We start from the raw sequence: 57,205 nt of genomic DNA, 5'->3' as shown, positions 1-57,205 counted from the left end.
TGGATTTAATCCGAAAATTAACGAATGAATAAGGTTTGAATCTTTCTATATTTAGTGGTTTAATACAATACAGAATGACTTTTAAGGAGGAACTAACAAACATGAAAATGATGGATGCAAACGAAATTATCTCTTTTATTCAAAACTCAACAAAATCTACACCTGTAAAAGTTTACGTTAAAGGAAATCTTGAAAACATCGACTTCGGTAAGGAAACTAAGGTGTTCCCTTCAGGCAATACAGCTGTATTGTTTGGTGAGTGGAAAGATATCGAAGCTGCGATTCGCGAAAATGAAAGCAACATTGAAGACTTTGTAATCGAGAACGACCGTCGCAATTCTGCGATTCCTCTATTAGATATGAAAAACATTAAAGCACGTATCGAACCGGGCGCGATTATTCGTGATCAAGTTGAAATCGGTGATAATGCCGTTATCATGATGGGTGCTTCAATTAATATCGGCTCAGTTATTGGTGAAGGTACAATGATTGATATGAATGTTGTACTAGGTGGACGAGCTACAGTAGGTAAGAACTGTCACATAGGTGCAGGCACGGTTCTAGCGGGTGTGATCGAGCCGCCATCTGCTAAGCCAGTAGTCGTTGAAGACGATGTTGTAATCGGTGCAAATGCTGTTGTTTTAGAAGGTGTTACAGTAGGTAAAGGTGCGGTAGTTGCTGCAGGTGCGATCGTAATTGAAGATGTTGAGCCTTACACGGTTGTAGGTGGAACACCAGCACGTGTTCTAAAAAAGATCGACGAAAAAACGAAATCAAAAACAGAAATCAGACAAGAGCTTCGTCAGTTAAACGACTAATCAGTTAATGTCTGGCAGTCAGTATTGAGTTTGAAATTGATTTATTGAGTCTTTTGACAAATATAAGGGGATGAAAGAAGATGAAGCCATTAATTGAGATTAGAAAAGACCTTCACCGAATACCGGAGTTGGGCTTTCGGGAATTTAAAACTCAAAGTTATCTTCTAAATCTCATCTCCACACTTCCCCAGGATCATCTTGAAGTTCATCCTTGGGAAACTGGTATTTTTGTAAAAGTGAAAGGGAAGAGCCCAGCCAAAACAATAGCCTATCGTACTGATATAGATGGACTTCCAATTATAGAAGAAACGGGCTATGAATTCTCCTCGCTTCATGAAGGTATGATGCATGCGTGCGGCCATGATATTCATATGACAATCGCGATTGGCTTATTGTCTCATTTTGCGGTGAAGCCGATTGACGACCATCTGTTATTCATTTTTCAGCCTGCTGAAGAAGGACCAGGTGGAGCACTTCCAATGCGCGAGAGTGAGCTTTTTCAACAATTAAAACCTGACATGATTACAGCACTGCACATTGCACCTGAATATCCAGTAGGTACGATTGCTGTAAAAGAAGGTTTGTTATTTGCAAATACTTCGGAACTTTTCATCGATCTTATCGGAAAGGGCGGACATGCAGCATATCCCCACCATAGTAATGATATGGTTGTCGCTGCTAGTCATCTCGTAACACAATTGCAAACCATTGTTGCCCGAAACATAGATCCTTTGGATTCTGCTGTTGTCACGATCGGCAAAATTACCGGTGGAACAAAACAAAACATAATCGCTGAACGGTCAAGGCTAGAGGGGACAATTAGGACCTTGTCTCCGGAGGCGATGGTTAACGTGAAAAACCGGATTGAAGCACTAATTCAAGGGATTAAAAGTGGATTTGAGTGTGAAGCGTTTATTGATTATGGATCTAATTACAGGCAAGTAGACAATGAACCAGAGTTAACTCGAGAGTTTATGAATTTTGCTGATAAAAATATTGGTGTAAATGTTATTGAATGCAAAGAGGCCATGACAGGAGAAGACTATGGATATTTTTTAGAAAAAATCCCTGGTTTCATGTTCTGGCTTGGGGTCGATACCAAATATGGTCTCCATCACTCAAAATTAAAGCCGCAGGAAGAAGCGATCCAGCCTGCGGTAGATCTTTTAATTCAATATTTCACTTTTAAAGGGAATAGAAATTAGGAAAACGGCCACTGCGGCCGTTTTTTTGTTTTTTGAAGTGAAAAGCGAGCTCCATCCACATAAAACAGCTGCCAATCCAAAAGTTTTGGTGTCGGCACACACACTTTAAACGGCATTCGTACGCCAGAGGAATCACATGATGCGTTCGTTACATATTACCTCTCAGAGTTGGAAACATTAACAAAGGTAAGGAGGTGGGAATATGGCTAGAATTGGTGTTGAACAATCATTAACAAATGTTTCTGAGGCTTTAAGAGCTGCAGGACATGATGTAGTGGAACTTCGTCAGGAACAAGATGCAAATGGCTGTGATTGCTGTGTAATTTCCGGTCAGGATGAGAATGTTATGGGCATGCAAAACGCGGTGACTCAAGGCTCTGTCTTGAACGCTCATGGCATGTCAGCAGATGAAATTTGTCAGGCTGTTGAGAGCAGATTACAATCATAGCATTCCCGGGGACAGCCATGCTGCCCCTTATTTCTGTTTAACGCACGTTTTAACAGGGAAATAGTTGACCAACCAATCATATAAAAAATAAAGTTAGCTGCAGATGGGGGAGGTTCATATGCCAATCTTAAATGTCCTTATGATCATATTATTAATCATATTAACTGCTTTTTTCGTGGTTACTGAATTTGCTATTGTTAAAGTGCGTAAAACGAGAATCGACCATTTAGCCTCTGAAGGGAATGGTAAAGCCATCGCCGCTCAAAAAGTTCTCGGTAATCTTGATGGCTATTTATCAGCTTGTCAGTTAGGAATTACAATTACAGCTCTAGGACTAGGTTGGCTGGGAGAACCGACCGTTGAGATTTTTCTAAGACCTTTATTTGAAAATGCCGGATTAAATGAAGGCCTTACGCATACACTCTCTTTTTCAATTGCCTTTTTCATTATTACTTTCCTACACGTGGTTCTAGGAGAATTAGCACCTAAAACTGTAGCGATTCAAAAAGCGGAAATGGTCTCATTGGCTACAGCCAAACCGATAATCGTGTTTTATAAGGTCATGTATCCTTTCATCTTCTTACTAAATGGATCAGCAAATATGCTGACACGAGTCTTTGGTATTAGTCCTGCAAGTGAACATGAAGTGGTACATACAGAAGAAGAACTTCGTCTAATCCTTTCAGAAAGCTTACAGGGGGGCGAGATTAATCAATCTGAGTATCGTTATGTAAATAGAATCTTTGAATTTGATGATCGAATAGCAAAAGAAATTATGATACCAAGAACTGAGATGGTTTGTTTATTTTTAGAAAACTCGTGTGAAGAGAATATGGCGATCATGCGTGAAGAGAAATTTACGAGGTATCCAGTCGGAAACGAAGATAAGGATCATATTGTTGGACTAGTAAATATAAAAGAATTCTTTAATGAACATTTCAGCAGAGAAAATTTCGAACTGAAAGAATATATCAGGCCAATCATAACCGTACATGAAACCATTCCTATTCAAAAACTATTGGTTAAAATGCAAAAAGACCAAACACATATGGCAGTTCTTGTAGATGAATATGGAGGGACTGCAGGAATTGTTACCGTTGAGGACATATTAGAAGAAATCGTTGGGGAGATCAGAGACGAGTTCGATGTAGATGAAGAGCCAGAAATCCAGCAGATTAATAATGATCAAACCGTTGTTGATGGAAAAGTGTTAATCTCACAAATAAACGAACTATTTGCGCTTGATATCGATAACTCTGAAATTGATACGATCGGGGGTTGGGTTTTAACAAGGTCGATTGATCTTGAGACCAATCATTCATTCAATTATGAGAGCTACCGTTTTACCATTCTAGAATTAGATGGAAGGCAGATAAAAAAAATTGGCATTGAAAAGCTTTCAGATGAAAACGAAACAACTTCCAAAACAAAGACTCCTGATTACTAAGTCAGGAGTCTTTACTTTTCCACGTACCATCTTCAGTTTTTTTGTATTTGTGTTTAACAGCACTCCACGCTACTTTATGAGCTGTTTCTTCTTCTTTATATTCTTTAAGTGCAGAATTGAATGCTTCTTTATAAATTTCTTGCCCATGGTGGGGGAGGTTATCTTTTACCCCATCAGGCAGTTCTCTTATTGAATCATATGGCAATGTTATCCCTCCTTTGATTATATGATTTCCCAAGCAATCCTCAATTCAAACTACTTTATTGAGAATGTAATTATCTATAACGAGCGGATTATTTCACTTTTTTAGTTTAACTTGCTATGATTAAGGAGAAATTAAAAAGTGGGAACAAAAATCCTTATTTAAATTAATTATTACTTAATATTGACTAAAAATAAGGGTTGTACTATAATTACCCATGTAAATAAAACAGATTTTTTGGAGGGATTTTCACCTATGGCAGAACGTATGGTAGCAAAACAGGCACCTCGATTTGAAATGGATGCAGTATTACCAAATAAAGAATTTGGAAAAGTAAGTCTTGAAGAAAACATGAAGAACGACAAATGGACAGTTCTTTATTTCTACCCAATGGACTTCACTTTCGTATGTCCAACTGAGATCACTTCTCTTAGCGACCGTTTTGACGAGTTTGAAGACCTTGATGCTGAAGTAATCGGTGTTTCAACTGATACTATTCACACTCACAAAGCATGGATCAACACTCCTCGTGACATGAACGGACTTGGAGAGTTAAATTACGCACTAGCTGCTGATACTAACCACTCTGTAGCACGTGACTATGGTGTTCTAATCGAAGAAGAAGGTATTGCTCTTCGTGGATTATTCATCATCTCTCCTGAAGGTGAATTAATGTACTCTGTAGTAAACCACAACAACATCGGCCGTGATGTTGAGGAAACGTTACGTGTTCTTCAAGCGCTTCAAACTGGCGGACTTTGCCCAGCTAACTGGAAGCCTGGACAAAAAACTCTTGAAGTTTAATAACTAATTTTGATTGAAATAACCCAAGACATAGTTCTTGGGTTATTTTTGCAATATAAAAGAAGATGAGTGGATAACGTGTTTTTTTCGTTTTTATACATATGATGCAATAAGATAAGATAATGAATAATTGAATATGTGGTAAAATAAGGCTATGACACTGGGATTGGAGTGAGTATGTTTGAAGAAGCAGTTTGCTGTTATCGGTCTGGGGCGTTTTGGAGGCAGTATGTGCAAAGCATTGTCTGATCAAGGAATGGAAGTATTAGCGATAGATATTGATGAAGATCGAGTGAATGAGTTTTCAAATATTGTGACACATGCTGTAATTGCTGACTCAACAGATGAAGGTGTGTTAAAAAGTTTAGGTATACGGAACTTTCAGCATGTTGTAGTGGCTATCGGAGATAATCTCCAATCAAGTATACTCACCACCCTCATATTAAAAGAAATGGGTGTTGGTAAAATAACGGTTAAAGCACAGAATGATTATCATGAAAAAGTGTTAAGGAAAATAGGAGCAGATAAGATTATTCACCCTGAACGCGATATGGGTGTACGAATTGCTCACCAAATCGTATCTAATAACGTTCTGGATTACTTAGAATTATCCGATGAACATAGTATAGTAGAGCTTGTAGCAACTCAAAAATTAAATGGGAAATCTCTGATCGAACTTGATATCCGTGCACGATTTGGCTGTAACGTTGTTGCTGTAAAACGGGGTAAAGATATCTTTGTATCACCACAAGCTGATCAATCGATCCGTCAGGGAGATGTGCTTATTGTAATTGGCAAGGACAAAGATATAAATCGGTTAGAAAAGCAAATGGCAAACGAAGAATAAAAAACCGTTACCCTCAAAAAGGGGAACGGTTTTTATTATGTTTATTAAATTTCCATAATAATAGGAAGAATCATTGGACGCCTTTTTGTCTTTTCATACAAAAACGGTGCTAATGTGTCTGTTATTTCGTTTTTGATTTCCGACCATTGAGTTGTTCGTTTTTCATTCATGATCGTTTCAAGGTGCTTACTTAGTAAACTTTGTGCGTCATGAATCAGATCTCCTGATTCCCGCATATAAACAAATCCTCTGGAGATGATATCAGGTCCTGCCTCAATTTTAAATTCCTTCATGTCCATGCTTACAACGACAACAACAAGTCCCTCTTCTGAGAGGATTTTACGGTCTCTAAGAACGATGTTTCCAATATCGCCAATTCCGCTGCCATCAACATAAACAGATCCAGAAGGGATTTTACCTGCAACCATCGCTTCATTTTGGGATAAAGCAAGTACTTCACCATTATCCATTACAAAAGAATTTTGCGAAGGAACATCACAATCAGATGCAAGTTTCGTATGCATCTTAAGCATTCTATACTCACCGTGAATCGGCATGAAGAACTTTGGCTTCATTAGACGAAGCATAAGCTTTTGTTCCTGCTGACCGCCATGTCCTGAAGTATGAATATCGTTTAAAGATCCATGAATAACTTCCGCACCTGCACGATATAACTGGTTAATCGTTTTACTTACACTGAGTGCGTTTCCTGGGATCGGTGAAGATGAAAAGACAACAGTATCACCAGGAATGATTTGAATCTGACGGTGTGTGCCATTTGCAATTCTAGATAGAGCTGCCATTGGCTCACCTTGGCTCCCTGTACATAAAATTGTAACTTGATTATCAGGAAGACGGTTAATTTGGTTTGCATCCACAAACGTATTCTTAGGTGCCTTAATAAATCCAAGTTCTTGTCCTACCGTGATTGCCGAATCCATGCTGCGGCCAAAAACTGCTATTTTACGGTTGTTAGCGACTGATGCTTCAACAACCTGCTGCAATCTATGAATGTTTGATGCGAAGGTAGCAAAGATAACTCTGCCTTCCATTTTCCTGAAGATATCTTGAATACTTTCTCCGACACGTCTCTCAGATAAAGTAAATCCAGGAACTTCACTGTTTGTTGAGTCAGAAAGCAAGCACAGAACGCCTTCTTTTCCGATCTCAGCCATCTTCGTTAAGTTTGCTGGTTCACCAACAGGTGTGAAGTCAAACTTAAAGTCACCTGTATGTACAATGTTACCTGGAGGTGTTTTCACAACTAGGCCGTATGAGTCTGGAATGCTGTGAGTGGTTCTGAAAAAGCTTACAGAAGTTTTTCTGAACTTAATCACATCATCTTCTGTGATTTCATGTAATTGCGCACGGCGTAGCAAACCGTGTTCTTCAAGTTTGTTCTTAATTAACGCTAGTGCAAGTTTACCGCCATAAATCGGAATGTTAACTTGTCTTAACAGATAAGGAATACCGCCAATATGATCTTCATGACCGTGAGTGATGAATAAACCTTTAATTTTTTCTTCGTTTTTTACAAGGTACGTATAATCAGGTATTACGTAATCGATTCCCAAAAGCTCATCTTCAGGGAATTTGATACCTGCATCAATTAAAATGATTTCATCTTGAAATTGAACGGCATACGTATTTTTACCGATTTCTCCTAAACCGCCAAGAGCAAAAACAGCGGCTTGATGATTTTTTACAAATTTCATAAATTATACATTCTCCAATTCCAATGAGTTCGTTTCTTTTTCATACTCTAGAAATTTACCGTTAATTTCTTGTATGAACTCAATGTTGTATTTGCGGTCAGCTAGTTTTAGACGTACATCATTAATCGTTTCAGCTTCTACATATACTGTTTGTGTATGTTCGCGAACAGGAACCTCTGTTAAGCTAGTTTGAAAAAATACTTTATAAATCATCTTTCATGTCTCCTTACCGGTCTGTAGTTTTTGAGTTTCTTTGTCCTATTATAAAGGAAAGTGACATGTTTTTCATGTTTTTTCATAAAGGTTCATGTTAAAACACGTAATAATAGAAAAATAATTACTATTAAGTGTACATTGTTATCCATTATAATGACTGTAGTCTTAAGAAAATTTAACTTAGTTAATAATCAGTTTTCCATTATTATTTTGCTGTTTGACCCATTTTCTTAATTTCTTTAAAAAACGCATTCTCATTTTCATTTATTGCCCTCCGTCACTTTTTTTATTACATAGTATGTGTAAGTTATAAGAGATTTTGAGAGGGAAATTGTTACATTTTATTTAAAGGCTTTTATATAAAGGGGGAGTCGAAGTGATGAAACTTTATTCAGCACTTTTCGTTTTAAGTTTGATCTGGGGAATGTCTTTTTTGTTCATAAAGGTTCTGCTTAGTGTGTTTGATCCTTGGCAGATTGTTTTTATTCGATGCTTGCTAGGAATTCTCACCATTCTGCCTTTGTTTCTTTTAAGTAAACAAATCGTAAACTTGGGATCTATTCCTGTAAAAAAGCTTGCATTTGTAGGCGTACTGAATGCAGGAATTCCTTGGGGTTTAATCGCTTGGAGTGAAACTTTTCTTGATAGTGGATATACAGCCATTCTAAATGCTACAACTCCAATTTGGACAACGATGATGGGAGTTTTTTTCTTTTCGATAAAATTGCAATGGAGACAATGGATAGGGGTTATGATAGGTTTCGTGGGAATAATATTTTTAATGGATATTGATGCACCAGGACTTGCGAAGAACCAGCTTATATTAGGAATTGTCTTAATGCTAATAGCTACAAGCTGCTATGGCTACAGTTCACAATATACTAAGAAACATTTACAAGGAACGACAGTTTGGATAACAGCCTCTACAACTCTTTTAGCTGGACTTTTATTAAGTACTATAATGATGGGGTTCACTGGTGGATGGCATCTGCCTGATCATGCGTTCGATCAAAAGGTTGTACTCTCCTTGATAGGTCTAGGTGTTTTCGGATCAGGCATAGCATATCTTTTGTATTATTACATGATCTCAGCTGGTTCAGCAGAGTTCGCTACTCTTGTGACGTATCTAGTTCCTGTATCAGCCGTGATATGGGGAAGTGTGTTATTGAATGAGAAGATACATCCTATCGCTTTTTTAGGATTGATATTGATTTTTACTGGAGTTTATTTAACTGGAAAGAAAAAACGAGTAAATGCTATTTCAATCAAACATGACCAATCCGCGTGAACACTCAGTTTAAAATTGAGTGTTTTTTCTTTTTCGTGTAGAATGTAAGCGTATACAACACGGGAGGGGATCAGCATGATTACATTTTTATTATCCATCGTTTTATTGATTGTCGGTTATTTTACGTATGGAAAGTATGTTGAGAAAGTATTTGGGATTAAGCAAAACAGGAAAACCCCAGCATATGCACAAAAAGATGGTATTGATTATGTGCCTATGGGAACGAAAACAAATTCCCTCGTTCAACTATTAAACATTGCAGGTGTGGGTCCAATCTTCGGACCGGTTATGGGAGCACTATATGGACCTGTTGCCTTTCTATGGATTGTATTAGGAGCCATATTCGCAGGTGCTGTTCACGATTATTTAACGGGAATGATATCGATTCGTAATCGAGGGGCGCATCTTCCCCAGCTAGCTGGTAAGTTTTTAGGGAAAGCGATGAAGCATGTTGTAAACGGGTTTACGCTCTTACTTTTGTTATTAGTAGGTACCGTTTTCGTCAGTGCTCCAGCTGCACTTATTCATGATTTAACAGGAAACTGGATGAGTTTAAGTGTGATCATTGGTCTTATTTTCGTCTATTATATTTTAGCAACGCTTCTGCCGGTAGATAAGATTATAGGCCGCGTTTACCCTATCTTTGGGGCATTGCTTGTAATCAGTGCAGTCGGTATTGGTGGAGGACTAATTCTCACGGGAGCACCTATCCCAGAAATCTCATTAGAAAATATGCATCCTGATAATGTACCAATTTTTCCTTTATTATTCTTAACCATTTCTTGTGGTGCACTTTCTGGGTTTCATGCTACACAGTCACCGATTATTTCCCGCACGACTAAAAATGAAAAAGAAGGCAGAAAAATCTTTTATGGCATGATGATTGCAGAAGCTGTAATCGCTATGATCTGGGCAGCTGCAGCTATGAGCTTGTTCGATGGGAAATCACTTGCCGCAATCATTGCACAAGGCGGACCTGCAGCCGTTGTAAGTGAAGTGTCCGTTACAATGTTAGGAGCAGTTGGTGGTACCCTTGCTGTCATTGGAGTAATTATTTTACCTATTACTTCAGGTGATACTTCATTTAGAAGCGCAAGAATGATTTTAGCTGATTATTTTAATATCAGCCAAAAGAAACTAGCTCCAAGACTTTGGATTGCAATACCTATGTTTGTAATTTCTTTTCTACTAACTAAAATTGACTTTACACTTTTATGGCGTTATTTTTCGTGGGCAAATCAATCTACAGCTATGCTTGCTTTATGGGTAGGCGCTATGTATTTAAAGAGATCGAATAAAAACCACTGGATCGCAACGCTGCCTGCCATCTTTATGACAATGGTAACGGTTACTTATATATGTAATGCCCCTATCGGATTAGGATTATCAACAATGATTTCCTATTCAATCGCTGGAGTTACGACGGTGTTTGTGACAATGTTATTTATTCGAAGTAAAACAAATGAACAAGACGCATTGCTCGTTGATGATGACCGTGATGCAGCTTAAACTATATAAGCTGTTGTCGAAAACTTTGTTGCTTTTGGAAGTGGATGATTTCCGTTCCAGGTACTCGCTTTCCGCGGGGCAGGCGGTGAGCCGCATTCGTACGTTTCACGTATAAGTGTCTCACCTGCCCTCTTTAAGGTTCCTTGCTCCTGCGTCTACATGTTCTTGCTATCGTAGTGAGGTTCCTCGTCGCATGCCTTGCTTAGAAGCTTCTCAAGTGGTAGGCACGCACCTTGCACTCCAATCATCAATCATAGATGATTGGAGCGTTTATAAATGAGGGATGACTCAAATTGGAGTCATTCCTCTTTATTTTTTGCCTGCTTTCTAATTGGGTTGAGGGTATAGACTTCTTTATATTTGTCGAGGTATGTCAACTCGCGGATAAACTGGGAAATCTCGTGGATAAATAGCCAAAACTCGTGGATATAATTCTTGAATTTCTGGAAACATTGCAGGAATTTTCTCAAATCGGTGGTTTTATACCCCAATGCGTATATGTACTTACCCTTTAGTGAACGTAAAAATAACCCACAAAGGCTTTTTTTGCGCCCTTATGAGTTATCTTCTGGTAATTCTATTCAGCTATCTGAACACTACTGAGTTTGCTGGTGGTTCAAATGGCTGTTTTTCATTGATGCGATCGTAGAACATGATGCCGTCCAAATGATCCAGTTCATGCTGAAAGCAAATTCCGGGCAGACCTTTTAACTTAAGTTCCACTTCAGAACCATCTGGTGAAAATCCTTTTACGGTTACTTTGGCATAACGAGGAACAAGCCCTGGAACCTCTCGATCAACAGATAGACAACCTTCACCACCGTCTAAATAAGTCATCTGAACAGAGTGGCTAATAATTTTTGGGTTTAATAATGCATAGCTGTATAACTTTCCATTTTCATCAGTAACGTGGAAAGCGAAAATACGTTTTGTAATGCCAATTTGAGGTGCTGCTATTCCAATTCCTGGCCTTAAATTGTATTTACTTGCAATTTCAGGATCTTGACTGTTTTTTACAAACTCGAGTAGCTGGTTAGCGATTTTAATATCTTCTTCTGAAAAAGGGACAGGTACCTCAGCTGCTTTTTCTCGTAAAGCAGGATGACCTTCTCTTACAATATCTTTCATGGTTAACACAAGCATAACCTCCGTGCCATTAAACTTTTTATCTAATTACAATTTCCTCTTATCATAACATAGAGGTTTTTTAATAAAAAAGAACGGAAATACAAAATTCTTTTGTGACTTGGACTTCTGCCAATTTGAAGAATAAACAAAATCAATTTTAAGCAACATTAATAAACACGTTGAAATATCAATATTTTCTATGAAACAGGAACTAATACAGTGGTTATTTTTTAGTGAAACAGTTTAATGGAATTCAGTTAGTATCTTAAAATGAAAAACACTTAAAGTTGTATTAACTATATGCAACCTATAGATTGACTGTGTTTGAAGGGTGGTGTAAACTAATTTACGTGAAAAGGATTGTTGTGTTACTCTAGTTACATAAAATAGTAATACAGTTAGGGTGCCGCAAGATGGTTTAGCTCTTGAATACAAGGGAAAACTTCAGGTGGGTACACAAAGGCATACCTAAAAGCCTTTTAAAAATATAAACCTGTCTTAAAAATGTATCACTTTGGGCAACCTGTTAAATATGTGCATGTTTTTAAGATAAGGGAAAATTGACAGGGTAAAAGAAAGGAAGAGGTGACTTTTCATGACGAAAACAATTGATGCTGTTCAAGATCAATTTGAAACGTTCCAGATTCTTTCTGAAGACGGAGAAGTTGTTAACGAATCGGCGATGCCGAAATTGTCTGATGAAGATCTGCAAGAATTAATGCGTCGCATGGTTTACACACGTATTTGGGATCAGCGTGCAATCTCTTTAAACAGACAAGGACGTCTTGGTTTCTATGCACCAGTAGCTGGACAAGAAGCTTCGATGCTTGGAACTCATTTTGCATTAGATAAAGAAGATTGGATTCTTCCAGGATACCGTGATATCCCACAAATGGTTTTCCACGGTTTCCCATTATCTCAAGCTTTCTTATGGTCTCGTGGACACTACCAAGGTGGACAGATTCCTGAAGGCGTTAACGTATTAATGCCGCAAATTATCATCGGTGCTCAAATTATCCAAGCTGCTGGTGTTGGTTTCGGTCTTAAGAAACAAGGCAAGAAAAATGTATGTATCACATACACAGGTGACGGTGGAGCATCACAAGGTGACTTCTATGAAGGACTTAACTTTGCAGGTGCTTATCGTGCTAATGCAATTTTCGTTGTTCAAAACAACCGTTTTGCTATCTCTGTTCCTGTTGAGAAGCAATCTGCAGCAAAAACAATCGCTCAAAAAGCGGTTGCAGCTGGTATTGAAGGTATTCAAGTTGACGGAATGGATGTTCTTGCCGTGTATGCAGCGACTCAACAAGCTCGTGAGCGTGCAATTTCTGGTGAAGGTCCTACCTTAATTGAAACTCTTACTTATCGTTATGGACCACATACGATGGCAGGGGACGACCCTACTCGCTACCGTACAAAAGATCTTGATAACGAATGGGAAAAGAAAGATCCACTAGTTCGTTTCCGTAAGTTCTTGGAAAAGAAAAACCTTTGGTCTGAAGAGCAAGAAAATAAAGTAGTTGAAGAAGCGAAAGAAGATATTAAAGCTGCCATCAAGAAAGCAGACGGAGCTCCTAAGCAAAAGGTTACTGACCTAATTGGGTTCATGTTTGAAGACCTTCCGTTCAACCTTCGTGAGCAGTTAGAAGAATACACAGCAAAGGAGTCGAAATAATATGGCTCAAATGACTATGATTCAAGCAATTACAGACGCTATGCGTAATGAATTAAAGAACAATGAACAAGTTCTTGTTTTCGGTGAAGACGTTGGTCAAAACGGCGGAGTTTTCCGTGCTACTGAAGGACTTCAAAAAGAATTTGGAGAAGAGCGCGTTTTTGATACTCCGCTAGCTGAGTCTGGAATTGGGGGACTTGCAATAGGTCTTGGGCTTACAGGTTTCCGTCCAGTAATGGAGATTCAGTTCTTTGGATTCGTTTTTGAAGTATTTGATTCAGTTGCTGCACAAATGGCTCGTATGAGATACCGTTCAGGTGGAGTTTACACTTCTCCTGTAACAATTCGTTCACCATTTGGTGGTGGCGTTAAAACACCTGAGCTTCATGCAGACAGCCTTGAAGGCTTGATGTATCAAACTCCTGGTATCAAGGTTGTTATTCCTTCAACTCCTTATGATGCAAAAGGACTTTTAATCTCTGCTATCCGTGATAATGATCCGGTAGTTTATCTAGAGCATATGAAATTGTATCGTTCTTTCCGTGGTGAAGTGCCAGAGGAAGAATACACGATCGAACTTGGTAAAGCAGATGTGAAGCGTGAAGGTAAAGATGTATCTATCATTACTTACGGTGCTATGGTTCACGCATCACTAAAAGCTGCTGAAGAATTAGAAAAAGAAGGTATTTCTGCTGAAGTTATTGACCTTCGTACAATCAGCCCGCTTGATATTGAAACAATCATGGCTTCTGTTGAAAAAACAGGACGAGCTATCGTGGTACAAGAAGCACAGAAACAAGCTGGTATTGGTGCGTTCGTTGTTGCTGAAATTAACGACCGTGCAATCCTTCACTTAGAAGCACCTGTACTTCGTGTAACAGCACCAGATACAGTGTTCCCGTATGCTTCTGCAGAAGATGTTTGGATCCCAGATCATCGTGATATTGTAGAAAAAGCAAAGAAAGTCTACAATTTCTAAAAAAATGAATGTTAGCTGAAAGAGAAGTCTGTAATAGACTATTTCTTTCAGCTCTTTCACATAAGTGACGAATAAAGATTGTTATAAAATAGGAGGCGTTAGTCGTGGCATATGAATTTAAGCTTCCCGATATTGGTGAAGGAATTCACGAAGGTGAAATCGTAAAGTGGTTTGTTAAAGCAGGGGACGCAGTTAAAGAAGACGATATTCTGCTTGAAGTACAAAACGATAAGGCTGTAGTTGAAATTCCATCTCCTGTAGACGGTAAAATCCTTGAATTAAAAGTAGATGAAGGAACAGTATCTGTTGTTGGTGATGTTCTAGTAACGATCGAGGCAGAAGGTGAGATTCCTGCTGATGCTCATGGCGGAGGCGACGAAGCTCCGGAACAGCCTAAAGCTGAAGAAGAGAAGAATGTGACTGCTGATCAAGCGAAAGAAGCTGATCAATCAGAAGCTAAAACAGATAAAACGGAAGATACATCTAAAGAAGAACCAGCAGACGAATCTAAACGTGTAATCGCAATGCCTTCTGTTCGTAAATATGCTCGTGAAAAAGAAGTAGATATCCGTAAAGTACAAGGTTCTGGAGATAACGGACGTGTATTAAAAGAAGATATTGACAAGTTTGTAAGCGGCGGTGGAGAAGCGGCGGCAGAAGCACCAAAAGCTGGCGAAGAAGCACCTAAAGCGGAAGCGAAGAAAGAAGCTCCAAAAGCAATTCCAGCTGGAGAAATGGAAACGCGTGAAAAGATCAAAGGAATTAGAAAAGCGATCTCTAAAGCGATGGTTAACTCCAAACATACAGCTCCACATGTTACACTAATGGATGAAGTGGACGTTACTGATCTTGTTGCACACCGTAAGAAGTTCAAGCAAGTTGCTGCTGATAAAGGCATCAAGCTTACTTATCTTCCATACGTGGTAAAAGCATTAACTTCTGCACTTCGTGAGTACCCAGTGCTTAATGCATCGATTGATGATGCTAACGAAGAAATCGTGTACAAGCACTATTACAACATCGGAATCGCAGCAGATACAGATAACGGTTTAATGGTACCAGTTGTAAAAGATGCTGATCGTAAATCCATCTTCAAAATCTCTGCTGAAATCAATGAGCTAGCTACTAAAGCACGTGATGGCAAGCTTTCTGGTGAAGAGATGAAAGGCGGATCTTGTACGATTACAAATATCGGTTCTGCAGGCGGTCAATGGTTCACACCAGTAATCAACCACCCAGAAGTAGCGATCTTAGGTATCGGCCGTATTGCTGAAAAAGCAGTTGTTAAAGATGGAGAAGTAGTAGTAGCTCCTGTTTTAGCGCTTTCTCTTAGCTTTGACCACCGTCTAATCGATGGTGCAACAGCTCAAAATGCATTGAATCACATTAAGCGTTTATTGAACGATCCACAACTATTAGTAATGGAGGCGTAATTCGATGGTAGTAGGAGATTTTCCAATTGAGTTAGACACACTTGTTATTGGTTCAGGTCCTGGGGGATATGTTGCGGCTATTCGCGCTGCACAATTAGGACAAAAAGTGGCTATTGCGGAAAAGGCAGAAATGGGCGGCGTTTGTTTGAACGTTGGTTGTATTCCATCAAAAGCTTTAATTAATGCAGGTCACCGTGTAGAACATGCTAATCACTCAGAAGATATGGGTATTACTGTTGAAAACGTAAAAGTTGATTTCAGCAAAGTTCAAGACTGGAAAGCAGGCATCGTTAAGAAGCTTACTGGCGGAGTAGAAGGACTTTTAAAAGGAAATAAAGTGGAAATCCTTCGTGGTGAAGCTTATTTCGTAAATGAAAACACTGTACGTATCATGGATGAGAAAAACTCTCAAACTTACACGTTCAAAAATGCGATCATCGCTACTGGATCACGTCCTATTGAAATCCCAGGTTTCAAATGGAGTGACCGTATTATCTCTTCTACAGGAGCTCTTGCTCTTAAAGAAATCCCTAAGAAGATGGTAGTTATCGGTGGCGGATATATTGGAATGGAGCTTGGAACGGCTTATGCTAACTTTGGTACTGAAGTAACAATCCTTGAAGGTGGAAAACAAATCCTTCCAGGGTTCGAAAAGCAGATGAGTCAAGTTGTTTCTAAGCGCTTGAAGAAAAAAGGCAATGTGGAAGTATTTACTGAAGCAATGGCTAAAGGCGTAGAAGAAACAAAAGACGGTGTTACTGTAACAGCTGAAATCAAAGGTGATTCAAAAACTTTTGAAGCAGATTATGTACTTGTAACAGTTGGACGCCGTCCAAACACTGAAGAACTTGGTCTTGAGCAAGTTGGTGTTGAAATGACTGAACGCGGTCTTATTAAGATCAACAAGAAAGCTCAAACAAGCGTTAACGGCATCTATGCAATCGGTGATGTAGTTGAAGGTCCAGCTCTTGCTCATAAGGCATCTTATGAAGGTAAAGTAGCAGCTGAAGTTATCTCAGGACATGCAGCTGAAATTGATTACTTAGCGATTCCTGCTGTCGTATTCACAGACCCAGAACTAGCTTCTGTAGGTTATGATGAAAAGTCAGCAAAAGAAGCAGGATATGAAGTGAAAGCTTCTAAATTCCCATTTGCAGCTAACGGACGTGCTCTATCTATGAACGAAACAGATGGTTTCATGAAACTTATCACTCGTAAAGAAGATGGACTCGTTTTAGGAGCTCAAATTGCTGGTGGAAATGCATCTGATATGATCGCTGAATTAGGATTAGCAATTGAAGCAGGAATGACTGCTGAAGATATTGCTATGACGATTCATGCGCATCCAACTTTCGGAGAGATTTCTATGGAAGCAGCTGAAGTTGCGATCGGACTTCCAGTTCATATCGTAAAATAAATAAAACAAAACCCCCTTGCAGGCTGTAATTTCAGCTTGCAAGGGGGTTTTTTTATGTCTCTTTTCTATAAGGTTGTTGTTTTTAAGTCTTTTACCTCGGAGCAAAGCATCTTCATTGAAAAGTTGATTGTAGTGCAAGGTGCGAGACTCCTGGGGGATTAGCGGGACAGGTGAGACTCCTAAGGTCGCAAAGCGACGAGGAGGCTCACCGCACGCCCCCCGGAAAGCGAGCATCCTGTAACGGAAATCAACCACATTCTAGAGCGACAAAGATTGGAAAACCAGCATTTTTCATTCAATCATATATTGCAAAATGTGTCATACCCTTTAATTATAATGAAGTACACGGAGGACAAGATGAACGTATTGTTTAGTATACTTATTCAATTTGTAATGTGGTGCGGATATTCAATCGTTCTTTTTCTTTCGCACCATGATCATAGTTTTTACGAAACGATCCTATTGCTGATGTTTGGATATTTCAACTTCTTAGTGGCATACCGATTCATTCAAAATAGGGCAGTGGCATTCCATGTTACAATTTCAATAACCGTTATTTATGTTACGGGTAAACTTTTGTTCATTTAGTCGAGTATTATTTTTTCTCTTCAGATAAAGCTTTTTGAAGAGCAAACATCATAAAGATTAAAACAAACGCAAATGGAAATGCAGCAATGATGGAAGCTGTTTGTAACGCCTCTAAACCACCGGAATACAAAAGGATTGCAGCTGCAGCAGCAATAACTATTCCCCAGATAAACTTTGTCATAGAGGAAGGATTTAACCGGCCATGGCTCGTTTGCATACCAAGTACAAATGTAGCTGAATCAGCAGATGTAATAAAGAACGTACTGATCAAGAATATAGCAAGCATTGACATGATCGTTCCAAAAGGCAAGTTTTCAAATAATGCGAATAAAGCAACCTCAGTTCCTTTATCTGTAATGATTTTATTCAAACCAACATTGTTGAAAATCTCCAGATGTAATGCTGCTCCTCCAAAAATTGAAAACCAAAGAGCTCCAAAAACGGTAGGAACCAACAATACTCCTAATATGAACTCACGAATGGTTCTTCCTTTAGATACACGTGCGATAAAGGTGCCGACGAAAGGTGCCCAAGCAATCCACCACGCCCAATAAAAGACGGTCCAACCTTGTATCCATCCAGCTTCACTAGGACGAAACGGACTTAACTTCAAACTCATACTAGGCAAATATTGAAGGTAATTTCCTAAAGACTGTACAAATACGTCCATAATAAAGTTTGTAGATGATGCAAAGAGCAAGAAAGCCATTAGTAAGACAGCTAGAAAAATATTAAGGTTACTTAAATATTTAATACCTTTGTTCAATCCTGTTTGAGCAGATAGAGTAAATAATATAGTAACAATAGCAATAATAATCAACTGTGTTGTAAAGTTATTAGCTATATTCGTTAAATATGAAATACCTCCGCTTATTTGTACTGCCCCAAGTCCGAGTGATGTTGCAACCCCGAAAATGGTAGCGAATACAGCGATAATGTCGATTGTTTTACCAATAGGTCCATTTACTTTATCTCCTATTAACGGAGTGAAGATGGAGCTGATTAGACCTGGAGCCCCTTTTCTGAATTTAAAATAAGCAAGCGATAACCCGATGAGTGTGTAAATTGCCCATGGATGTAATCCCCAGTGAAAGAAGCTATATCTGAGAGCGGCTTGCGCTGAGGCTGCATTTCCGCCTTCTCCTGAAGGTGGAGTATAGAAATGACTTATCGGTTCTGCTACACCCCAAAATACAAGACCAATTCCCATTCCGGCACTAAATAACATGGCAAACCACGTGACGGTATGGTATTCGGGTTTTTCATCTGGTTCTCCAAGTTTGATTTTTCCGTACCTGCTAAAAGCTAAATAAAGAACAAAGATTAAAAAGCTTGTAGCGGAAAGTAGATAGAACCACCCAAATTTTTCTTGCAAGAAATTTTGGATTGCTGTAGCTTTTGTTTGGAATTCGGCAGGAAATAAACTTCCTATAATAATAAAAACGATAGAAATCAATAGTGAAACGATAAAAACAGTATTAGGTTGTTTTTTCATTTCGTCACATCCTTTCTCAATATGTATTCTTTTTATTTTCCCCTAAGGGCCCGAAAGTTTACATTGTAGTAAAAATAAAATAGGAAGTCCAATCATATGATTGGGCTTCCTATTCGATAATGGCCTATTAAAACTAATTATTGGTGCTTTAAAAGTAAAGTGTGAGCGGGAAGTGTCTCTGTAATTTACTGACTAGCTTCAGGGCCTATACTCTCAATTCTTCTTTAATATACAAAAGAGAAGAATTTAAATGTTTATCTTTTTCTTTTCTTCCTTTGCAAGTTGATAGGAGTGCAAAGTGCGAGACTCCTGCGGGACAGGCGGCCAGGTGAGACACTTATACGTGAAACGTACGAATGTGGCTCACCGCCTGCCCCGCGGAAAGCGAGCACCTGGAACGGAAATCAACCACTTACAAGAACAGCGAAGAATCTAACATTAGAATTCAGCTTTCCAAAAACAACAAAGCTAATATAAAATTGTTTCTATTTCTTCGGATAATAATACATCACTCTGCCGTTAAAAAGGTGGAGTTCGCCTTTCAGCTTTGAAGCTAAAAACTTACAAAACTCATTCGCTTTTCCCTTGTCTCCATGAGTAGAAATATCAGTTAGTGACACTTGAATGTAGTTCACCATTTCTTCTGAATCGGCCAGTTTCTCTTCTCCTACACCGATTAAGATATACTTATTTTTCTGTGGATCTACCCCTTTTAAATAAAACCATTTGTGGTCCGCTTCTTCTTTTTCCTCAATTGTATAAGGAAATGCCGCTTCAGAATAACCCCATGATAGTTGGTCACCCGTTTTTGAGGTGATAGAACGGTAGTACATGAGTAAGTCTTTCACTTCTTCTATTGTGATAACTTGTTTTTCAGAAGCGGGAACAAGCTTTATATAGGCGTTTTGAGACATGTAACTCACTCCAGTTAGTCATTTTTAAAGGCGTTTATACATAGAATAGTATATCATATTTTAAGAAGATTTTGACAAATTGGAGTTTAAATATCCATATTTAAGGGAATTACTCTTACATTCAATTGCAGTCCTATTAGTATACCTCATTTATTTATAGCAGGTTATACGCAGCCCGATCGATGAACAGTGAAATCATACGAGGAGGGATAACATGGAATGGTTTGAAAAATTGTATGACGAGAGTGAATCCGTAAATGTCCGGTTTGTAGGTTTTACTACAGATACAGTAAGATATGATTTTGGTATTGTTTACACAAATATGTTTTTTGGCAAGCCTTTAGTGGTTTGTATGCAAACGGGAAGATCGGCTTTATTAGATTCAAATGATATGAGGAACTTGGAATATATCCGACAGGTTTTTCATATTAAGACCCTTAAAGAAGCGGAAGATCTTGCTCTTTTCTTTGAAGAAGCGGTCCCGCATATTCCTGTTATCGAACAATATGATTAATGAGCACATTTTTTTAATGTGTTATACTAAATGTATTGACAAACTAAATGTGACATAATAATATATAGGTATAAACGTAAGCGCTTTCAAAATGTGAAGGGAGATGGATCGGATGGGTGTAATCATTTGCCAAACGTGTGAAACAACAATAGAGCATTTTGAAGAGGAAAAAGTAACAACTTTGTATTCAAACAAATGTCCACATTGCCAAGAACAGGCTAAATTAGAAAAGTAAAAAAAAGAAGACCCTGCAGGGTCTTCTTTTTTGTGTCTATATCCACCGTTAGCGGATGGCAACTTGTTCTTGAATAACTTTTAAATATTTTATTTCTGCATCTTCCGGTCCTTGAACAGGGAGACCTGCTTCAAGGTTTTCTTTTATATAATCCAAGTTTTCTTGAGTAATAATTTCACCGGGTATAAAAATCGGGATTCCAGGCGGGTATACCATAACAAACTCTGCAATAATTCTTCCTGCTGATTCTTCAAACGGCACACTTTCTGTATTTGCGTAGAAAGCGTCTCGTGGGGATAGTGCAAGAACTGGAATATCAGGTACGTGGACGGGAATCGATTTAATTTCATCATTTTTAGATGAACTTTTTTCTGCCGAAAGTTTTGTTAATGCTTCAATAAGAACCATCGTATCTTTTTCATGATCTGCAGTTGTAATTAAACATAAAATGTTATACAAATCTGATAGTTCAACTTCAATATTGTAATTTTTACGAAGCCACGTCTCTGCTTCATATCCTGTAATACCAAGATCTTTAACAGAAATTAAAAGTTTGGATGGATCGTAATCAAATGTAGCAGATGTACCAAGCTTTTCTTCCCCTACACAATAAAGATTAGGAATTTCATTAATTTTCGCTCTTGTATCATTGGCTAATGAAATCGTTTTTTCGATTAGCGTATATCCCTCAGTCGCTAGTCGTCTTCTTGCCGCATCTAGTGACGCAAGCAGGATATAAGAAGTTGAAGTTGTTGTCATCATACTTAAAATCGTCTGGACACGTTCAGGAGAGACAAGTCCTTCTCTTACATTTAAAATGGAACTGCCTGTTAAAGATCCTCCTAATTTATGAACGCTTGTTGCAGCCATATCGGCACCTGCTTGCATTGCGGATAGTGGCATGTGATCATGAAAATGAATCAAAACACCATGCGCCTCATCAACAAGTACAGGTACATTGAATCGGTGTGCAATATCCACAATACCTTTTAAGTCAGCTGCAAAACCAAAATAAGTAGGGTTGATGACGAGTACAGCCTTTGTGTCTGGATGTTGATTTAAGGCCTTTTCTACGCTGTCAGGTGTAATACCGTGTGAAATCCCCAACTCTGGATCGATTTCAGGATGAATAAAGATAGGTGTTGCACCTGAAAAAACGATTGCTGTCATAATAGACTTATGGACGTTTCTTGGCACTAAGATCTTGTCTCCTGGAGAAACAACTGACATAATCATCGTCATGATCGCTCCGCTAGTTCCTTGTACAGAGAAAAATGTGTGGTCTGCACCAAAAGCTTGTGCTGCTAGAGCTTGAGCCTTTTTGATCATCCCTTTTGGGTGATGAAGGTCATCTAGGGGAGTAATGTTAATTAAATCGATTGATAAAGCATTAGGTCCAATAAAATCTTTGAATTCTTCGTCCATTCCTTGGCCTTTTTTATGGCCTGGAATGTGAAACTGCAGTGGATTTTTGTTTGCGTGTTCACGCAAACCAGTAAATAAAGGAGTTTCATGTTGAGACAATTTATACTACACCTCATCTATAGTGAACTTAATTTAAAGGCTCATTTCTAAAACATTGTTGATAGGAGCACCTGAAACGGAAATCAAGCACTTCTATGAGCAACAGAGTTTGTGAAAACAGATATTTTATAAAACAAAAGAAGTATAACAGAAAATGCATGAAGATGTAAGTAAATGATTTAATTTTCAGGGAGGAATAAAATTGAACACTAGACTAACAGCATTATTAAATATTGAACTTCCGATTATACAAGGCGGACTTGCATACTTAGCTTATTCGGAACTTGCTTCAGCCGTATCAAATGCAGGGGGGTTAGGTCAGATTACAGCGATGTCGTTGCCGGATCATCACTCATTAAGAGAAGAGATCCAGAAAACAAAGAGACTAACTTCACGTCCTTTTGGAGTAAACTTCGCAATTGGCCAGCATGGCAGATCTTATGAAGATATGCTGGAAGTTGCGATTGATGAAGATGTTGATGTAATTAGTATAACTGGGGGAAATCCTACCCCTGTTCTGGACCGCCTTAAAGATACAAATATAAAAACGCTTGTCCTCGTTTCAAGTGTGCGCCAAGCAATAAAAGCAGAAAAGTCAGGTGCAGATGCAGTCATGGCTGTAGGACAAGAAGGCGGCGGGCATATAGGCAAGGATGATACAGGTACGTTTGTGTTAGTTCCTCAAGTTGCTGAGAGTGTAACCATTCCCGTTATTGCCTCTGGAGGTATAGGTGATGGTAAAGGACTCATGGCTGCGTTGGCTCTTGGAGCAGAAGGAATTGAGATGGGAACAAGATTTATCGCAACAAAGGAATGTGTACATGCACATTCAGAATACAAAAGACTCGTTGTCGAAAGCTCTGAAATCGATACGGTTGTTATTAAAAGGGTTTTAGGAATGCCGGGCCGAACGTTGCGCACGGAGTTTGCCTTAAAGATTTTAGAAGAGGAAATGAAAGATGGGACTTACGAACATTTAAAGAACTATATAAGTGGAGAAGCAAACCAAAAGTTTATATATGAAGGAAAAGATGATGAAGGCTTTGGCTGGGCTGGACAAATTGTAGGCAGGATTAAGGATATTCCAAGCGTAGAAGAACTGTTTCAAAGAATAATAGCAGAATCAGAAACCCTTAAACAAAAATTAAACAACCTTTTCTAACACTTTTCTAACAATAAGGATACATACCCATACATTTATGTTGTACGGCAATATACTAGTGGTAAGAAGCAGCTAAACTTCTGCTTCCTGCCACTATTTTTATTACAGCTTTTTCTTTAAGTTATATAGGGGTAAGAGCGTTTTAAAGGTTTCAGTAATACGCTCGTACCAGTCATCAGCACTCATCTTTACAGCTTCGTCTTTTTCAATACGGACGCCACAAAGCAATTCTGCTTTTTTTACGGTACTAAGCCGGTTTGCCATTTCTTCTAATCGTTCCTTCTTGACCTCAAGATGAGTATAACTTTCTGGTTTCATATGATCATCTGACCAAACAAAATCATTAGGAATGTCCTTTTTAATCTTGTTTAGGTTCTTGAGGAAGACTTTTCCGTACGAACCTTTTATAGGTGCTTCGTAAATGAGAGCAAACCAGATGAAAACATGTGTTTCCCAAAGTCCGATCTGAAAATGTGGCAGCATTTTGTAACCTCTTTTATTAGGAGCAAAAGCAACCCATGTATCCTTTGGAGGATTTACAGTTCTTCTAGCATGCTTAGCAACATGGAAAAACATCTCTTCTCCAGTGAAAGCAGTCAGTTCCTCAGAATATCTATTACCGAGTGTCTCCAACTTAGGCCTGATTTGGCTGATGATTTGTTCCATACGATCATCAAGGCCAGGTGTTTGGAAAACGTTAAAATCTTGGGCTTTAAATCCATTGAATGTCATGAAAATTTTCCTCCTGATTATCAAGTGCTACAAAGAAGTTTATCATATCGAACTGTTTTTAAAAAAATGTTTGCAATAGATTCTGCAAAGAGCCGTTTCCATATACATGGCTACTTCATAAAATAAAGAAACGAATAATAAGAGAAAAGAAAGGATGTGCCGGTAAAATGAAACAAGTAATGAATACATTAAAAAGAACGGATGCAGAAAGAAGAATTCCAGTTTTGAAACTTGAGATTGATTATGAGTTAGCTACTTTGTTTGATGCTTTGAAGTTAAAAGATCAGAAGCAGATCAATGAATCTAAACGTAAGCTCGAACGATTAAGGCTGGAGCTCGTGAGATTAGAAGCATGATGCAAACGGATAGCGGATAACAAAAACGAATCCATCATGAACGGATGGTTCGTTTTTTTGTGAAGAAGATGAAATTGACTTATACTAGTAAGAAAGGTAAGGGGTGATAACGTGACTAATGAGGAAATTAAATCTATAGAAAAACATCTAAAGACATGGACACTTGAAGCAGCACAGTTACTTAAGGATTCTTTTGAGAACACGTTAACGATTACATATAAATCACATATCGCGGATCTAGTCACGGATATGGACAAAAGCATTGAAAAGTTTTTTATTGATAAGATACAGCATACCTATCCGACTCATAAAGTTCTTGGTGAAGAAGGGTATGGCGATCAGATAGAAGGAAAATCGGGTATCATTTGGATTATCGATCCTATCGATGGTACGACGAACTTTATTCACCAACAGGCCAATTTTGCGATTTCAATAGGTATTTATGAAAACGGGATCGGAAAATTAGGATTAATTTACGATGTAGAGGGAAATAACCTTTACTTTGCTAAAGAAGGTGAAGGGGCATACTTAAACGATAAAAAATTACCGAGATTAGAGAATGTAACATTATCTGAGGCAGTAGTAGGTGTGAACGCTACATGGGCGGGACCTAACAGACGCATCAACCATGAGAATGTACAGCAGATTATTAGAAAATCCAGAGGAACTCGATCGTATGGTTCAGCTGCAATTGAACTTGCGTATGTTGCATCCGGAAAATTAGATGCTTATATGACGTTAAGACTGTCACCATGGGATTTCGCGGCGGGATTAATACTTCTGCAAGAAGTGGGTGGAATTGTTAGTAGAACTGACGGAGAGACGATACAGCTTCTCGAACAAAACAGCATACTTGCCGCTAAACCTGGATTGCATAAAGAAATCGTAGATCAGTTAACTCAAAAGTTTTAAATTGAACCTTAAAAGTCATAGTTTTAAAAGGCTCGTTCTAAAAGATTGTTGCATTTTGATTGTTTTTTTATTCTCTTCTATGCAGTTGATTGAAGTGCAAGGTGCGAGACTCCTATGGGACGAGCGGTCAGGTGGAGACTCTTAATGGCGCAAAGCGGCATGAGGCTCACCGCACGCTCCATGGAAAGCGAGCAACCTGGAGCGGAAATTAACCACCAACAAAAACAACCGTATATACAAAAACAGCCTAATGAAAAGAGAACGTTCAATTAAGAACGCTCTCTTTGCTTTTTTTTAAGAGAAAATCCATATCCCATAAGCAGAAAAACAGAAACGATTGATATAAAAAAGATTAACCAGCTTTTCTCGCCGATAGCGATCCCAATGCCGCTAATTGCAAGTGCGGTTAAAAGTGCAATGATAAAAAAAATAATATTCATGATGACCTCCAAGCCAAAAACTTGTCTATACTGTATTAAGTGTACCGAATTTAGATAAAAAGAAAAAGCCTTTATGTAATTTTGTGATATAATAGTCGAGTTGAACAAAAAATGATAAGAAAAAGAGATAGGATATAAGGAGAGAATACATTTGAATAGAAGAGATGATTTACGCAATATAGCAATTATTGCCCACGTTGACCATGGTAAAACGACATTGGTGGACAAATTGCTTCATCAATCAGGAACATTCCGTGACAATGAACAAGTTAATGAACGTGCTATGGATTCCAATGCTTTAGAACGCGAGCGCGGAATTACAATCTTAGCTAAAAATACAGCAATTAACTATAACGAGAAACGCATTAATATCATGGACACTCCTGGACATGCCGATTTCGGTGGTGAAGTGGAACGTATCATGAAAATGGTTGATGGTGTTCTGCTTGTGGTTGATGCATACGAAGGATGTATGCCACAAACTCGTTTCGTATTGAAAAAAGCACTTGAGCAAAAGTTAACACCTATCGTAGTTGTAAATAAAATTGACCGTGATTTTGCACGTCCAGAAGAAGTTGTAGATGAAGTAATCGATCTATTTATTGAACTGGGTGCTGAAGAAGATCAATTAGAATTCCCTGTTGTATATGCATCTGCACTTAAAGGGACTGCTTCAATGGACCCAAGCAAGCAAGATGAAGATATGACAGCTCTGCTTGATACGATTATTGACACGATTCCTGCACCAGAAGATAACAGTGCTGAGCCGCTTCAGTTCCAAGTTACGATGCTTGATTACAACGACTATCTTGGACGTATCGGTATTGGCCGTGTATTCCGTGGAACGATTAAAGTAGGTCAAGCCGTTTCATTAATGAAGCTTGATGGATCAGTTAAAAAGTTCCGTGTTACAAAGCTATTTGGTTTCTTAGGCCTAAAGCGTATTGAAATCAACGAAGCAAAAGCGGGTGATTTGATCGCTGTTTCAGGAATGGAAGAGATCAACGTTGGGGAAACAGTTTGCCCTGAAGGTCAAGAAGAAGCACTTCCTGTTCTTCGTATCGATGAGCCAACGTTGAAGATGACGTTCTTAGTTAACAACTCACCGTTTGCTGGCCGTGAAGGTAAATATGTAACAAGCCGTAAAATTGAAGAGCGCTTAATGTCTGAGCTTGAAACAGACGTAAGTTTACGTGTAGAAAATACCGATTCTCCAGATGTATGGACAGTTTCTGGGCGCGGTGAGCTTCACCTTTCAATCTTAATTGAGAACTTACGACGTGAAGGATTTGAACTTCAAGTATCAAAACCTGAAGTTATCGTTCGTGAAATTGACGGCGTAAAATGTGAGCCGGTTGAACATGTTCAAATTGACATTCCTGAAGAGTACACAGGTGCTATTATGGAATCTTTAGGAGATCGTAAAGGTGAAATGAAGAACATGGTGAACAATGGTTCTGGACAAGTTCGTCTTGAATTCATGGTTCCTGCTCGCGGATTAATCGGGTATACGACGGAGTTCTTAACTCAAACTCGTGGTTACGGTATCCTAAACCATACGTTTGACAGCTATCAGCCGATGGTAGCAGGAAACGTTGGTGGACGTCGCCAAGGTGTATTGGTTTCAATGGAAAACGGAAAAGCATCTCAATACGGAATCATGGGTGTTGAAGACCGCGGTACGATCTTTATTGAGCCAGGAACAGAAGTATACATGGGTATGATCGTTGGGGAGCACACTCGTGAAAATGATATTACGGTTAACATCGTAAAAGTGAAGCAGATGACAAATATGCGTTCTGCGAATAAAGACCAAACAGTAAGCATGAAGAAACCTCGTATCATGTCTCTAGAGGAAGCGCTAGAATACTTGAACGATGACGAGTATTGTGAAGTAACACCTGAGAGCATTCGTCTTCGTAAGAAAGTTCTTGATAAGAACGAACGTGAAAGAGTAGAGAAGAAAAAGAAACTTGCTCAAGGCTAAACGTATTTCTTAACGATCGGGAGTGGGAATCGTGGAGAAACAAGAAATCATGAAAGCGACAGGGGAAGATTCATCGTCCATGGCATTGCTGCTAGGGATTGAAAACGACCCTGTCAGAGCTTTTCTGCTGTTATATTTAATCATTACAGTGCTTAGTATAATTGTTTTTAAGCTAGGGTTCGCAAAAAAACTGCCGCCTTTAAAGTCCGCAGTGATCTATCTGTTTTTAATTATCGGATGTATGCCTCTTGCGTTCTTTGGAATCGGCTTGCCGGTAGCAGAGGGACTTATTGTAGCTGCACTCATCTTGATTATTTACAAAGTCAGATTGTATCAAAGCAAAAAAGAAAATAGCTGACAGGGGGTTTTGTAATGCAGCTTGTTGACGCTCTTTCCAATTGGTTGAGCATTAAGAAAGTACATGAAGAAAGACCCCATGACCTAGCAGCTAAAGAAACATTTGAATTTTTTAGTGAAATTTTAAATGAGGACCACCATGTAAACATTTCGTCTGTTTCAACTTCTGGCCCGTATTATATCGTGCTGTTTGAAGTGGATGGTATGGAAAGGTCGGAAAAGTTTTTTATAGACGTAATTGATGCTTTATATGAAGGAATTCAAAATGAACCTAGGTTTAATGAGGAGTGCTGATTTATTCAGCACTCCTTTTTTGCACGATCAGAAAGTCCAACTTGTTCATTTCGAATAGGCTGACGCTAAGGCTAGGCGTCAGCCGTGTTTTTTTTATGCATCTGATTTACAAAGAAACCAATTAGGATAGCAAAAAGTATGTGTCCGATGAGCCATAGAAAAAAGGGCATAGTCAATGGGGGCTGGAAAGGCTTTGAGACTGCTATATAGTAAAGAGGAAAGAAGGTAAGTGACATTATTATATTTATGAAAAGAGAAAGTAAATAAGGGTGATTAAACACAACGCAAAGTAAATCAACACATCCAATTAAAGCAATTGCAATGAAAATGTGTAAAACAAATTGCAATGGTTCGTTAAAGATGATGTAATCCGGAAGAGGCAAAAAATCAATGTTTAACAAAAAAGTATAGAGTTTTATCTTAAAGAATAATTCCGTAATGTAAAAAAAACAAGCCAGCAAGATGCCGGCAACTGTACCATAAAAAATCCAAGAAATTATTCTTTTGCCATTACCAATCATTATTTGTGTCCGGGCTTCGGTATAAATTAAAATTACCTGTTGATTCACGCTGGGCAGTTTTCCTTGTTATTCGTTCTCTGCATGGATCGCACATGAACGTGTGTATAGGTCGGTTTCTTAATTTTTTTGCAAGTGAGCATTCGTTTTCAATGACTTCTATAGTATCGCATAATACGCATTTTACACGCATCGTATTTCACCTCTTTCAAACAGTATAACATAAAGAAATTGGAAAATTAAATGAATGAGGTGCAATATTGTTAGTGATAATTATGATTACATAGGAAAACAAAAAACTCATGAAGGCCAATATCCTGCCTTCATGAGTTTTACCTATTTTTTAATCAGCTTTCATTCAATCGCTGTGGCTGGTTTTTTTGAGACTTTTCCTGTTTCTGCTGTTGATTCTTAAGCTGCTTTTCTTCCTTTTTATTTAACTGGCTGTTGTTTGTTTCTGTCGGTGACGGCTTTTTCGTTTGAATGCTATGTGGAACTTGAGGCATTAAGCGTCCCACAATACCTGCTAACTCTTTCATGATTCCGCCGATTGGATGGCCTTGGCGAATCTGTCTACCCATCTGACGAAGCCTTTCAACAGTGTCAGGATCAGCTGTAACAACCGCGTTTTTGCCATTTGGATCATTCTTTAATGATTCTGCTACTGAGTACTTAATAGATCCTACACGTGAATTATCAAGCTTTCGATCAACATCTATCCCAACGACTGCATAAGGTCCTAGTACGACTGCAGTTGCGTCCTCAACCCCAGGGATACCCGTAGCTAATCCTACTAGGTGTTTAGAAATTTCTTGAGATCCTTTTGGCTGTTCAGGCTTTTTGCTGTTTGCTGTTTGATTTACTTTTGTTAGCCGTGGTGTGTTCTGATCAGTTTGTGCATTATCGTTCTTATCGTTCATGCATCCAAACAGTACGAAAAACGCACTAAGGACGGCAACAATACGGAATATTTTCATCGGTATCAATCCTTCCAAGTCATTTCCGTTATTTTTTGTACATTCTTCTAACTTTATTCCTTCGTACATACATTTTAATAGGCAGTCCATAAAAAACGCTAAATGAATAGAACTACATTAAGTCAGGAGGCTAAATGTTGAATAAACGATACGTCCTTGATACGAACGTGCTGTTGCAGGATCCTTATTCAATACAATCCTTTGGAGATAGTGAAGTGATCATTCCTGCAGTTGTTTTAGAAGAAGTGGATTCAAAAAAACGTTACATGGACGAAATTGGAAGAAATGCTCGCGAAGTATCACGTTTAATTGATCGTGTGAGACAAAACGGCCAGCTGCATAAAGGAGTTCCACTTGAGAATGGCGGTACACTTCGAGTAGAGCTCAACCATAAATCATTTAAAAGACTTCAGGAAACTTTTGTGGAACCTACAAACGATAATCGGATATTAGCTGTTACATTAAATTTAAAACAAGAAGAAGAGGAGAAAAAGAGCGGTATAAAAGTCATTTTGGTCTCGAAAGATGTTCTTGTCCGAGTAAAAGCTGATGCTCTAGGAATAGAAGCAGAAGACTTTTTAAGCGACAGAGTAATCGATAAGAATGATCAGACGTATACGGGGTATAAAGAAATTTATGTGCAAGGCGACCTTCTGAATAAGTTTTATGAAAAAAATGAGCTCCAACTGATTGAACTCTCAGGACATTCGTTTCACCCACACCAATTCGTCATTTTAAAAGACGTTTTCAGGTCTTCCGTTTCTGCATTAGGAAAAGTTGATGAAAATGGTAAAACACTAAAACCATTGAGATATGATTCTGAGCAGATCTGGGGAATACGAGCAAGAAATGTTCAGCAGAAAATGGCGTTCGAGTTGCTTCTTCGAAAAGATTTGCCTCTTGTTACGCTCATCGGAAAAGCGGGTACCGGAAAAACGCTGATTACGCTTGCTGCGGCACTTCTTCAGACTGAGGATTTAAAAGACTATATCAAGTTGTTTATCGCCCGTCCTATCGTACCTGTTGGGAAAGATATCGGTTATCTTCCAGGAGAAAAAGAAGAAAAGTTAAAGCCTTGGATGCAGCCGGTGTATGATAACTTAGAATATTTATTTAACACAAAAAAGTCTGGAGAATTGGAGAAGATCCTTGCAGGTATAGGCTCTATTCATGTTGAAGCGCTCACCTATATTCGCGGCAGAAGTTTGCCAGATCAATTTATTATTATTGATGAAGCACAAAACTTAACCAAACATGAAGTGAAAACGATTTTAACGAGGGTTGGTGAAGGCAGTAAGATTGTATTGCTCGGTGATCCGCAGCAGATCGACCATCCTTATCTTGATGAGTTTACAAATGGATTAACATATGTCGTGGAAAAGTTTAAAGACCAAGCGCTAAGCGGACATGTTCGTTTAGAAAAGGGTGAGCGTTCGTCGCTTGCTCAGATTGCAGCTGATTTGCTATAAAAAAGAAAACAGCCCATGAATGAGCTGTCAAAATTTTCGTTTTATAAAATTGTGATGGCAGAAATATGTTTGATGGGATTTTCTTTGTTTCGTCCATCAGCAAAATAAAAATGTACCGGTCCATCTTCTTTTAACGGCTTACCGTGATTTGAAAAAGCAAAATATCCGTTTTGTGCTTCCTTAAGTGTGATTTCAACGTTACCGTCCCCTGACTCAATGATAACTTTCGCTGCGTCAGGGTGCGGTTGTGCATTATAGATAAAATAAGAGAGAGACATAGCAAAAGATCCTGTCAAAAGCGTTTCTTTTAACGTGGTTTTCGGTTTCTTTTTTTCTTGTTCAGAAGGTGGGATGGCACCTTCTTGTAACTCTCTATCCCAATGAGCAGAAACCTCTTTTAAATATTTTTCCTGTTCACTTTCCGATGATTTATCTGATTCGAATAATGTGTTTAAATCCTCTTTTCTATCATCAAAAATCCAAACACTTGGATCTAATGTAAGTGGATAGTTTACTTTTCCTTTTAGGGCAACGATGAATTCCATAAAAACCTCCTTGAAAATTGAAAACGCTATTAAAAGCATAGCACGATTATATGAATACTGTAATATGTTGATTTTTTTTATGCAAACCTTTATATTTAAAGGTAGAAATCGTGGCGAACGGAGGGATGATCATTGTCAGCTGAGATGGCAACTGGACATCGGGAAAGGGCATTTGAACTCTTAAAAGCAGATGCAGATAAAATCCTGAAACTAATTGAAGTTCAAATGGAAAACTTAACAATGCCACAATGTCCCCTCTATGAGGAAGTATTGGATACGCAAATGTTTGGTTTATCCCGTGAGATAGATTTTGCAGTCCGTTTAAACCTGGTCGAAGAAGATGCAGGCAAGAAGTTATTAGAGTCGCTCGAAAAGCAGCTTACTGCTTTGCACGATGCATCAATGAAAAAATGATACACACCCAGTCCGATAATACACTTGGACTGGATTTTTTTATATGCATTTTAATAAAAAGCTGTTGTCGTATTCATTGTTGCTTTTGAAAGTAGTTGATTTCCGTTCCAGGTGCTCGCTTTCCGTGGGGCAAGCGGTGAGCCACATTCGTACGTTTCACGTATAAGTGTCTCACCTGCCCGCCTGTCCCACAGGAGTCTCGCACCTTTCACTCCAATCAACTGTCAAAAGAAGAAAATAATAAAAAATAAAAAAGCAACAATCCTTTAGTAAACTGTCTATTAAAAACTGTGCTTCAAGGTGGCAGGTAACTCACCTTACACTTTAATCAATTATTAAATGAGGACGAAACAATACACTCTTAAGCAATAAATTTAAAAAACAACAGCCTATTCAAAAACAAGACTCACCCATCGAAACATTATAAGAAGCTGATCTTATAGAGTTGAATCAGAAATAAAAAAGGTTTCTGTGATACAATATCTAATAATTATAAAGATACAGACTTCGACAGAGAGGAGAAAGGTGAACAACGTGAAAAAAGCAGTAAGACCCTATGACTATTCTTTGATAGTAGCCGTACTATTATTGTGCAGTGCTGGATTAGTCATGATCTACAGCGCGAGTATAGGGGTAACAATCAATAAGTATGATTACAGCAGCAGTTTTTTCTTCACGAGACAGCTAATCTTTTTGCTTGCTGGATTGGGGCTTATGTATTTTACGATGAGATTCAATGTCCAAATCTATAAAAAGATGATGATGCCCATTGTCTTAGTATCAATCCTTGTGTTAGTTGCAGTATTATTGTTTGGCCGAGAAGTAAATAACGCTAAAAGCTGGCTTTACATAGGTCCAATTGGTATTCAGCCTGCGGAATTTATAAAATTAACTTTAGCCATCTATTTAGCTGCGATCTATTCAAAGAAACAAGGTAAGATGCAAGATTTTAAAAAAGGGGTCATACCGCCTTTAACCATTTTTGCGATAATGTTTCTATTGATACTCAGGCAGCCCGACTTAGGTACAGGCATAATAGTATCAGGAGTTGCAGGCATTATTCTTTTCTGTTCTGGTATTAAGTTTAAACATATTTTCTCAATGGTTGCGTTAGCCGGTATTGCTGGATTAGGGATATTTCTCCGATTAAGTGATGAACAGTTATCCCGTTTTGACGCTGCATATGCTCCGTTTAAAGATCCTGCAGGTGATGGTTACCAGCTTGTAAATGGGTATATTTCTATAGCTGCAGGTGGAATGACAGGCTCTGGTTTAGGTGAGAGTGTTCAAAAATACGGTTTTCTCCCTGAACCGCATACTGATTTTATTATCGCAATCATCGCTGAAGAACTAGGGTTCATCGGAGTGTTTTTAATCATTCTGTTATTGGGGTATATCGTGTTAAAAGGATTCTGGATTGGAATGCAAAGTAATGATACATACACAAGTCTATTAGCGTTCGGTATTTCTGGTATGATTGGCATCCAAACGGTTGTTAATCTTGGAGCGGCTGTAGGGCTGCTTCCTATTACAGGAGTACCACTGCCGTTTATTTCCTACGGGGGTTCATCCCTTCTTTTGTTTCTAACATCGATGGGGATTCTTATAAACATATCTGCAAAAGTAAATCTGAACAAAAAAGTACCTGACAGACAGCCTGAAGTAAATAAAAAGATAAGAGCTATTATGTAAAGGTAAAAGGAGAGGAACTTGTATGAGCAGAAAAATCAGCAAAGTCTTAGTAGCAAACAGAGGAGAAATCGCAATCCGAATTTTCAGAGCCTGTACAGAACTGGATATTCGAACAGTAGCTATTTACTCAAAGGAAGATACGGGTTCTTATCACCGCTATAAAGCGGATGAAGCTTATCTAGTTGGTGAAGGAAAAAAACCAATAGATGCCTATCTCGATATTGAGGGTATTATCGAAATTGCTAAAACAAACGGTGTTGACGGTATTCATCCAGGTTACGGTTTTCTATCCGAAAACAAAGAATTTGCTGAACGCTGCCGTGAAGAAGGTATTGTTTTTATCGGGCCAGATGAAAAACATCTAGATATGTTCGGAGATAAAGTAAAAGCAAGACAGACTGCCATTGATGCAAACATTCCAGTTATACCTGGAAGTGATGGTCCAGTAAATAGCCTGTCTGAAGTAAAAGATTTTGCAGACGAAAATGGTTTTCCAATCATTATTAAAGCTTCTATGGGTGGCGGTGGACGCGGAATGCGCATCGTCAGAAGTGAGAATTCGTTAGCAGAAAGCTATGACCGTGCCAAATCGGAGGCGAAAGCAGCGTTTGGTAAGGATGAAGTTTATGTTGAGAAATTTGTTGAGAACCCTAAACATATTGAGGTTCAAATCCTTGGAGATCATGAAGGGAACCTTGTCCACCTATATGAGCGCGATTGCTCTGTACAAAGAAGGCATCAAAAGGTTGTAGAAGTAGCGCCAAGTGTTTCTTTAACCGATGAACTGCGTCATGAGATTTGTGAATCAGCGGTCTCACTAATGGAGCATGTCGGTTATATCAATGCTGGAACAGTGGAGTATCTTGTTACACCAGACGGCAAATTTTATTTTATCGAAGTAAATCCCCGCGTTCAGGTTGAGCATACCATTACAGAGATGGTTACGGGGATTGATATTGTACAATCGCAAATTATGATTGCTCAAGGATTCTCCTTACACGGAAAAGAAATTGGAATTCCAAAGCAAGAAGATATTTATTGTCATGGGTATGCAATCCAATCTCGTGTAACGACAGAAGATCCATCTAATCAGTTTATGCCGGATACAGGGAAAATTATGGCTTACCGTTCTGGCGGAGGTTTTGGGGTGCGCTTGGATGCAGGTAACGGATTCCAGGGCGCAATTATCACGCCGTTTTATGATTCCTTGCTCGTAAAGGTTTCAACTTGGGCTTTGTCTTACGAACAAGCGGCATCCAAAATGCTGAGAAACTTAAAAGAATTCCGTATTCGTGGAATTAAAACGAATATTGCGTTCCTTGAAAACGTTGTAACACACCAAAAGTTTTTATCTGGAGACTATGATACTTCCTTTATTGATACAAGCAGTGAACTCTTTGTTTTTCCAAAGCGTAAGGACAGAGGAACGAAGATGCTTTCATATATTGGCGCTACAACAATCAATGGCTTCCCAGGGCTTCAAAAACAGGAAAAACCGTTCTTTGACAAGCCGCGCATTCCAAAGTTTAAACTTTCAGAACCGATTCCTAATGGTACTAAACAGCTATTGGATGCTGAAGGACCAGAAGCAGTAGCACGCTGGGTAAAAGAACAAAAGAAACTTTTGCTTACAGACACGACTTTCCGAGATGGCCACCAATCATTGCTGGCGACGCGTGTTCGTACGAATGACCTTCTGCACATTGCTGAACCGACAGCGAGATTATGGCCGGATATGTTTTCTTTAGAGATGTGGGGAGGAGCGACTTTTGATGTATCTTATCGCTTCCTAAATGAAGATCCGTGGGACCGCCTGATTAAGCTTAGAGAAAAAGCGCCAAATGTATTATTCCAAATGCTTTTACGAGCATCTAATGCGGTAGGTTATAAAAACTATCCAGATAATGTAGTAGAAGAATTTGTTAAAAAGTCAGCAATGGCTGGTATCGATGTTTTCCGTATCTTTGACAGCCTAAACTGGGTTGAAGGTATGAAAGTAGCAATCAGAGCCGTTCGTGAAACAGGAAAGATTGCTGAAGCGGCGATTTGTTATACAGGAGATATATTAGATCCGAGCAGAACGAAGTATGATCTAAACTATTATGTGAATCTAGCAAAAGAGCTGGAAGCAGAGGGAGCCCATATCTTAGCCATTAAAGATATGGCGGGTCTATTAAAGCCGCAGGCTGCTTATGATCTAGTATCTGCACTAAAACAATCCATCGATATTCCAATTCATCTGCATACACATGATACGAGTGGGAATGGAATCTATACTTACGCCAAAGCTGCCGAAGCTGGCGTGGATATCGTGGACGTTGCTGTAAGTTCTATGGCTGGACAAACATCACAGCCAAGCGCTAACTCTCTGTATTATGCCTTAGCAGGTAATGAGAGACAGCCAGACATAAATATTGATCATGCAAAACAACTTTCTTCTTACTGGGAAGATATTAGAAAGTATTATTCAGGATTTGAAAGCGGTATGCCTGCTCCCGATCCAGAAGTTTACGAACATGAGATGCCAGGAGGACAGTTTAGTAACCTTCAGCAGCAAGCAAAAGCTGTTGGCCTTGGCGACCGTTGGGATGAAGTGAAACAAATGTATCGCAGAGTTAATGATATGTTCGGCGATGTGGTAAAAGTTACTCCTTCATCAAAAGTTGTAGGAGATATGGCATTATACATGGTTCAAAATAACTTAACTGAAGATGATGTTTATGATCGAGGAGAATCACTAGATTTCCCTGACTCTGTTGTAGAATTCTTTCAAGGGTACCTGGGACAGCCGTATGAAGGTTTTCCAAGAGAACTGCAGCGTATTGTACTAAAAGGAAGAGAACCTCTGACAGTGAGGCCAGGAGAGCTTTTAGAAGCTGCTGATTTTAATGATATAAAAGAAACCTTGTTTCATAAGATCAACCGTCAAGTTACAAGTTTTGATGTATTGGCATATGCGTTATACCCAAAAGTGTTCTTAGATCGTGAAAAGATGTATTCACAATTTGGTGATATTTCTGTCCTCGACACTCCAACTTTCTTCTATGGAATGAAGCTTGGGGAGGAAATTGAAGTTGAAATTGAACAAGGTAAGACGCTGATTGTTAAACTGGTCTCAATCGGTGAGGCTCAAACTGACGGATCTCGAGTACTTTACTTTGAACTAAACGGTCAATCACGTGAAATTGTGGTAATTGATGAAAGTGCAAAAGTAACGGTATCTGCAAAACAAAAAGTAGATCACTCAAATCCTTCTCAAATTGGTGCAAGTATGCCTGGAACTGTGATTAAAGTTCTAGTTGAAAAAGGGGAAAAAGTAAAAAAAGGTGATCATCTCATGATCACAGAAGCAATGAAGATGGAAACGACGGTACAAGCTCCATTTGACGGAACAGTTAAAGAAATATCTGTTCAAAACGGAGAAGGTATTGCGGCTGGAGATCTGCTTATCGAGTTAATAAAGTAAGCTTTTTTGTCGCACATTAGTGGGGAATAACCGAAATAACAACTATCTTTGAGCTTTAAGCAGCGTAATTCTCGCTGCATAAAAAGTCTTCATTGAAAAGTTGATTGGAATGTAAGATGCGAGACTCCTGGGGGACGAGTGGGACAGGTGAGACTCCTAAAAGTGCAAAGCGCTAGGAGGCTCACCGCCCGCCCCCCGGAAAGCGAGCATCTGAAATGGAAATCAACTGCTTTCAAGAGCAGCGATGACAGTCGGAAACTAAAACATAAAAAGACCAAGGTGCAATTGAAGCACCTTGGTCTTTTATTATTTCCGATAAACAATTAATACTAAATAGCTCAACGTACCAAACAGGAAAGATATAATCAAACCATGTGATAAAGCTACAAACAAGTTTAGGTTTGAAAGTACGATCATAATCCCTGATACAGCTTGCAATATGACAAATAACAAAGCAAACTGAAAACCTTTGTTCACCACATTTTGATCACTGTAATGCTTTCTTGCATGATACCAAGAGATCGCAATCCACAAGAAGAGTACGATAGCAGCGATTCTATGCATCAAATGTATGCTAGCTTGTGATCCTAATGCTGCGAGTACAGAACCGTTACATAGAGGAAACTCAGGACCGCAGCCCATGCTCGAGCCAGTATGTCTTACAAGAGCTCCTGTGTATACGACAGCGTACAAATAAACAAATAACCAGTAGATGTTCTTTTTAAACCCTGGTGATACTTTAGCAATAAAAGGCCGGTCCCGATCCTCGAATGAAAGAATCGCTATCAGCAACACACTTGCAAACGAAACAAGTGAAAATCCAAAGTGAGAGGCAAGTACGGCTGATGACTGGCTCCAAATAACAGCTGCTGCTCCTAAAAGTCCTTGAAGGACAATGAAGAACACTGCAGAACCTGCTAGGATTTTAATTTCTTTTTTATGGGGTTCTCGTCTCCATGCCCATATAGCCAGTATAATAACTAAGATCCCGAGCCAAGCAGAAACAAAACGGTGACTCACTTCAATTATGGTTTCAAGTTTAGGTGCTGTTGGCAATAGTTCTCCATAACAGAGTGGCCAGGAATTTCCGCAGCCATCACCGGAATCAGTTTTTGTTACAACAGCTCCCATGAGTAAAACGAGCAGCATACCAAAGGTAGTAATAATAGAATAGATTTGATAAGCTCTTTTCAATTCATTCACCTGCTTTTTTTGTCCTATAACCGTTCACAAATTTGTAATATTTTCAACTAGTAATGCAGACACCCCGATAGTACAAATAATATAAGAAGTTGTCTATATTAGTCGAAGTATACAAAGCACTTGTTTTGTTTTATAATGTTAGAGGACATTTTCTTTATATATCACTATCCTATCATATAGGTAAAACGTTCTACTTTACATATTGTGAACAGATAAAGACATTTTTTTACCGTTGATTTTAGAGTCAAGCCCATATAGAATGAATGAGGGCTTAAATAACAACAAAAGAAAGATTTGGAACATTTTACTCTAAAAAAGGAGGTGTATCTGTTGAGCAAGACTTCAACTGCATATGAAGCCGCTAACAAAGTAATGGAACCTGGACCGCTTTCAGAAGCGAACCCGACAGGCACCTGGAAAGATTTTTTGACCATTGCAAAACTTGGAATCGTTATGAGTAATCTAATCACGACATTTGCAGGATTTTTCTTGGCCTTAAAATATAATGATTTATTATTTTCAGAGAACATCGTTACCTTAATTCTTTGTGTATTAGGTGCAGCGTTAGTTATAGCAGGAGGCTGCTGTTTAAATAACTATATTGATAGAGATATTGATCAACTTATGGAACGAACGATTGAACGTCCGACAGTGACTGGCAGAATCAATCCGAGTCAAGTATTATGGGTTGGTATTATTCTATCCGCAATCGGAACAGTTATGCTTGCCATGACTACTCTAACCGCAGCTGTAATAGGACTGATTGGACTCTTTGTATATGTTGTTGTATATACGATGTGGCTAAAGCGCACCCACTCTATTAATACGGTTGTGGGAGGTATATCAGGAGCAGTTCCGCCGTTAATCGGCTGGGCCGCAGTAGACGCTAATCTGCACTGGGTTGCTTGGATCTTATTTTTGATCATGTTCTTATGGCAGCCGCCTCACTTTTTAGCGCTTGCTATGAAGCGCTGCGAGGATTATAGAAATGCTGGTATTCCTATGCTTCCGGTAGTATCCGGTTTTGCACTTACTAAACGTCAGATGATCTGGTATGTGGCGGCTTTGCTGCCAGTGTCTCTTTACCTGTTTGACTTTGGTGTTGTCTATTTAATCTTGGCTGCCGTGTTAGGAACGGGCTGGCTGATCCTAGCACTTTCAGGGTTAAAGACAAAAGATGATATTAAGTGGGCTCGCATGATGTTCGTGTATTCTTTGAACTACATGACCATTATGTTTGTAGCCATGATTCTAGTAAATATATAGAAATCCTTACCGGAACAGCGCCTTAATTGTGCTGTTCCTGTAATTGCCTTTACATAAAAGGGCTTTCATAAAAGCTATTTAGCTATTTCCATTCAAATAAATATTTATTTGAAGTGAATAGAAAGAACATTCAGTCAAAACAGACTACAACGAGAAAGTGGGGTATATGTAGTGATGAAAAAATGGCTACAAAAAGGGCGTTTTCTTTCCTTATTTGCCATGTTGGCTCTTCTTTTGATGGGGTGCGGAGATCCGACTCTATCGGCTTTAATTCCGCAAGGTGAAGTTGCTGACAAACAGTTCCAGCTGATGCTGATATCTATTAGTATTATGATTCTGGTGCTAGTGGTAGTTTTCGTTCTTTATGCATTCGTATTATTGAAGTTTAGAAAGAAAAAAGGTGATAACTCAACACCTAAGCAAGTGGAAGGTAACCACATGCTTGAATTATTATGGACAGTTATTCCGATTCTTTTGCTTATCATCCTAGCTGTTCCAACTGTTATGAGAACGTTTGAATTCTCTGCAGATGCTAAACCAGCTTCAAAGAATGAGTTAAGCATTAAAGTTACGGGACACCAATATTGGTGGGAGTTTGAGTATCCGAAAGAAGAACTTATTACATCTCAGGAGTTAGTATTGCCTGCAGATACAAGAGTACATGTTGAACTATCATCTGCTGATGTTATTCACTCTTTCTGGATTCCTTCACTTGCTGGAAAAACAGATACAAACCCTGGAGACAAGAACAAGAACTATATGTGGTTTGAAACTGGAAGCAAGACAGATGTTGTGTATAAAGGGAAATGTGCTGAGCTTTGTGGTGCATCTCATGCATTAATGGATTTTAAAGTAAGAGTAGTTTCAAAAGAAGACTATAAGAATTGGGTTGCGGGCTTTAAAGCGGCTGACGACAAATCTTCTGCTAATGCTAACGGACAACAAGTCTTTGAAAAGAACTGTTTATCTTGTCACGCTGTTGGACAAAACGGTGGTAATACAGGCCCTAGCTTAACTGGTTTCGGGGATAAAGACCGTATTGCAGGGATCTTAGAACATGACAAAGATAATCTGAAAGAATGGATCAAGGATCCTCAAGAAGTAAAACCAGGCAACAGTATGCCTAAGGTTAACCTTTCTGATGAGGAAATTGATGCAGTTGCAGATTACTTGTTAGGTCTTAAATTGAAATAGTCTTAAGCATTGCAAAAAAGGAGGTTACACCGTGGCAACTCACGAAAGTCACAAAAAGAGAAGTGGGTTAATGGATTGGCTCACTACCGTTGACCATAAAAAGATCGGTATTTTGTATCTTTTAGCAGGCGGGTTCTTCTTCTTAATCGGAGGACTCGAAGCTATACTGATGCGTATTCAATTAATGGAACCAGACAGCAAGATTTTTACTGGTGAACTTTATAACCAATTATTAACGATGCATGGAACAACAATGATCTTCTTGGCAGCAATGCCGATTATCTTTGGTTTCATGAACGCGATTGTTCCTTTACAACTGGGAGCTCGTGACGTAGCGTTTCCATACGTAAACGCAGTCGGTTTTTGGTTATTCTTCTTCGGTGGAGTTCTATTAAACCTTAGCTGGTTCTTAGGTGGAGCACCAGAAGCTGGATGGACAGCTTATGCACCTCTATCAACCGTAGCTGAAGATACTGGGGTAGATTTCTATGTACTTGGTCTTCAGATTGCTGGGGCAGGTACACTTGCAGGGGGGATTAACTTCCTTGTAACGATCATTAACATGCGTGCACCAGGTATGACGTTTATGCGTATGCCATTGTTCACTTGGGCTTCATTTGTTACATCTGGACTTATCTTATTCGCATTCCCTGCACTTACAGTTGGATTCTTCCTTCTTATGTTCGAACGTGTATTTGATGCTAATTTCTTTAATCCAGATATGGGTGGTAACATTTTAATCTGGGAACACATTTTCTGGATTTTTGGTCACCCTGAAGTATATATCTTGATTCTACCTGCTTTTGGTATTATCTCTGAGGTTGTATCTACATTCTCAAATAAGCGTTTGTTCGGTTACAGCGCGATGGTATTTGCGACAGTTCTTATCGGATTCTTAGGATTCATGGTTTGGGTTCACCACATGTTTACAGTTGGTTTAGGACCTGTAGCAAACTCTATTTTTGCCGTAGCAACTATGGCAATCGCAATTCCAACAGGTGTAAAGATCTTTAACTGGATCTTCACGATGTGGGGCGGACAAATCCGCTTTTCAACAGCAATGCTTTTCGCAGTAGGTTTCATCCCAACCTTCGTAATGGGTGGAGTAACAGGAGTTATGCTTTCTGTTCCTGCAGCTGACTATCAGTACCACGATAGTTACTTTGTAGTAGCTCACTTCCACTATGTAATCGTTGGTGGTCTGATTTTAGGTTTATTCTCAGGGTTATACTATTGGTACCCTAGAATGTTTAACCGCGTTTTAAATGAAACACTTGGAAAATGGAATTTCTGGCTGTTCTTTATCGGGTTCCACTTAACGTTCTTCCCGCAGCACTGGTTAGGACTAATGGGAATGCCTAGACGTGTTTATACATATATGTCTGGACAAGAACTTGACGGAGCAAACTTTGTAAGTACGATCGGTGCCATTCTAATGGGTGCTGGAACAATTGTACTTTTAATCAACATCATTATTTCAGCATCATCTAAATATGCAACAACGAAAGATCCTTGGGATGGCCGTACGTTAGAGTGGGCTATGCCAGTTCCAACACCAGAATACAACTTTGCACAAACGCCACTTGTTCGTGGTCTTGATGCTTTGTATGTTGAGAAAACAGCTGGTAATGGAGAAATGACACCTGCAGAACCTGTAGGAGAAATTCACATGCCGAACGGTTCAATTCTTCCGTTTATATTATCTCTAGGCATGTTCATTTCTGGATTTGGCTTCATCTATGCGAACTGGATCGTAGCAGGTGCTGGTTTAGGACTTGTATTGATTACGATGTTCCTGCGTTCAATTATTGATGATCATGGTTACCATATTCATAAAGAAGAAGTTGAAGCAGACATTAAAGGGGGTAGAGCTTAATGAATGCTGGAGAACGTTTAACAGATGCTAATTTCCCTGCTCATCCTGAAAAAGCTACCCTTGAAGGTAAAAATAAGTTTTTAGGATTCTGGCTTTTCCTTGGTGGAGAGACTGTTCTATTCGCAACACTTTTCGGAACATATCTTGGTCTAAGAAATATGCATTTAGATGGTCCATCTGGGGCAGAATTATTCTCACTGCCATTAGTATTTTTAGCTACGATGCTCCTATTAACAAGCTCTTTAACGAGTGTGTATGCAGTACTTTCATTAAAACAAAACAAAGTACGTTCTTTGCAAGGTTGGTTCCTCGTAACATTATTATTAGGTCTTGGATTCCTAGGTTTAGAGATCTATGAATTCATACATTATGTTCATGAAGGGCATACATTTACTAGCTCTGCATTCGGTTCTGCTTTCTATACACTAGTTGGTTTCCACGGAGCCCACGTATTATTTGGGATACTTTGGCTCGCAACATTGCTGGCTAGAAACTGGAACAGAGGCATTACCTTATCTAATGCACCTAAGTATTACTTATTTGCTCTTTATTGGCACTTTGTCGATGTTGTATGGGTATTCATCTTTACAGTTGTTTATCTAATGGGAAAGGTAGGTTAAACTCATGGCTAATCACCAACAGAACCCTGAAACTACCGTTCATCGTCACGAGGAGATTCAGCGTAAACTTGCCTTGAAAGAGGAGCGTAAGCATCATAACGTTTCTTTTATCATGATGATTCTTTTAACGATCGTTGCATTTTTTGCGATCTGGAGTGACAAAATCAGCGATTCGTTTGCTGTATTGTTTATTCTTACACTGGCAGTTGTTCAAGTTTTCTTCCAGCTATATGTTTGGATGCACTTGAGCCACAAAGGACATGACTTCCCTATCTGGGGGATGGCGAGTGGAATACTCGTTGCAGCTATTACAGTAGCATCCTTAATGGGACTAATTTGGACATCGTAAGAAAGAAGGGCTGCATACTCGTATGCAGCCCTTTTTACATGTTACAAAATTACGAATTGTCACTATAATTCCATTACAAGTACCCAAAAGACTGGTATAGTAATATCGGGTACTTTCTTAAAGGAGATGACAGACATGCACCATAATCACCATGTTCATCATACTAGTTTGAGTGATTATAGCTGGTACGAACTATATCCGCCTTTTATATATGTTGTGGCAATTGTTCTTGCTTTAGTTTACTTCCGATGGATCATACGGGGGAAAAACAGGGAGAACTTAGCAACTGGATGGCAAAAAGCAGCTATGACTGCTGCATTAGTATTAATGATTATTATTAAAGGTACACCTGTTCAGGTATTAGGGCACAATTACTTATTTAGTGTACATATGGTACAGATGGCTGTACTATACTTAATGATTGCTCCACTCATAATTCTTTCGGTTCCCGAAGTAAGATGGAGCAGCTGGTTGAGTAAGGAATCTTTTTTAACCCGTATTTTTCATTTTCTAACGAAACCGCTAATTGCGTTAATCGTTTTTAATACCGTATTCTCTTTGTATCATATACCACTAGTGTTCGATGCGGCTGTTTCAAACCCAGTAATCCATTATGTATATCATGCATTACTGCTTTTAACTGCATTTACGATGTGGTGGCCAGTACTTTGTCCGGTAAAAGATCTTGATTCTTTGTCGGACATTAAAAAAATTGGTTATGTGTTTGCCAATGGTGTATTAATGACACCTGCATGTGCGCTGATCATGTTTGCTGACTTTCAGCTTTATGAAACGTACAGAAACGTTCCACAGTTATATGCTACGATGACTCCTAAGGAAGATCAGCATGTAGGTGGTGTTACGATGAAAATCTTCCAAGAAGTAGTATATGCTTTTGTTCTTGGTCTCATCTTTTTTAGATGGGTTAAAAAGGAACGCATTCGTGATAAAGCTGACTTAGATATGATAAAAAGACAAAACAACCGATTGAATCCTGAATTGAAATAACCAGCACTTGCTGGTTATTTTTTTTCGTGAGTTTTGTCTTAATGGAAGTGGTTGATTTCCGTTTCAGGTGCTCGCTTTCCGCGGGGCAGGCGGTGAGCCACATTCGTACGTTTCACATATAAGTGTCTCACCTGTCTAGTAGTAGTGGCTAGCCCCTCGAGGTCAAAAGTTAAATGGTCCAGAAGGCAAAGTGCGCCTTGCTAGCCCATTCATCTTTTGCTTGTCGGGGCTGAACGAGCCACTTTCACTTTTCGGACTGCCCGCCTGTCCCGCAGGAGTCTCGCACCCTACACTCCAATCAACTGTCAAAGATGAAATTAAAAAACACAAGGAATGCGAAGATGAAAATCACTGCGGGTGCATTAACTTGTAGAGGAACGGATATCAACTACTTGCAAAAACTTCAAAAAATTACGAAATCAGTTTTCTAAAAAAAGAAAAAACACTGTTCATGTAGAATAATAAATAGAAAGCCAAGTAAAGAAGGGAAAGAGAAAACATGAGAATCAGCGCAAGACAAGCAGCCAAAAAATTTATAGAGTCTCACTATCCGAACTGTGAAGTCGCCTATTTGGCTGGAAGTGTAGTTAGAGGAGAAGAAACGGAAAGTTCAGATTTAGATATTATTATTATTGATAGTACGGTAGGTGAATCATATCGTGAATCACTTACAGAGTATGATTGGCCGATAGAAGTTTTCGTTCATAATATGTTTACATACAAAAACTACTTTAAACAAAATATAGATCGAGCAAGACCATCTCTTCCGCAAATGTGTGCAGAAGGTATTATTTTATGTGATAAAGGACAAGCTTCACGAATTAAAAATGAAGCACTTCAATTATTAAAAGCAGGACCTACTCCGTGGAAAACGGTTGAGATCGAACAAGCGCGCTATCATTTGACAGATCTTCTGAATGACTTAGAAGGATCAACAAATGCTCTTGAAGATTTATTTATCGTTTCCAAGCTGGCAGACCGCACACATGAATTTGTATTGCGTGTTAACGGACATTGGATTGGCGAAGGGAAATGGATTCTTAGAGCTTTAAAAGAATTCAATGAAACATTTGCTGAACAATTTGCTTTTGTATTTGATGATTATTATTCAAGTCGTTCGAAAACAGGAGTTATCCAATTTGTTGATGAAGTAATCGCTCCATATGGTGGCCGTCTTTTTGAAGGGTACTCCTCTCATCCTACCAATCGCGCAGCAGAATAGAAAAAATCCCTCATCGCTGAGGGATTTTTTTTATACATGCAATTCGCTATGCAGCGCTTCGATTAATTTGTTGCATTGTTTTACAACGTGCTTAGGAAATTCTTCGTCATATTCAACACCATGTGGATAATAGTGTTTTCCTAAATATGGTGTACCAAGTTCAACCTTTGCGTGAGGTGTTTCTGTTTCTGCTTCAATAACATGACATGGGAATCGGAAATAATAAACATCACCATTTGTCATATCTTCAAATTTGTAATCGTATGTAATTCGCTCATAATCCCATTGGCCAGCACGGATCATTCCATGGCTATCCATCACATGTTCTAAAAGTGAGAATTCAATAACCTTCCCGTTTAAGCCGCTTTCTTCAAATTTCATTGTGAAACCTCCTAGGAATTCAATAAAGAAATAATAATCACTTCTTAATGATATTATGAAAGCGCTAAAGATGCAATCATTGTCAAAACGATGCATATTTGTTTTTCTTTCGTAAAGCATAAGGAAGAAGAAATTATATTTAGCTGGAGGTAAAGAATTTGAAGAAAATAAGCGATATTATGACAAAAAATGTAGACTTTGTTACGCCACAAGACAATGTGTACGAAGTAGCTGTTAAGATGAAGAACGACAACGTAGGCGTTATCCCTGTCTGTGAAAACGATCAGGTAATAGGAGTCATCACAGACCGTGACATCGTAATTAGAGGGGTTGCTGAAAAGCGTCCTGGTTCAGCTAAGGTTACAGACGTTATGAGTGAACATTTATATACAGGGTCAGCAGACATGAGTGTTCAAGATGCTGCTCAACTCATGGCAGATAAGCAAATAAGAAGATTACCTATCGTTGAAAATAATAAACTCATTGGTATTATCTCTTTAGGAGACTTATCCTTATCTAAGGAAAGTAATTCTGCTGCAGGCCATACGTTATCCGAAGTTTCCGATCAAAGAGATCAATTACAATAATTTAATTATGTACGACACGCAGCAGCTCCAATTGTATTTGAAGCTGCTATTTTTATAAACCTATAATCCAAAGCGAATCTCTCTATGCTAAACTATGATTAGAAGAAACACATAGGGGGAACCATTATGCGAGGATTGGTTACTTTTTTCCTATCCGTACTTATTTTAATCGGAATATTTTTTTATGATCTGTTGCCGGAATTTTCTCTTCAAGAACAAAAACCTAAAACGAAAATTGAATACATAGAAGAGTCTGTGAAAATTCCAGATGATGCAGTGTCTAATTGGATAGGCAAAGATATAGCTGCATTTGAAAAACAGTGGGGTGAACCTGAAAGGATTGATCCATCAAGTTATGGATACGAATGGTATATCTATGGAAATAAAAGTCCAAAAGGGTACTTACAAGCAGGTATGGAAAACGGAAAAGTAGTTACCTTGTTTGTCATTGGCTCTGAAGTCAATACAAATCCATTTACTATAGGTGAAGATTCAAACAAAATCATTCAGAAATACCCGATCGAAAGCGATATTACAATTAATGATGGGGAAGATTTTTTTAGATTTGAACTGTCTGAACAAGAGATTATGCTGAGACCTTTAATCAAAGTGGGAGAAAAAGTTTGGGTCCAGTTATATTTTGACAAGTTTACTAACAAATTATCAAGTGTCAGGTACACCACTTCAGATGTTCTATTAAGGCAAAGACCCTATTCAATCGTTTATCGCGGAGATTTGCCGCCTGTTCAGCCATTAACGGAAGAAAAGCAGAAGAAAGTGGATCAATCAGAGGAACAGCAAGTATTTGAGCTAACTAACATCATTAGACTTAAATACGATAAAAACCCGCTAGAGTGGGATGAATTAACGTCAGAAGTTGCTTTTCTGCACTCTAAGGATATGCTGACCCAACAATATTTTTCACATGACAGTAAAGATGGCAGGACGTTATCTGATAGGCTGCAGGAAAAAGAAGTGAAATTTTTACAAGCGGGAGAAAACATAGCAGCAAACTACACGGATGCAGCAGCGGCTGTAGAAGGCTGGATGAACAGCGAAGGCCACCGAAACACGATGTTAAATGATGAATATACTCACTTAGGTGTTGGTGTAGACAATAAATATTACACTCAAAATTTTTTAGTTCCGATGAAGTAATAAAAGAGCTTTAATAAAAGAGCTAACTCATAAAAAATGAGTAAAGCTCTTTTTTTGTGTTGTTCTTATGTTCCTTCATTGACTATTATTCGGATAGTTTAAAGAACGTACCTGTAGCAGAAGCGATCAATACGTCTTTTTCGTTTCTAACTTTTCCATCCATCCGGACTAATTGTCTGCCGTTATGAACCACTTCAGCTCGGCAAATGAATGTTTCGCCAACACCAGGTGTTAAAAAGTCTACTTTTAGCTCAACTGTAACTGCCCCTCTTTTATTGCCTGGTACTAGACTGGCCATAGTACCCATCGCTGTATCTAACAGAGTAGCTGTCAGCCCGCCATGCACGATTCCAATTGAATTATCTAAAAGGGGTGAATTAGGCATCTCCATCTCAAGTATATGTTCATTGATCCTTTTCGTTTTCAGCTGTAATAAAGAAGCAATATGTGTAAGACTTGTTTTTTCTCTTTTTACCTGCAGACTGTTTAAAAATAGTTTCATGGCCTTTTGTTCTTGTTCTGTACTGTTCTCTATAAACTCGATCCACTCTTTTTTAATATCCAATGGTATATCCCTCAATCTTTTTTATTTATTGTACCTTTTTAGGCGGATGAGAATAAAGTAAACAGAATTAGCTTTGCAATTATTTTAAAAAATGGGCGCACCAAATTATGGGCACTTATGTATCATGTAGTAAAACATGATTCGTCAGTGGATGGCTGGGGGTGGATTCTGTGGTAAAGACTGATATTGAAAGTTTCAAGGAGTTTGTGCATAAACATCCTGAATTAATTAGGGAAGTTCAAAAGAATAAAAGGCCCTGGAAGGAAGTTTATCAGGATTGGATTGTTTTAGGGGAAGAACACGAGAGCTGGAATCAGTATGCAAAAGAAAAAACAGAAGATAAAGCAAAAGATAATAAACAAGATGAACGTTCTCATACACAAAATGCAAGAACCGATCTCACTGTAGGAGATATTGTTGCTGGTTTGAGCAAACTTCAAATCACGGACGTACAAAAATATTTATCGCAATTTGGAAGTCTTATGGACGCCGTTCAAGAACTATTACAGCAATTTAACAATCAGTCTGACAGATCGAACCAGCTGCCGGAAAATAGAATGAACGATTATCCTTCTTACAAAGATTAAAAGGATGTGTGCGGTGTGCGAAGAGAATTATTAGAATATTTAAATACGAGGCCAGATCTTAAATATTACATTAGAGAAAAGCCTGAATGGTATAGAAAGCTGAGTCGAAACCCTTTTTCAGTTTCTGAACTGGAAGAGGGTGCAAAAGTATTTTATGGGCGCACATTCGGTCAGAGAGTTGATCGTTTTCATCAGCAGCTGCAAAATTTTGGGCTTCTTATGGAACTGATCTCAGTAATGGGCGAAGTGAAACAAGATGATGCACCGTTCCCAAATGATTTTCAGCCCATGCAAGACCCATTAAATAATGGGGAATGACGGATAATATGATATAAAATGGAAAAAACTATCTCTAGAAGGAGTGGTTTTTTTCATGAACAAAAAGAAAAAAAGTATTTATACAATTGGGTTGTTTGCTCTTCTCACCGTGTCAGTATTTACTTTAAATAATAAACAAACAGATACGGAAGAGTCTGAAATGATACAACCTGAAGCTGTTGCGGCATCATCTCTTTATCCTCTGATGGATAAAGATTGGGATGTAAATTATCATGTAAAGAATCAACGCATCTATATTGAAAACATTATTCCACGCTTTTCATTTCAAGGCAGTCTCACGAAGGCACCAGATAATCAAGATGGATACATTGCCGTTTTTATCAACAACAAATGGAGAATGAACGCCAATCAGTCAATGTTTATTTTGAATAAAATGAGTCCTGGCAAACATAAAATTACTTTGCAGCTAAAGAAAAAAGATGGATCTGATTATGGTTTAAAGAAAAATATAGTGGTGCACATTCATTAACTCTTCTTAACTTAGAAGAGTTTTATTTTTTTGTAATAAACAGCTATGCTTTTAAGTCTAATCATTATCCGCTATAATAGATAAGAAACCTCATACCTAAAGGGAGGTGTGACGTATGAGTTTAGACCAAGTTGTTTTGCTGGAAGAATCCTTAACATTAGCTGAAATGGTTTCAAATTCCAGTGTTGCAATAGCATATAGAGAGTCGAAATATATTTTGGAGCAAGATGATGAGGCACAGAAATTGATTGCCCGTTTTGCCAAAATGAAAGAGCAATATGATGAAGTACAGCGATTCGGAAAATACCATCCTGACTTTCATACTGTTTCTTCACAAGTTCGAACACTGAAAAGAGAACTTGATTTCCATGAAAAAATAGCTCAGTTCAAAAAATCAGAAAAAGAACTTGAGAATTTATTAATGGAGTGCAGCAGGATTATTGCTGACAGTGTGTCACAGCAGATTAAAGTTCCAACAGGTAATCCATTTTTTGATGAGAGTTCATGCAGTGGTGGTTGTGGTTCTGGCGGATCTTGTGGGTGTGCATAAGCGAATTAATTGTCTTTAAATCGTATGCAATCAAAGCACAAGTTTCCGCAGCAGAACATTTTTTCTTGAGGAACTAAAAAACGCATACGATAAACATAAAGATTTTTTTCTGACCTGACAAAATAGAGGTTCAGAGTGAGCCGTTTCCCTTTCATCGCTTTTACAGCATGTTTTTTTACAGTGTCTGTTGATTGTTCGATTGATATATGTGAAGAAACACTTACATATAAGAAAGGGATTCCGGCCATTAATTTCTTTTCAGCAAAAATGATTGCAGGATCGAGTTTCATTCTGTTAATAAAATCTTCCCAAATGGTGTTTAAGTCCAAGATACATCACATCCTAATGAGTGATTTGTTGATGTTTGAATACAGTATAATAAAAGGGGCTTTAATTATGATAGGTAATCGTCGTGGACTCTCTGTTTTTCTTCATTCTTTAAAGTTTTCTAAACAGCTTAGACGCTACGGTAATGTTCATTATGTGTCAAGAAAGCTAAAATACGCTGTTCTTTATTGTGATGGCAGCAAAATAGATGAGATTGCAGCAAAGCTAGAATCTTTGCATTTCGTAAAAGAAGTAAAAAGGTCTCATAAACAAGAGATTAAAACAGAGTATGAAAGCAAGATTGTCGATAAAGCAAAAGAGTATGATTATAAGATGGGGATTTAAAAGACAGGCAGGCTTATTAAAAAGCTGCCTGTTTTTTAATGTCTGTTTTCACGATCTGGTCAGTAGCTGATTTCAGCTCCTCAGTCTGCAAGCAATTGTTGAAGGGTCTTTTTCTGTCAGTATTTACTTTTATAAGTCTTCATCCATTTGTCAAACAAATGAATTTATAACAAAGGCGGGATTAAGTAGTTTAAGCGTAAAATGCCAATCAGATAGTGAAAGAAAAGTTCCGTTTCTGCAAAATCTGTTGAAGGTTTTACATCAAAAGTGATAATTTCCTTATTTAACTGAGCGGCTTTTGATTCAAATAATTCATACCGTTTTGAAGGGAAAGGCACTCCTTCTCTGCATATGTATAGCGGCTGGAATTTCCCTTCAGAAGCAGGTTGCATGACAGCAACGAGGGAAGCATATATTTTATCTTCTTTCTTTACTTTTAGACATAATAGCTGTGTAATTCGGTTTTTGTTCGATTCCATAATCTCAAGTAGTTCATAGAGATCTGAATAACCTTCACCTAACTCAATAAATCGCTGAATCATCGTTCATTCCCCTTTCTATACAACAATGTAGCATAATCCGAAACCGCTATAAAGACTTTTAAGCATCAAAAAAACCTGCAGCATTAACTGCAGGTTGCCTTTAAAACAAAATCACTTCTGTTTAAAGGCGATGGGAGAGGAGAAACCGGATGAAGAACTTATGGGGAGTAAGTCTTCTCCGCGGTTGGCAACAACATCGTTCGTTGATGTTGTTATAAGTAGTATGACCTCATTTAATTTGCCTTATACTTATAAAGAAAAGATTTGATTGTTTGAATACAGGAATACTTGTGATAGGATTAGTAATGGAAATCGGAAAAGAATTGAGTGAAGAACGTGAGAGTAATAGCAGGTGAATGTAAAGGTAGACCCCTTAAAGCTGTCCCAGGTACAAACACTCGCCCAACAACTGATAAGATCAAAGAGTCTATATTTAATATGATTGGTCCTTATTTCGATGGTGGAATCGGTTTGGATTTATACGGCGGCAGTGGCGGACTTGGACTTGAAGCGTTAAGTCGAGGCATGGAGCACTTCATTTTTATCGATAAAGACCAGAAAGCCATACATACGATTAAAGAGAATATCAAACAATGCAACTATGATGAGAAAACAGAAGTCTTTCGTAATGATGCAAAAAGAGCATTGAAAGCGCTTCATAAAAGAGAACTTCAGTTTGATATGATATTTTTGGATCCTCCGTATGCTAAACAAATGTTAATGAAAGACATGGAGGAAATCGACAAGCTGCAGCTGCTTTCTGGTGAAGGAAGCATTGTAACTGAACATGGGAGTGATGTTAAACTTCCAGAACAGATTGGAAGTTTTCATCAAATCAGACAGGAAACGTACGGAAAAACAACAACCATAACGATTTTCAAACGTTATTAAGACAATTTATGAGGTGAAGATTATGCCAACGACTGCCGTATGTCCTGGTAGTTTTGACCCTGTTACGCGAGGTCATTTGGACATTATTAAACGAGGCGCAACAGTTTTTGACGAAGTAATTGTTGTAGTAGCCAATAATCAAAGCAAAGATCCATTGTTCACGGTAGATGAGAGAATCGTGCTCTTAAAAGAAGTGACCAAGCAGTTTCCTAACGTGAAAGTAGATTCGTTTAATGGACTATTGATTGATTACGTGAAAAATATAGGTGCTAATGTAATTCTCAGAGGACTTCGAGCTGTATCTGATTTTGAATATGAGATGAAAATTGCTTCCATCAACAAAAAGTTAGATGATGAAGTTGAAACATTCTTTATGATGACAAACAATCAATACTCGTTCTTAAGTTCAAGTATTGTGAAAGAAGCTGCGAAATATCATGCGAACGTGTCTGATCTTGTTCCAGAAGTTGTTGAGGAAGCACTAAAAGAAAAATATAACAGCCCCCGTTAAATGCGGAGGCTGTTTTTATTTAGAAAAGAGCGTTTTATATTGAGAAAATCCTGACGCGTAAAAAACTACCAAAATAAAAAGCTTATTCAAAAATTACTTTTGAATAAGCTCTGCATTTTTTATTTTCACTCAGTATTTGTTATTAGCTTTCGATTCCATAACAGGACCGACAGCAGTAAGAAGCCTAATGTTATATAGTGGCTGTGTGCCAGGGCAATCATGCCGTATTCTCCGAAGTTCTCACTTTTTTCTGTGAGAAAGGCAAATGCCGGAGCAGCACTGCTTTTAACGTGATACAAATAAGGGAATACTAAAAGACATATAAAAGCAGATAAAAACCCGTGCATTATTCTGGCAACAAAGAACGGTCTGAATTTAATATCTGTATCAGCCAAAATACTAGCGACTTGTGCTTGAACAGAAAGTCCGCTAAATGCCAGGATAAAACTTACAATAACGGCTTGCTGCAGTATGGACGATTGTGCAAGACTGGTTAGATTGCTCCCTAATGTAATTTCAAAAATTCCTTTAATCAATGGTAAACTCAGTGTTTCCGATAGGGAGAACAGCATAAAGAAATAATTAGTCATGCTTGAAAGCAGCTCAGCAACATGCAGAAGGTCCATCATCTTACTCAGTACGGAAAATAGAATAATAAATCCTCCGATCATGAGCAGTGTTTTAGTGGACTGCTGAACGGCATCTCCAAGCAGTTGTCCGATCGGTCTATTATCTGCTAATCGGGCTTCATGCATATGTTTTAAAGCATTTTTTAATCCTATTCCTCTATATCTATCTTCGTTTGTCTGTGAATCTTTTTTATAACCGTGAAATCTCATGATAAGACCAACGAAAAAGTTACCTAAATAGTGGCTCACGGCAAGAACAATACCGAGTGCAGCATTATGAAAAAAACCAACTGCAATGGCGCTGAACATGAATAACGGGTTCGAACAGTTTGTAAACGATACGAGACGCTCTGCTTCAATGGTTGTGATTTGTTTTTGATGCCATAATCGGGCTGTTAACTTTGCTCCAGCAGGAAATCCTGACGAGATTCCCATTGCCCAAACGAATCCCCCTGCACCTGGTACACGGAAGAGGGGACGCATAAGTGGTTCAAACAATACGCCTATCAGATGAACGACTCCAAGCCCCATCAATACCTCTGATAAGATAAAAAAAGGCATTAGAGAAGGAAATACGACGTCCCACCACATTTTCAGTCCGTTTACAGAAGCCATGTACGTTTCTTTTGGGTATATTATAATAGAAATCGCTATGATGATTGCAGAAGATGACATTACCAATGTTTTTAAATAGGCTTTATTCATAAATGGGAGTACTCCTCTCACCAAATTCCACATTGCTTACTTGTCCTCATCCTTATTTATACGTATAGCCACACTCTTTAGACCATATGTTAAAAAAAGACGGTGCTTCTAAAGGAGGAGCAAAGGATGAAAGAACCGAAAATCGGACTTGCTCTTGGATCTGGCGGTGCCAGAGGATTCGCGCATCTGGGCGTAGTAAAGGCTTTACGAGAAGCTCAAATTCCTATCGATATGATTGCGGGAAGCAGTATGGGCGCACTAGTTGGAGCAATGGTATGTATGGGTCATAGCGACGAAAATTTATACCGTATGGCTACGCTTTTTAAAAGAAAATATTATATGGATTACACCGTCCCTAAGATGGGTTTTATTACGGGGAAAAAGATTAAAGAATTAGTAAGACTTCTTACAAAACAAAAACATATTGAACAAACAGATATACCATTGGCAATAGTGGCAACCGATTTATTGCTTGGTGAAAAGGTTGTTTTCAGAACTGGCCCGATTGCAGATGCTGTTCGTGCCAGCATTTCTATACCTGGCATACTAGTTCCTGAAAAAATTAATGGGAAACTTTTAGTGGATGGCGGAGTAATAGATCGTGTACCTGTATCAGTAGCAAGAGAGATGGGGGCAGATCTCATAATCGCAGTAGATATTTCACATTTTAAAGCAGAACTGCAAGTTTCTTCAATCTTTGATGTTATTATTCAAAGTATCGATATCATGCAGCGTGAGATGGTTCGCTGGCATGAAATTTCTGCAGATATAATGATTCGGCCAATGGTTGAGCAGTTCAGTTCTACAGCTTTTAAAGATGTAAATGATATAATGGCAATTGGGGAAGAAGCTGGAAGAAAACAGGTGCCTAAAATCCTAGAAAAGATCAACAAGTGGAAGGAGTCATCGCATGACCAGTGAAAAGGAAGGGAAAAAGAAAAACTTTTTCTCTCAAAACAAATTTATCATTTTGTCTTTACTAATATTTGCATTCATTGCATTTTATCCACTCCCTTACTATATAACCTCTCCAGGGGATGCAAGGATTTTAGATCCCATCATTAGTGTGGATGGCGGAGATAAAGACGAGGGAGTGTTCATGCTTACTACCGTTTCAGTTGGAACAGCGAACATACCGCAATACATATGGGCAAAACTTAGCGACTATCGTGAGGTAATTCCTGCTGAAGAGATTAGAGCAGAAGATGAAACAGATGAAGAATACAATCAAAGACAATTGCAGATGATGGAAGATTCGCAGCATGCTGCAACGGTCGTAGCTTTTCAACAGGCAGGGAAAAAGGTAGATATTCAATATCACGGTGTATACGTAACAGGAATCATGACAGGAATGCCTGCTGAAAAAAAGCTGAAAGTCGGAGATAAGATAATTGCAGTTGACCGTAATACTGTTATGGAAACTAAAAAGTTATTAGATGTGCTAGCTCCCAAAAAAGCAGGAGATCCTGTAGAATTAACGATTCTTCGGGGTGAAAAGAAAATGAACGTTAGTCTAAACATCGAACAGTTTCCGAAAAAGTATATTCAGGACGAGGGACCTAAAGCAGGGCTTGGCATTACTTCACCAGTAGCTGATGTTTCAATCGAGACGGATCCGAAAGTTAAAATAGATACATCACAGATCGGGGGGCCATCCGCTGGTTTAATGTTCACACTAGAAATACTAGATCAGCTAATAGATGACGATTTGACACATGGCAAGAAAATTGCAGGTACCGGTACAATGGATTTGCAAAAGAACGTAGGTCCGATCGGTGGCATTCAGCAAAAGATTGTAGCAGCAGATGAAGCGGGTGCAGAGATTTTCTTCGCACCAGTCGAAGGGGATAACTATAAAGATGCTGTAAAAGCACAAAAAGATATAGGATCTAAAATGAAGATTGTTCCTGTAAAAACATTGGATGATGCTTTAAAGTACTTGGAGAAGTTATAAAAAGTTAAAAGAGTAAAGAAAAGGATGCATTAGACCGTGTGAGCGGTTTCTGCATCCTTTTTTTGATTTGATTTAAGCTCGTTCAGCAGGATTTATCCGAGCTGAACGAGCGATTCTCAGCATTTACGAGCGATTCTCAGCATTTACGAGCGATTCTCAGCATTTACGAGCGATTCTCAGCATTTACGAGCGATTCTCAGCA

The 57,205-nt window shown here is 38.6% G+C and carries 66 protein-coding genes (1 of these 66 cut by a window edge); 45 read left to right on the top strand and 21 right to left on the bottom strand.

The features are described 5' to 3' along the window. From P8610_RS13090 to P8610_RS13070, 5 genes are all read left to right on the top strand, one after another. Positions 1-32, top strand: the 3' portion of a protein-coding gene (locus P8610_RS13090) for a LysR family transcriptional regulator (protein WP_394604744.1). Its footprint begins 838 nt before the window's first position; the window shows 32 of its 870 coding nt (coding positions 839-870); its start codon lies beyond the left edge, outside the window; it ends in the stop codon at positions 30-32. Between the two features lie 69 nt (positions 33-101). Next, positions 102-818 (top strand): 2,3,4,5-tetrahydropyridine-2,6-dicarboxylate N-acetyltransferase, encoded by a 717-nt coding sequence (dapD, locus tag P8610_RS13085; protein ID WP_289495850.1) that lies wholly within the window; start codon positions 102-104, stop codon positions 816-818. A gap of 80 nt (positions 819-898) precedes the next feature. Further along, on the top strand, positions 899-2,023 hold the full coding sequence (locus P8610_RS13080) for an N-acetyldiaminopimelate deacetylase (protein WP_394604743.1): 1,125 nt from the start codon (positions 899-901) through the stop codon (positions 2,021-2,023). 202 nt (positions 2,024-2,225) lie between these two features. After that, positions 2,226-2,471 carry a YkuS family protein gene (locus P8610_RS13075; RefSeq protein ID WP_289495848.1) on the top strand — a complete coding sequence of 82 codons (246 nt, stop codon included), beginning with the start codon at positions 2,226-2,228 and terminating at the stop codon, positions 2,469-2,471. Between the two features lie 118 nt (positions 2,472-2,589). Then, positions 2,590-3,918, top strand: a complete 1,329-nt coding sequence (locus tag P8610_RS13070; protein ID WP_394604742.1) for a hemolysin family protein — start codon at positions 2,590-2,592, stop codon at positions 3,916-3,918. Between the two features lies 1 nt (position 3,919). Here the strand turns inward: P8610_RS13070 and P8610_RS13065 are convergent, their stop codons facing one another. Further along, entirely contained in the window at positions 3,920-4,123 is a 204-nt protein-coding gene (locus P8610_RS13065; RefSeq protein WP_289495846.1) for a ChaB family protein, read from the bottom strand. A gap of 252 nt (positions 4,124-4,375) precedes the next feature. Here P8610_RS13065 and P8610_RS13060 point away from each other — a divergent pair, with 252 nt between their 5' ends. After that, the gene (locus P8610_RS13060) at positions 4,376-4,924 is read left to right on the top strand and encodes a peroxiredoxin (protein WP_066245880.1); all 549 of its coding nucleotides are present in this window, start codon (positions 4,376-4,378) and stop codon (positions 4,922-4,924) included. 181 nt (positions 4,925-5,105) lie between these two features. Beyond that, positions 5,106-5,771 (top strand): potassium channel family protein, encoded by a 666-nt coding sequence (locus P8610_RS13055; RefSeq protein ID WP_289495844.1) that lies wholly within the window; start codon positions 5,106-5,108, stop codon positions 5,769-5,771. Between the two features lie 44 nt (positions 5,772-5,815). Here P8610_RS13055 and rnjA read toward each other — a convergent pair whose 3' ends face one another. Both rnjA and P8610_RS13045 read right to left on the bottom strand, forming a co-directional pair. Continuing rightward, positions 5,816-7,486 (bottom strand): ribonuclease J1, encoded by a 1,671-nt coding sequence (gene rnjA, locus P8610_RS13050; RefSeq protein ID WP_328083660.1) that lies wholly within the window; start codon positions 7,484-7,486, stop codon positions 5,816-5,818. Between the two features lie 3 nt (positions 7,487-7,489). Then, the gene (locus P8610_RS13045) at positions 7,490-7,699 is read right to left on the bottom strand and encodes a DNA-dependent RNA polymerase subunit epsilon (protein WP_289495842.1); all 210 of its coding nucleotides are present in this window, start codon (positions 7,697-7,699) and stop codon (positions 7,490-7,492) included. Between the two features lie 382 nt (positions 7,700-8,081). Between P8610_RS13045 and P8610_RS13040 the strand changes: the two genes are divergently transcribed. After that, a complete protein-coding gene (locus tag P8610_RS13040) occupies positions 8,082-8,990 on the top strand; it encodes a DMT family transporter (protein WP_394604803.1) in 909 nt (302 codons plus the stop codon). Between the two features lie 75 nt (positions 8,991-9,065). After that, positions 9,066-10,499 (top strand): carbon starvation CstA family protein, encoded by a 1,434-nt coding sequence (locus P8610_RS13035; RefSeq protein WP_394604741.1) that lies wholly within the window; start codon positions 9,066-9,068, stop codon positions 10,497-10,499. A 1-nt stretch (position 10,500) separates the two neighbouring features. Here P8610_RS13035 and P8610_RS13030 read toward each other — a convergent pair whose 3' ends face one another. After that, positions 10,501-10,623, bottom strand: a complete 123-nt coding sequence (locus tag P8610_RS13030; RefSeq protein ID WP_394604740.1) for a hypothetical protein — start codon at positions 10,621-10,623, stop codon at positions 10,501-10,503. Between the two features lie 461 nt (positions 10,624-11,084). Continuing rightward, positions 11,085-11,636, bottom strand: a complete 552-nt coding sequence (def, locus tag P8610_RS13025; RefSeq protein ID WP_394604739.1) for a peptide deformylase — start codon at positions 11,634-11,636, stop codon at positions 11,085-11,087. Between the two features lie 586 nt (positions 11,637-12,222). Between def and pdhA the strand changes: the two genes are divergently transcribed. The 5 genes from pdhA (at position 12,223) to P8610_RS13000 (ending at position 17,722) form a co-directional block, all read left to right on the top strand. Then, the gene (pdhA, locus tag P8610_RS13020; protein WP_394604738.1) at positions 12,223-13,305 is read left to right on the top strand and encodes a pyruvate dehydrogenase (acetyl-transferring) E1 component subunit alpha; all 1,083 of its coding nucleotides are present in this window, start codon (positions 12,223-12,225) and stop codon (positions 13,303-13,305) included. 1 nt (position 13,306) lies between these two features. Next, positions 13,307-14,284, top strand: coding sequence for an alpha-ketoacid dehydrogenase subunit beta (locus tag P8610_RS13015; protein WP_289495838.1), 978 nt, complete (start codon positions 13,307-13,309; stop codon positions 14,282-14,284). 104 nt (positions 14,285-14,388) lie between these two features. Further along, on the top strand, positions 14,389-15,717 hold the full coding sequence (locus P8610_RS13010) for a dihydrolipoamide acetyltransferase family protein (protein WP_394604737.1): 1,329 nt from the start codon (positions 14,389-14,391) through the stop codon (positions 15,715-15,717). A 4-nt stretch (positions 15,718-15,721) separates the two neighbouring features. Further along, complete coding sequence (lpdA, locus tag P8610_RS13005; RefSeq protein WP_394604736.1) at positions 15,722-17,134, top strand: dihydrolipoyl dehydrogenase; 1,413 nt, start codon at positions 15,722-15,724, stop codon at positions 17,132-17,134. Positions 17,135-17,491: 357 nt separating this feature from the next. Then, complete coding sequence (locus tag P8610_RS13000; RefSeq protein ID WP_394604735.1) at positions 17,492-17,722, top strand: hypothetical protein; 231 nt, start codon at positions 17,492-17,494, stop codon at positions 17,720-17,722. A 7-nt stretch (positions 17,723-17,729) separates the two neighbouring features. On the opposite strand, the gene P8610_RS12995 is transcribed toward P8610_RS13000, so the two are convergent. After that, on the bottom strand, positions 17,730-19,217 hold the full coding sequence (locus P8610_RS12995; protein ID WP_394604734.1) for a glycine betaine uptake BCCT transporter: 1,488 nt from the start codon (positions 19,215-19,217) through the stop codon (positions 17,730-17,732). A 298-nt stretch (positions 19,218-19,515) separates the two neighbouring features. Here P8610_RS12995 and P8610_RS12990 point away from each other — a divergent pair, with 298 nt between their 5' ends. Continuing rightward, entirely contained in the window at positions 19,516-19,653 is a 138-nt protein-coding gene (locus tag P8610_RS12990; RefSeq protein WP_394604733.1) for a hypothetical protein, read from the top strand. A gap of 49 nt (positions 19,654-19,702) precedes the next feature. Here P8610_RS12990 and P8610_RS12985 read toward each other — a convergent pair whose 3' ends face one another. Then, positions 19,703-20,131: a DUF1885 family protein gene (locus P8610_RS12985; protein WP_394604732.1), complete on the bottom strand. Its 429-nt coding sequence runs from the start codon at positions 20,129-20,131 to the stop codon at positions 19,703-19,705. 214 nt (positions 20,132-20,345) lie between these two features. On the opposite strand from P8610_RS12985, the gene P8610_RS12980 reads away from it, so the two are divergent. Next, positions 20,346-20,645, top strand: coding sequence for a DUF3055 domain-containing protein (locus P8610_RS12980; protein ID WP_289495832.1), 300 nt, complete (start codon positions 20,346-20,348; stop codon positions 20,643-20,645). 103 nt (positions 20,646-20,748) lie between these two features. After that, a complete protein-coding gene (locus tag P8610_RS12975; protein WP_394604731.1) occupies positions 20,749-20,880 on the top strand; it encodes a GapA-binding peptide SR1P in 132 nt (43 codons plus the stop codon). 48 nt (positions 20,881-20,928) lie between these two features. On the opposite strand, the gene P8610_RS12970 is transcribed toward P8610_RS12975, so the two are convergent. Then, positions 20,929-22,404 (bottom strand): aminotransferase class I/II-fold pyridoxal phosphate-dependent enzyme, encoded by a 1,476-nt coding sequence (locus tag P8610_RS12970; RefSeq protein WP_289495830.1) that lies wholly within the window; start codon positions 22,402-22,404, stop codon positions 20,929-20,931. A gap of 196 nt (positions 22,405-22,600) precedes the next feature. On the opposite strand from P8610_RS12970, the gene P8610_RS12965 reads away from it, so the two are divergent. Further along, the gene (locus tag P8610_RS12965) at positions 22,601-23,566 is read left to right on the top strand and encodes an NAD(P)H-dependent flavin oxidoreductase (RefSeq protein WP_394604802.1); all 966 of its coding nucleotides are present in this window, start codon (positions 22,601-22,603) and stop codon (positions 23,564-23,566) included. Between the two features lie 102 nt (positions 23,567-23,668). On the opposite strand, the gene P8610_RS12960 is transcribed toward P8610_RS12965, so the two are convergent. After that, positions 23,669-24,298 carry a YktB family protein gene (locus tag P8610_RS12960; RefSeq protein ID WP_289495829.1) on the bottom strand — a complete coding sequence of 210 codons (630 nt, stop codon included), beginning with the start codon at positions 24,296-24,298 and terminating at the stop codon, positions 23,669-23,671. A gap of 167 nt (positions 24,299-24,465) precedes the next feature. Here P8610_RS12960 and P8610_RS12955 point away from each other — a divergent pair, with 167 nt between their 5' ends. Both P8610_RS12955 and P8610_RS12950 read left to right on the top strand, forming a co-directional pair. Further along, positions 24,466-24,654: a hypothetical protein gene (locus P8610_RS12955; protein ID WP_066245840.1), complete on the top strand. Its 189-nt coding sequence runs from the start codon at positions 24,466-24,468 to the stop codon at positions 24,652-24,654. 111 nt (positions 24,655-24,765) lie between these two features. Continuing rightward, positions 24,766-25,566, top strand: coding sequence for an inositol monophosphatase family protein (locus P8610_RS12950; RefSeq protein WP_394604730.1), 801 nt, complete (start codon positions 24,766-24,768; stop codon positions 25,564-25,566). 269 nt (positions 25,567-25,835) lie between these two features. Here the strand turns inward: P8610_RS12950 and P8610_RS12945 are convergent, their stop codons facing one another. Then, entirely contained in the window at positions 25,836-26,006 is a 171-nt protein-coding gene (locus P8610_RS12945; RefSeq protein WP_289495826.1) for a DUF5325 family protein, read from the bottom strand. A 151-nt stretch (positions 26,007-26,157) separates the two neighbouring features. On the opposite strand from P8610_RS12945, the gene typA reads away from it, so the two are divergent. The 3 genes from typA (at position 26,158) to P8610_RS12930 (ending at position 28,644) form a co-directional block, all read left to right on the top strand. Then, positions 26,158-27,993, top strand: coding sequence for a translational GTPase TypA (typA, locus tag P8610_RS12940; RefSeq protein WP_197194509.1), 1,836 nt, complete (start codon positions 26,158-26,160; stop codon positions 27,991-27,993). Positions 27,994-28,072: 79 nt separating this feature from the next. After that, positions 28,073-28,351, top strand: a complete 279-nt coding sequence (locus P8610_RS12935; protein ID WP_289497643.1) for a YlaH-like family protein — start codon at positions 28,073-28,075, stop codon at positions 28,349-28,351. Positions 28,352-28,365: 14 nt separating this feature from the next. Then, positions 28,366-28,644 carry a hypothetical protein gene (locus tag P8610_RS12930; RefSeq protein ID WP_394604729.1) on the top strand — a complete coding sequence of 93 codons (279 nt, stop codon included), beginning with the start codon at positions 28,366-28,368 and terminating at the stop codon, positions 28,642-28,644. A gap of 71 nt (positions 28,645-28,715) precedes the next feature. On the opposite strand, the gene P8610_RS12925 is transcribed toward P8610_RS12930, so the two are convergent. The 3 genes from P8610_RS12925 to P8610_RS12915 all read right to left on the bottom strand — a co-directional run bounded on the left by P8610_RS12925 (position 28,716) and on the right by P8610_RS12915 (position 30,139). Beyond that, positions 28,716-29,213 (bottom strand): hypothetical protein, encoded by a 498-nt coding sequence (locus P8610_RS12925; RefSeq protein WP_394604805.1) that lies wholly within the window; start codon positions 29,211-29,213, stop codon positions 28,716-28,718. After that, positions 29,155-29,355, bottom strand: a complete 201-nt coding sequence (locus P8610_RS12920) for a YlaI family protein (RefSeq protein WP_289495824.1) — start codon at positions 29,353-29,355, stop codon at positions 29,155-29,157. Before P8610_RS12920 ends, P8610_RS12925 begins: the two co-directional genes overlap by 59 nt. A gap of 154 nt (positions 29,356-29,509) precedes the next feature. Then, positions 29,510-30,139: a YhcN/YlaJ family sporulation lipoprotein gene (locus P8610_RS12915; protein ID WP_394604728.1), complete on the bottom strand. Its 630-nt coding sequence runs from the start codon at positions 30,137-30,139 to the stop codon at positions 29,510-29,512. Between the two features lie 134 nt (positions 30,140-30,273). Here P8610_RS12915 and P8610_RS12910 point away from each other — a divergent pair, with 134 nt between their 5' ends. Beyond that, the gene (locus P8610_RS12910) at positions 30,274-31,608 is read left to right on the top strand and encodes a PhoH family protein (protein ID WP_289495823.1); all 1,335 of its coding nucleotides are present in this window, start codon (positions 30,274-30,276) and stop codon (positions 31,606-31,608) included. Between the two features lie 41 nt (positions 31,609-31,649). On the opposite strand, the gene P8610_RS12905 is transcribed toward P8610_RS12910, so the two are convergent. Continuing rightward, entirely contained in the window at positions 31,650-32,153 is a 504-nt protein-coding gene (locus P8610_RS12905) for a peptidyl-prolyl cis-trans isomerase (RefSeq protein WP_394604727.1), read from the bottom strand. A gap of 144 nt (positions 32,154-32,297) precedes the next feature. Between P8610_RS12905 and P8610_RS12900 the strand changes: the two genes are divergently transcribed. After that, a complete protein-coding gene (locus tag P8610_RS12900; RefSeq protein WP_373869433.1) occupies positions 32,298-32,567 on the top strand; it encodes a YlaN family protein in 270 nt (89 codons plus the stop codon). Between the two features lie 73 nt (positions 32,568-32,640). On the opposite strand, the gene P8610_RS12895 is transcribed toward P8610_RS12900, so the two are convergent. Next, entirely contained in the window at positions 32,641-32,772 is a 132-nt protein-coding gene (locus P8610_RS12895; protein WP_394604726.1) for a hypothetical protein, read from the bottom strand. Positions 32,773-33,092: 320 nt separating this feature from the next. Here P8610_RS12895 and ftsW point away from each other — a divergent pair, with 320 nt between their 5' ends. Then, a complete protein-coding gene (gene ftsW, locus P8610_RS12890) occupies positions 33,093-34,259 on the top strand; it encodes a putative lipid II flippase FtsW (RefSeq protein WP_289495820.1) in 1,167 nt (388 codons plus the stop codon). Positions 34,260-34,281: 22 nt separating this feature from the next. Beyond that, entirely contained in the window at positions 34,282-37,725 is a 3,444-nt protein-coding gene (pyc, locus tag P8610_RS12885; RefSeq protein WP_394604725.1) for a pyruvate carboxylase, read from the top strand. Positions 37,726-38,031: 306 nt separating this feature from the next. On the opposite strand, the gene P8610_RS12880 is transcribed toward pyc, so the two are convergent. Then, positions 38,032-38,919 (bottom strand): COX15/CtaA family protein, encoded by an 888-nt coding sequence (locus tag P8610_RS12880; protein ID WP_394604724.1) that lies wholly within the window; start codon positions 38,917-38,919, stop codon positions 38,032-38,034. Positions 38,920-39,300: 381 nt separating this feature from the next. Here P8610_RS12880 and cyoE point away from each other — a divergent pair, with 381 nt between their 5' ends. The 7 genes from cyoE (at position 39,301) to P8610_RS12845 (ending at position 46,463) form a co-directional block, all read left to right on the top strand. Beyond that, positions 39,301-40,194, top strand: coding sequence for a heme o synthase (gene cyoE, locus P8610_RS12875; protein WP_289497641.1), 894 nt, complete (start codon positions 39,301-39,303; stop codon positions 40,192-40,194). A gap of 174 nt (positions 40,195-40,368) precedes the next feature. Beyond that, positions 40,369-41,388 carry a cytochrome c oxidase subunit II gene (gene coxB, locus P8610_RS12870; RefSeq protein ID WP_289497640.1) on the top strand — a complete coding sequence of 340 codons (1,020 nt, stop codon included), beginning with the start codon at positions 40,369-40,371 and terminating at the stop codon, positions 41,386-41,388. A 31-nt stretch (positions 41,389-41,419) separates the two neighbouring features. Beyond that, entirely contained in the window at positions 41,420-43,264 is a 1,845-nt protein-coding gene (gene ctaD, locus P8610_RS12865) for a cytochrome c oxidase subunit I (RefSeq protein WP_394604723.1), read from the top strand. Continuing rightward, positions 43,264-43,884, top strand: a complete 621-nt coding sequence (locus tag P8610_RS12860) for a cytochrome c oxidase subunit 3 (protein WP_394604722.1) — start codon at positions 43,264-43,266, stop codon at positions 43,882-43,884. Before ctaD ends, P8610_RS12860 begins: the two co-directional genes overlap by 1 nt. Positions 43,885-43,888: 4 nt before the next feature. Then, the gene (locus P8610_RS12855; protein WP_289495816.1) at positions 43,889-44,233 is read left to right on the top strand and encodes a cytochrome C oxidase subunit IV family protein; all 345 of its coding nucleotides are present in this window, start codon (positions 43,889-43,891) and stop codon (positions 44,231-44,233) included. 135 nt (positions 44,234-44,368) lie between these two features. Next, on the top strand, positions 44,369-45,241 hold the full coding sequence (locus tag P8610_RS12850; RefSeq protein ID WP_394604721.1) for a cytochrome c oxidase assembly protein: 873 nt from the start codon (positions 44,369-44,371) through the stop codon (positions 45,239-45,241). 499 nt (positions 45,242-45,740) lie between these two features. After that, complete coding sequence (locus P8610_RS12845; protein WP_394604720.1) at positions 45,741-46,463, top strand: nucleotidyltransferase domain-containing protein; 723 nt, start codon at positions 45,741-45,743, stop codon at positions 46,461-46,463. Between the two features lie 30 nt (positions 46,464-46,493). Here P8610_RS12845 and P8610_RS12840 read toward each other — a convergent pair whose 3' ends face one another. Continuing rightward, positions 46,494-46,844 carry a YugN family protein gene (locus P8610_RS12840; RefSeq protein ID WP_394604719.1) on the bottom strand — a complete coding sequence of 117 codons (351 nt, stop codon included), beginning with the start codon at positions 46,842-46,844 and terminating at the stop codon, positions 46,494-46,496. A gap of 158 nt (positions 46,845-47,002) precedes the next feature. On the opposite strand from P8610_RS12840, the gene P8610_RS12835 reads away from it, so the two are divergent. Together P8610_RS12835 and P8610_RS12830 are read left to right on the top strand one after the other, a co-directional pair. After that, positions 47,003-47,431 carry a CBS domain-containing protein gene (locus P8610_RS12835; RefSeq protein WP_394604718.1) on the top strand — a complete coding sequence of 143 codons (429 nt, stop codon included), beginning with the start codon at positions 47,003-47,005 and terminating at the stop codon, positions 47,429-47,431. A 126-nt stretch (positions 47,432-47,557) separates the two neighbouring features. Continuing rightward, on the top strand, positions 47,558-48,589 hold the full coding sequence (locus tag P8610_RS12830; RefSeq protein WP_394604717.1) for a CAP domain-containing protein: 1,032 nt from the start codon (positions 47,558-47,560) through the stop codon (positions 48,587-48,589). 85 nt (positions 48,590-48,674) lie between these two features. Here the strand turns inward: P8610_RS12830 and P8610_RS12825 are convergent, their stop codons facing one another. Then, entirely contained in the window at positions 48,675-49,154 is a 480-nt protein-coding gene (locus P8610_RS12825; RefSeq protein ID WP_394604716.1) for a PaaI family thioesterase, read from the bottom strand. A gap of 170 nt (positions 49,155-49,324) precedes the next feature. On the opposite strand from P8610_RS12825, the gene ylbD reads away from it, so the two are divergent. The 4 genes from ylbD to P8610_RS12805 all read left to right on the top strand — a co-directional run bounded on the left by ylbD (position 49,325) and on the right by P8610_RS12805 (position 51,099). Beyond that, complete coding sequence (gene ylbD / locus P8610_RS12820; protein WP_394604715.1) at positions 49,325-49,741, top strand: spore coat protein YlbD; 417 nt, start codon at positions 49,325-49,327, stop codon at positions 49,739-49,741. Positions 49,742-49,756: 15 nt separating this feature from the next. Beyond that, complete coding sequence (locus P8610_RS12815; protein ID WP_394604714.1) at positions 49,757-50,059, top strand: YlbE-like family protein; 303 nt, start codon at positions 49,757-49,759, stop codon at positions 50,057-50,059. A gap of 55 nt (positions 50,060-50,114) precedes the next feature. Then, positions 50,115-50,549, top strand: coding sequence for a hypothetical protein (locus P8610_RS12810; protein ID WP_394604713.1), 435 nt, complete (start codon positions 50,115-50,117; stop codon positions 50,547-50,549). Positions 50,550-50,664: 115 nt separating this feature from the next. Next, positions 50,665-51,099 (top strand): YlbF family regulator, encoded by a 435-nt coding sequence (locus P8610_RS12805; protein ID WP_289495806.1) that lies wholly within the window; start codon positions 50,665-50,667, stop codon positions 51,097-51,099. A gap of 5 nt (positions 51,100-51,104) precedes the next feature. On the opposite strand, the gene P8610_RS12800 is transcribed toward P8610_RS12805, so the two are convergent. Beyond that, positions 51,105-51,428, bottom strand: coding sequence for a hypothetical protein (locus tag P8610_RS12800; RefSeq protein WP_394604712.1), 324 nt, complete (start codon positions 51,426-51,428; stop codon positions 51,105-51,107). A gap of 67 nt (positions 51,429-51,495) precedes the next feature. Here P8610_RS12800 and P8610_RS12795 point away from each other — a divergent pair, with 67 nt between their 5' ends. Next, on the top strand, positions 51,496-51,771 hold the full coding sequence (locus tag P8610_RS12795; RefSeq protein ID WP_289495804.1) for a YlbG family protein: 276 nt from the start codon (positions 51,496-51,498) through the stop codon (positions 51,769-51,771). Between the two features lie 164 nt (positions 51,772-51,935). Here P8610_RS12795 and P8610_RS12790 read toward each other — a convergent pair whose 3' ends face one another. Further along, positions 51,936-52,313, bottom strand: a complete 378-nt coding sequence (locus tag P8610_RS12790; protein WP_394604711.1) for a DUF7147 family protein — start codon at positions 52,311-52,313, stop codon at positions 51,936-51,938. A gap of 336 nt (positions 52,314-52,649) precedes the next feature. Between P8610_RS12790 and rsmD the strand changes: the two genes are divergently transcribed. Together rsmD and coaD are read left to right on the top strand one after the other, a co-directional pair. Further along, positions 52,650-53,204, top strand: a complete 555-nt coding sequence (rsmD, locus tag P8610_RS12785) for a 16S rRNA (guanine(966)-N(2))-methyltransferase RsmD (RefSeq protein ID WP_394604801.1) — start codon at positions 52,650-52,652, stop codon at positions 53,202-53,204. A gap of 22 nt (positions 53,205-53,226) precedes the next feature. After that, positions 53,227-53,715, top strand: coding sequence for a pantetheine-phosphate adenylyltransferase (gene coaD, locus P8610_RS12780; protein ID WP_066393400.1), 489 nt, complete (start codon positions 53,227-53,229; stop codon positions 53,713-53,715). A 125-nt stretch (positions 53,716-53,840) separates the two neighbouring features. Here the strand turns inward: coaD and ylbJ are convergent, their stop codons facing one another. After that, positions 53,841-55,049: a sporulation integral membrane protein YlbJ gene (gene ylbJ / locus P8610_RS12775; protein ID WP_394604710.1), complete on the bottom strand. Its 1,209-nt coding sequence runs from the start codon at positions 55,047-55,049 to the stop codon at positions 53,841-53,843. Positions 55,050-55,175: 126 nt separating this feature from the next. Between ylbJ and P8610_RS12770 the strand changes: the two genes are divergently transcribed. Both P8610_RS12770 and P8610_RS12765 read left to right on the top strand, forming a co-directional pair. After that, entirely contained in the window at positions 55,176-55,970 is a 795-nt protein-coding gene (locus P8610_RS12770; protein ID WP_394604709.1) for a patatin-like phospholipase family protein, read from the top strand. Beyond that, a complete protein-coding gene (locus P8610_RS12765) occupies positions 55,960-57,003 on the top strand; it encodes a SepM family pheromone-processing serine protease (RefSeq protein ID WP_394604708.1) in 1,044 nt (347 codons plus the stop codon). The genes P8610_RS12770 and P8610_RS12765 overlap by 11 nt, the downstream gene beginning before the upstream one ends. Positions 57,004-57,205 lie beyond the last annotated feature (202 nt).

Source organism: Fictibacillus sp. UD, assembly GCF_043558025.1.
Lineage (GTDB): Bacteria > Bacillota > Bacilli > Bacillales > Fictibacillaceae > Fictibacillus.
Note: the sequence above shows the minus strand (reverse complement) of the source record. Positions and strands in the feature narration are given on the sequence as shown.

Coding starts and splice junctions, on each gene's coding strand:
- P8610_RS12810 (WP_394604713.1), top strand. CDS start 50,115: ATGAACAAAAAGAAAAAAAGTATTTATACAATTGGGTTGTTTGCTCTT.
- pdhA (WP_394604738.1), top strand. CDS start 12,223: ATGACGAAAACAATTGATGCTGTTCAAGATCAATTTGAAACGTTCCAG.
- P8610_RS12855 (WP_289495816.1), top strand. CDS start 43,889: ATGGCTAATCACCAACAGAACCCTGAAACTACCGTTCATCGTCACGAG.
- P8610_RS12955 (WP_066245840.1), top strand. CDS start 24,466: ATGAAACAAGTAATGAATACATTAAAAAGAACGGATGCAGAAAGAAGA.
- P8610_RS12900 (WP_373869433.1), top strand. CDS start 32,298: ATGGCAACTGGACATCGGGAAAGGGCATTTGAACTCTTAAAAGCAGAT.
- P8610_RS12905 (WP_394604727.1), bottom strand. CDS start 32,153: ATGGAATTCATCGTTGCCCTAAAAGGAAAAGTAAACTATCCACTTACA.
- lpdA (WP_394604736.1), top strand. CDS start 15,722: ATGGTAGTAGGAGATTTTCCAATTGAGTTAGACACACTTGTTATTGGT.
- P8610_RS12860 (WP_394604722.1), top strand. CDS start 43,264: ATGAATGCTGGAGAACGTTTAACAGATGCTAATTTCCCTGCTCATCCT.
- P8610_RS12765 (WP_394604708.1), top strand. CDS start 55,960: ATGACCAGTGAAAAGGAAGGGAAAAAGAAAAACTTTTTCTCTCAAAAC.
- pyc (WP_394604725.1), top strand. CDS start 34,282: ATGAGCAGAAAAATCAGCAAAGTCTTAGTAGCAAACAGAGGAGAAATC.
- P8610_RS12845 (WP_394604720.1), top strand. CDS start 45,741: ATGAGAATCAGCGCAAGACAAGCAGCCAAAAAATTTATAGAGTCTCAC.
- P8610_RS12930 (WP_394604729.1), top strand. CDS start 28,366: ATGCAGCTTGTTGACGCTCTTTCCAATTGGTTGAGCATTAAGAAAGTA.
- coxB (WP_289497640.1), top strand. CDS start 40,369: ATGAAAAAATGGCTACAAAAAGGGCGTTTTCTTTCCTTATTTGCCATG.
- P8610_RS12985 (WP_394604732.1), bottom strand. CDS start 20,131: ATGTCTCAAAACGCCTATATAAAGCTTGTTCCCGCTTCTGAAAAACAA.
- P8610_RS12980 (WP_289495832.1), top strand. CDS start 20,346: ATGGAATGGTTTGAAAAATTGTATGACGAGAGTGAATCCGTAAATGTC.
- P8610_RS12945 (WP_289495826.1), bottom strand. CDS start 26,006: ATGAATATTATTTTTTTTATCATTGCACTTTTAACCGCACTTGCAATT.
- ylbJ (WP_394604710.1), bottom strand. CDS start 55,049: ATGAATAAAGCCTATTTAAAAACATTGGTAATGTCATCTTCTGCAATC.
- P8610_RS13035 (WP_394604741.1), top strand. CDS start 9,066: ATGATTACATTTTTATTATCCATCGTTTTATTGATTGTCGGTTATTTT.
- P8610_RS13060 (WP_066245880.1), top strand. CDS start 4,376: ATGGCAGAACGTATGGTAGCAAAACAGGCACCTCGATTTGAAATGGAT.
- P8610_RS12795 (WP_289495804.1), top strand. CDS start 51,496: ATGATAGGTAATCGTCGTGGACTCTCTGTTTTTCTTCATTCTTTAAAG.
- P8610_RS12995 (WP_394604734.1), bottom strand. CDS start 19,217: ATGAAAAAACAACCTAATACTGTTTTTATCGTTTCACTATTGATTTCT.
- rnjA (WP_328083660.1), bottom strand. CDS start 7,486: ATGAAATTTGTAAAAAATCATCAAGCCGCTGTTTTTGCTCTTGGCGGT.
- P8610_RS13045 (WP_289495842.1), bottom strand. CDS start 7,699: ATGATTTATAAAGTATTTTTTCAAACTAGCTTAACAGAGGTTCCTGTT.
- P8610_RS12960 (WP_289495829.1), bottom strand. CDS start 24,298: ATGACATTCAATGGATTTAAAGCCCAAGATTTTAACGTTTTCCAAACA.
- P8610_RS13000 (WP_394604735.1), top strand. CDS start 17,492: ATGAACGTATTGTTTAGTATACTTATTCAATTTGTAATGTGGTGCGGA.
- coaD (WP_066393400.1), top strand. CDS start 53,227: ATGCCAACGACTGCCGTATGTCCTGGTAGTTTTGACCCTGTTACGCGA.
- P8610_RS12840 (WP_394604719.1), bottom strand. CDS start 46,844: ATGAAATTTGAAGAAAGCGGCTTAAACGGGAAGGTTATTGAATTCTCA.
- dapD (WP_289495850.1), top strand. CDS start 102: ATGAAAATGATGGATGCAAACGAAATTATCTCTTTTATTCAAAACTCA.
- P8610_RS13015 (WP_289495838.1), top strand. CDS start 13,307: ATGGCTCAAATGACTATGATTCAAGCAATTACAGACGCTATGCGTAAT.
- P8610_RS12830 (WP_394604717.1), top strand. CDS start 47,558: ATGCGAGGATTGGTTACTTTTTTCCTATCCGTACTTATTTTAATCGGA.
- P8610_RS12935 (WP_289497643.1), top strand. CDS start 28,073: ATGGCATTGCTGCTAGGGATTGAAAACGACCCTGTCAGAGCTTTTCTG.
- P8610_RS12790 (WP_394604711.1), bottom strand. CDS start 52,313: ATGATTCAGCGATTTATTGAGTTAGGTGAAGGTTATTCAGATCTCTAT.
- P8610_RS12770 (WP_394604709.1), top strand. CDS start 55,176: ATGAAAGAACCGAAAATCGGACTTGCTCTTGGATCTGGCGGTGCCAGA.
- P8610_RS13040 (WP_394604803.1), top strand. CDS start 8,082: ATGAAACTTTATTCAGCACTTTTCGTTTTAAGTTTGATCTGGGGAATG.
- P8610_RS13080 (WP_394604743.1), top strand. CDS start 899: ATGAAGCCATTAATTGAGATTAGAAAAGACCTTCACCGAATACCGGAG.
- P8610_RS12910 (WP_289495823.1), top strand. CDS start 30,274: ATGTTGAATAAACGATACGTCCTTGATACGAACGTGCTGTTGCAGGAT.
- P8610_RS12920 (WP_289495824.1), bottom strand. CDS start 29,355: ATGCGTGTAAAATGCGTATTATGCGATACTATAGAAGTCATTGAAAAC.
- P8610_RS12850 (WP_394604721.1), top strand. CDS start 44,369: ATGCACCATAATCACCATGTTCATCATACTAGTTTGAGTGATTATAGC.
- P8610_RS12975 (WP_394604731.1), top strand. CDS start 20,749: ATGGATCGGATGGGTGTAATCATTTGCCAAACGTGTGAAACAACAATA.
- P8610_RS12915 (WP_394604728.1), bottom strand. CDS start 30,139: ATGAAAATATTCCGTATTGTTGCCGTCCTTAGTGCGTTTTTCGTACTG.
- cyoE (WP_289497641.1), top strand. CDS start 39,301: ATGGAACCTGGACCGCTTTCAGAAGCGAACCCGACAGGCACCTGGAAA.
- P8610_RS13075 (WP_289495848.1), top strand. CDS start 2,226: ATGGCTAGAATTGGTGTTGAACAATCATTAACAAATGTTTCTGAGGCT.
- P8610_RS13070 (WP_394604742.1), top strand. CDS start 2,590: ATGCCAATCTTAAATGTCCTTATGATCATATTATTAATCATATTAACT.
- P8610_RS12805 (WP_289495806.1), top strand. CDS start 50,665: ATGAGTTTAGACCAAGTTGTTTTGCTGGAAGAATCCTTAACATTAGCT.